This is a genomic window from Caecibacter sp. AF58-12pH5A (genome assembly GCF_027681725.1).
Lineage (GTDB): Bacteria > Bacillota > Negativicutes > Veillonellales > Megasphaeraceae > Megasphaera > Megasphaera hominis.
In genome coordinates this window covers 1-57,671 of record NZ_JAQDBC010000003.1, presented here as the reverse complement: position 1 = coordinate 57,671, position 57,671 = coordinate 1, and the positions used below count along the sequence as shown (strand labels likewise).

Here is a 57,671-nt window from a genome sequence, read left to right as displayed (position 1 = left end):
ACGCAACCCTGAAAAAGATGGACTATGTCATTGCCAGTCTGCACGTACCCTGCATTGATGCGGGTACGCGGGCTGAAAATACAGACGCACTCATCGGTGCCATGCAAAATCCCTGCGTAAAGATCATCGGTCATCCTGATGACGACCGTTATCCACTGGATTACCCCCGCTTGGTTCAGGCCGCCGCGAAAGCCAAGATAGCCCTGGAAGTGAACAGCAGCTCTACGTCGCCCAGGACGGGCCGGCGCAATGCTGATAAAAACATTCCTACCTTTCTGGCCCTCTGCCAGGACTATGGTGTGCCGGTTATCGTCGGCAGTGATGCCCACATTTTTTCGGCTGTCGGCGATTTTGCCACAGCTGAAGCTATGCTGACGCGGTGTAACTTCCCGGAAAAGCTTATCCTCAACACAAGCCGTGATGGCTTGCACTATGTCTTGAATGAAACGCAGCGCCAGCTCTGGTAAAATATATCCACAAAATTGTGCAAGGACTGTGACCAACGGTTGCAGTCCTTTGTGGTATACTGGGGATATCGGAACTAGAGAGGAAGAAAAGCCTATGAAAGCTATGCCGCCGTTACAAAAAGGATATTTTGTCGATCGCCCGAATCGTTTCATTGCCCATGTAGAACTGGCTGGGCAGTGTGTGACCTGCCATATGCCCAATCCCGGGCGCATGTGGGAGCTGTTATTTCCCCAGGTACCGGTGTATTTGCGGCCGGCTGCGAATAGCGCCCGCAAGACGCCCTACGATATTGTCGGTATCGAACGGGATGGTGTGCCCATTCTCCTCGATACGCAGTACAATAATGATGCCGCAGCCTGGCTGGTGTCACAGCATATCGTGCCAGGCTGGGAGGACTGGGATCTCCTGCGGCGGGAGGTGACTGTCGGCGACAGCCGCTTTGACCTTCTCCTCAGCCGCGGTGAAGAGCTCTTTTTCGTTGAAGTGAAGTCGTGTACCCTCTTTAGCAAAGAAGGAGCTATGTTTCCCGATGCCGTAACGGAGCGGGGCAGAAAGCACGTCCTTGAACTGGCAGCTATGGCGCAAAAGGGCTATCATACGGGCGTGCTCTTTCTCGTCCATTGGAATCGGGCCCGTTGGTTCTTACCGGATTATCATACGGATCCGGCCTTTGCGGCAGCCTTTGCTGAGGCGGCGCCATTTTTGGACTGGAAGGCCTTGGCCGTCGGCTGGGATGCTTCCTTTACTAAGCCGCAGCCGGCCGGTCTTTTGACCTATCCTGAAGCAGTGTTAAAAGAAGAAAACAAAGATCGTGGTGACTATCTCTTCGTTCTCTCCCTGGCAGAAGCTTGCGATATCGTTATCGGTGCCAAGGGAAGCGTGCATTTTCCTAAAGGCTATTACGTCTATGCCGGTTCGGCCAAGAAGAACCTGGCTGCCCGTCTGGCCCGGCACCAGCGCAAGCGTAAGCACCTGCACTGGCACATTGATTACCTGCGCCAGGCTGCAGATGTCGTAGCGGCCATTCCAATCCGCACTGCAGCTGATTTGGAGCATAGCCTGGCCCAGGCCGTAGGTACTGTAGCAGACTGGCGTATAGATGGTTTTGGCTGTACCGATTGCACCTGCCCCAGTCATCTCTTTGGCTTCCTGGATAATCCCATCCATAGGCGCTCTTTTCTTCAGGTCGTAGAAGACAGCCGCATGAACCGCCTTGATGAAATGATATAGAATACAATTCTAATTTTACTATTCCTAAAGAATCTATGATATAATACTGGTTATATCCACATAACCATTTATATTTCATGCAGGGGGTAGAGAACAATGGAAAGAAAAGATGCATTAGCTTTATTACGTAAATATAATGGAGAACCGTTTCATATCATGCATGGCCTGACTGTAGAAGGCGTTATGCGCTGGTATGCCCAGGAAATGGGCTATGGCGACGAAGCTGATTTTTGGGGCCTCGTCGGCTTATTGCATGACGTAGATTTTGAAAAATATCCGGAGCAGCACTGCAAAAAGGCACCGGAGCTCTTAAAGGAAATCAATGCTTCTGATGAATTTATCCACGCCGTCGTCTGTCATGGCTATGGCATCTGTGTCGACGTAGCGCCGGAACACCAGATGGAAAAGGTCCTCTATGCAGCAGATGAACTGACCGGCCTGATTTGGGCTGCTGCGCAGATGCGTCCGTCTAAGAGCACGAAGGATATGGAAGTAAAGAGCCTGAAAAAGAAATTTAAGGATAAACGCTTTGCTGCCGGCTGTTCCCGTGACGTCATCGAAAAGGGCGCCGCTGTACTGGGCTGGGATTTAAATGAGCTCTTTGAAAAGACGATTTTAGCTATGCGCTCCTGCGAAGACCAGGTCCATGAAGAATGCCTGGCTCTCACAGGGGTTGAAAAATAAACTTGTTTTGTTATATAATGTTTACTAATAAAGGAGGATTGATTACGATGCAGATGAAGAAAAAAATAGGCACGTTAATGATGTCGGTTATGCTGGCAGCAACCGCTTTAGGTGGTGCCTTGGCCGCACCGGTAGGTACGCTCGATATGCCTCAACTGATCCAACAGCATCCGGGCTTCACGAAAGCCATGGCTTCCTGGAAGACAGATGTAACAAAAGCCCAGGAAGGCTTCCAGAACGAAATTAAAAAGGATAAGATAACGGATCAGAAACAGCAGCAGGACGTTGCTAAGAAATACGCTGATCAGCTGAACAAGCAGCGCCTCGATTTATTCCTGCCCATCGAAAAAGATATCCTCGCTAAGGCTGACGCCGTCCGCAAGGAAAAAGGCTTGGACAATGTCGTTCTGAAAGGCAGCGTCCTGATCGGCCAGTATCAGGATATTACCGCTGATGTAGCCGCAAAAATGAAATAAGAATCAAAAAAGTTCCACGCATGAAACAATTCATACGTGGAACTTTTTATGTATAGAGAGCGTTTATTTTTTATGGGCAAAGAGATTACTGGAAATGACCAGCTTTTGAATTTCATTGGTCCCTTCGTAAATCTGTGTGATTTTGGCATCGCGCATCATGCGTTCTACGTGGTATTCTTGCATATAGCCGTTACCGCCCAGCATTTGTACACATTCCGTCGTTATTTTCATAGCTGTATCGGAACAGGTCAATTTGGCAATGGCTGCTGCTGTTGTAAAAGGTTTTCCTTCTTCTTTTAAGGTAGCTGCTTTATAGAGGACCAGTCTTGCCTTTTCCAGATCGGCATACAGCTCGGCCATTTTGAAGGCCAAATACTGCTGTTTAACCAAAGGATTACCGAACTGTTCCCGTTTTTGCAGGTAGTCCGCAGCGATGGTAAAGGCGCCTTCGGCAATACCCAGGGCCTGGGCGGCTACGCCAATGCGGCCGCCGTCTAAGGTTACCATGGCTAATTTAAAGCCTTCTCCCGGTTTGGCAATCATGTGTTCCGGTGACACGCGGACATTATTCAATACCATCTCCGCTACTTGGGCAGAACGAATTCCCATTTTGTGGGCTTTAGGCCCTACATAAAATCCTTCCATTCCTTTTTCCACGACGAAGGCACACATACTTTTTGTACCGATAGAAGGATCTGTCAGGGCATAGATCACCGTGTAGTCAGCAATGGGGCCATTGGTATTAAAAATTTTGGTACCGTTCAGGATGTAGCTGTCTCCATCCTTGGTTGCCAGCATTTTTTGGCCCGCTGCGTCCGAGCCGGCAGAAGGTTCTGTCAGGCCGAAGGAACCAATAGCCTGGCCGCTGGCAATGGGAGCGAGAAAGCGTTTCTTTTGTTCTGCCGTAGCCTGGGAATACATGACGCTGCCACCATATAAAGAGGTATTGACAGAATAGGCGATACCAAAAGCGGCGTCTACCTTTGATACTTCTTCTACAGCCAGGATATATGGTAAATAGCCCATACCGGACCCGCCGAATTCAGTGGGATAGCAGAGACCGAACATGCCCATTTTCCCGAATTCTTTAAATGCGTCCAAGGGAAATTCTTGTTTTTCATCCCGTTCGGCAACACTTGGTGCTAAGTGAGCTGCCGTAAATTTACGTACCTGATCGACAAGCTGTTGTTGTTCTGTTGTTAACGAGAAATTCATAAAAACACCTCCTGCTATATAGGGGAAAATTTATTACTATTTTTAATTAAAATAATTCGCATTAAGAACTATTTCTTAAACAAAGAATATCATGTTCAGAAGGACACGTCAATAATCTGCGAAAATAGGTATAGGCAGAGAGAATGCATGCTATAGCTGCAACGTAGAGAAAAGAAAAAACGGCCCTGTACGATATGCACAGGGCCGGAGATATATGATAGTCAGCCTTTTTGGTCACAAATACGATTTAAAAGGCCTATGAGCTCGTTCTTTTCTTGCGGTGAAAAGATGCTTAACACCTGATCATTCAGCTGATCGATCAGGGCTTGTACCGGTTCCTTGAGGGACAGGCCTTCCTTTGTCGCTTTGACACTGATGCTGCGGCGGTTAGTAGGATTGAGTACGCGGTCGATAAGGCCCCGTTTTTCCATCCTGTCGAGGACGCCGGAAATGGTAGAATTCTCGACGCGTAAAATCGTCGCGATTTCCTTTGGCGTCAACGATTCTTCCTGCCAAAGGCAGGCCAATACGCCATACTGTCCCGGCGTAATGCCAAACTGGGACAGGTTTTCCGAAAATATGAGAAATACCTCGTGCTGTGCTACCGTCAGCAGGTAATTGATACATTTTGTATATTCCATGAGATTGCTCCCTTTGTTAATGTTTGATTTTTGATATAAATCAGTTTTAGTTTACCATAAGATATTCATCAATGCTATGATAAATCTCACGATTTATGGCCGTACCGGCAGAAATTTGCCAGACTGTCTGCCTATCTTTGGATTGTATAGCGCCCATAGATGACGTATAATTAAAGAAATATCATCTCTTCATCGCCTGTGATGGGGGAAAATACAAAGGATATACATCAGTAATGAAAAAAAAGCAAATATTTGGCTTTGACTATACCAATAATGAATATATGAAAATCTTCATGTACCTTCTGGTCGGTGGCAGCGCGGCTTTGTTGGAATGGGGATTGTTTTATCTCTTTTTTAGCTGCCTTACGGCGTACAGTGTATTTTCACTGCAGACGCAAAATGTTCTGGCCGCGACGACTATGGCCTTTGCCGTTTCTACGTTGTACCATTATCTCTTGTGCAATGTCTTTGTTTTCGACAGCGGCAGCCGCTACGACCGGGGAGCTGAAGTATCCCTCGTGTTTTTGGTCAGTGCCATCGGCCTGGGCTGGAACTTACTTCTCATGTGGATTTTTACGTCACCGTCTATTTTAGGCCTGCCGTCTATGCTGGCAAAAATCATGGCCAGTGCGATTGTTACGGTGTGGAATTATTTATCACGTAAAAAATGGATTTTTAAATAATTTGAAAAGGGGTTGGGGATATGGAAAGAAACCAGCGAGTATTGGAACTGTTGCGGGAAATGATTGCCATTGATAGTGAAACGAATACGGAAAAAGAAGTGGATATGGAAAAATATCTGCAAAAAAAATTACTGGCCATGGGTGACAGCGTACAGGTCAGCCTGATCCGGGTCACGAATGATCCGGCCGGACGCTCCGTAGTCTGCGGCTTTATTCCAGGCAAAAAGAAAGATACGGTCATCTTTCTGAATCATCATGACGCCGTCAATACAGAGGCCTATGGTATCTTGCGGGATGATGCATTCTCCCCGGACCGGCTCTTGGCAGAATTGATCAAGTTTGAAAAGGACGAAGTCGTCCTTTCTGATCTGACCAGCGGAGAATGGCTCGTTGGCCGTGGTGCCTGTGATATGAAGGGCGGTGCCGCAGCGCAGCTCGCCGTATTTGAAGAATATGCCGCCCAGGGTGGTGGCGATGTAGGTCTTTTATTTGTCTCCCTGCCTGATGAAGAATCGTACTCTTCCGGTATGCGCACAGCCGTACCGATGTTAAAGGAACTGCGCGATACGTACGGCCTTAGTTATCGTGTTCTCATCAATAGTGAACCGAACGAAAAGGAAAACGGAAAAATCGTCGCCTTTACAGGGTCTGTCGGCAAATTATTGCCTGTCGTCCTCGTACAGGGAAAATCCGTACACGTAGGCAATTACCGTCAGGGCATCAATCCCTTGGGGATTGTGTCCCGGATTATTGCAGCTACAGAAGGGGATGCTTCCCTGGCCGACCGCTGCGGCGAAGAAATGACGCCGCCGCCGGCGTGGATTTACTTGCGCGACCGCAAGCAGCATTATGATGTATCCCTGCCTCAGCGCGTAGCCGCTTGTGCCAATTTCATGACCTATACGAAGACGCCGGAAGATGTCATGTATATTTTGCGCAATGTAGCCCAAGAAGCTGTAGCTGAAGCCTTGCAGCATGTCGATGACGGCCTTTCTATGGAAGTCATCAGCAGCGCCGAATTGCTCAACCGGGCCGCAGCCTACCCAGGCTTTGACGTGTTCTACGAAAACGTCAAAAATAACAGCTTCATCCGTCTCCAGGAAGGGGAAACGACGTATGCCCAGGAAACGATCCGTATGATCGAAGCAATCCTCGATTTTACGGGCATGACTGATCCCCTGACGATTATTTCCTTTGCACCGCCGTACTATCCGGCCGCCGACAGCCACATGCTTCACGATGAAAAATTCTCCGGTCTCTGCCAGGCCATTAAAGAAGTGACGGATATCCGTTATGATCACTATTTTAATGGCGTTTCTGACTGCAGCTATTGCTGTGTGGATCCCAATCTCGATGAATCTCTCTTGGAACATAACCTGCCCTTGTGGGGCAAATCCTATGGCTTTGATTTCAATGCCATGGCAGAAATGCAGATTCCCTTCCTGCTCCTTGGACCGTGGGGCCGTGATCTGCACGAACGGACAGAACGGGTCAATATTGAAAGTGTTTCCGTCAAGCTGCCGGCCGTCTTAGAACGGGTACTTATGTATGTAAAGAATACAGCAGAATAGATAGTTGACAGTTTGTAATATTGATTGTTTGTAACTAAACTGTAACAATTCTGTAACAATGATATGCTATACTTTTTGCGTATAAAGGTCCACAATAACGAACCTTTTATAAAGTTATTGTGTAGTTTTTATGAATTTATTTATAACAGAAAGCGTGGGGGTATCATGATGAAAAAGAAAGTATTCGCTTTAGTAGCAGCAGCTGCATGTGTTTCATCATTTGCTTTTGCAACACCGCAGACACAGTTTGAACAGGGCCAGTGGCAATTGGACCTGGGTGCCTGGAATCCGAAGGCTGAAGTAGACAGCGGCGACATTTATGGTACCGGTGGCGACGTAAGCACCGATACAAAATGGAATTTCCAGGGCGGTCTCGGCTATGCATTCACAAACAGATTGGCTTTGCAGTATAACTACTACGGTCTGAAAACCGATGGCAGCAATGAAACTGCCGGTATCGGCACCGATGGTGACGAACACGAAGTCAACCTCGTATATTCCCTGAATAAAAACTTCGCTGTATACGCTGGCTGGAACCGCATTAAAAACGATCTCGACGGTGCCAACTGGAGCGATACGAACAACGTTGCCCAGATCGGCTTGATCGCTAAAGCACCGCTGGCTAAAAATCTCGACTTCTATGCAAAAGGTGCTGTCGGCACGAAGAGCACGGCTCTTTGGGAAGCAGGCCTTGGCTACACCATTGGCGATAACTGGGATATCAGTGCCGGCTACCGTTATTTGAACACGAAACTGGCTGATGGCGGCGACGTTATCGATGGCGTTAAATTACATGACGACACGAACATCACGTACAAAGGCTTCATTGCCGGCGTATCCTATCGTTTCGGTGGCGGCCACAAAGAAGCTCCGGCTCCGGAACCTGTATACACACCAGCTCCGGAACCCGCACCGGTTGTTGAAACACCGGCTCCGGCTCCGAGAAACGACTACTATTTCGAAAGCATCCACTTCGGCTTTGATGAAGATCAGCCGTTGCCGTCGGAACAGCAGAAACTGGAAAACTTCGTTGCTACAGCAAAAGCTAACCCGACAGATACATTCAAACTCGTTGGTAATACAGACTCCAAGGGCACGAATGCATACAACGAAGGCTTGTCTCAGCGCCGCGTAGACAACGTAGCTGCATACGCTGAAAGCAAGGGCGTACCGGCTTCGCAGATGAAACTGGAATACAAGGGCGATACCGATCCGGTTGCTACGAACGCTACAGCAGCTGGCCGTGCTGACAACCGTCGTGTTGATATTTGGCAGAATAAATAAGCTTCGGCTTAGATCAAAAAAACTGTTGCATGCCTGGTGCATGCAGCAGTTTTTTTACACATTAAATGACATATGTAGATTACGTATAGATCGTTTTCAGTTTTACAATGTAAAATTGCTTGCTATTTTACCATTTATGGGCTATAATTACATAGCTAACATAATAAAAGTATTGGTGCGTGACAATCCGTTGGGACTTATGCAATGGAAACCTATGAACCTCGTCAGGTCCGAAAGGAAGCAGCGATAAGTAGTCATTTTCATGTGCCATGAGGCAACCTGACGGGTTGTCATACACGAGTACTTTTCAGTTGGTAAAAGCAGCTAGCCCGTTAGCTGCTTTTTTTAATAGTTTGGAAAGGGATAGTCATGGCATATATTGCGTTATATCGTAAATGGCGGCCGAAGACCTTTGAAGATGTAGTCGGCCAGGGCCACATTACGAAGACATTGCAAAAAGCTATAGATACGGATAAGGTAGCCCATGCGTACCTCTTTTCCGGACCGCGTGGCACTGGCAAAACCAGTACGGCTAAGATTTTTGCCCGGGCCATGAACTGTGTCCACGGACCGACCTCCCACCCTTGTAACGAGTGCGAAGCCTGTTTGCACATCATGAACGGTGAATCACTGGATGTGGTGGAAATTGATGCGGCTTCCAACCGCAGCATTGAAGACATACGCAGCTTACGGGAAACGATTAAATTTATGCCGGCAGAAGGCAAAAAGAGAGTGTACATCATCGATGAAGTACACATGCTGACGACAGAAGCCTTTAATGCTCTCTTGAAGACCTTGGAAGAACCACCGGCCCACGTCATTTTTATTTTGGCCACGACAGAACCGGAAAAGATACCTATGACGATTCTTTCCCGCTGTCAGCGCTATGAATTCCGTCGCATTACCAGCCAGGATATTGCCGAACGGCTCCTCTATGTAGCCAAACAGGAACAAATCGGCCTGACGGTAGGTGCCGCTCATATTCTGGCTGTCCAGGCCGATGGCGGCATGCGCGATGCCCTGAGTATGCTCGACCAATGTGTCAGCAATGCTGACGGGACCATTGATGAAACGCTTGTCCGCAACCTGCTGGGCCTCGTAGGCCGGGATTGGATTTTTTCCCTGGCCGATGCCGTTTTTCATAATAAAGGCGATGTGATCGTCAAATCCGTCGATGATATCGTACGTTTTGGTAAGGAACCGCGCGTTATTTTGACCGAATTGCTGACTCATTTACGGGCACTTATGCTGTATCAGGCGGCACCGGCGTCAGATACGCTGGCAGCCTATGCTGATTCGCGGGAAGAACTGGCCAAACAGGCCGGCAGCGTTTCGAAAGAGCACGTATTCCATATTCTGGGAATTCTCCAGGAAGCGCTGCTCACGGCAAAAAATTCGCCTGTACCACGGGTGGCCGTCGAAATGGGGCTGCTCAAGGCGAGCGAACCCGTTGTTTCCCCTGCGGCTGCTACAGGCGGCAGCGAGATGCTGCCGGCACTGCAGGCTCTGACCGACCGCGTAACCCGATTAGAACAGGCACTGGCAAAGGGCCTGCCCATGGGGGCTTCTAAGGCAGGTACGGAGCAGGAAGAAATTCCTTTGCCGGAGGATGAATTTTACCAGCCTGTGGAACCACTCTATGACCCCTTTGATGATGCCGGCCTTGTAGCCGCACCGGCAGAGACGCCGCACCGTCAGGTACCGGCAAAACCAAAGGCAGCACCAAGGGCTGTGGCAGCACCGTCGGCGGCAACCGTAGTTCCACAACAGGTCCAAGCGGCTCCTGCACCGGATGCTGTGCCTGCTGCGGCTGAAGCAGGCGGCCAGACTGTTCCGCCGGGCCAATACATGGCTATCTGGAAACAGGTTTGCCAGATTTTGCAAAAAGAAAAGCAGTTACAGGTTCTTTCCTGTATCCGCCTGGGACATGTCGTATATATCGGTGCGACAGAGGTCATTATTTCCCTCAAATCGGCCTTCATGGTCAAGCGGGCCAACCGGGAAGACTATTATAAGTTTGTCGACCAGGCTTTGGCCCAGGTAATTGGCCGGGGCTACCATATGCAGGCATATCAGGAAAATGATCCTGCACTGGCAGACTTTGAAAAAAAAAACACTAAAACCACGTTGATGAGTTCTCCTGCGCCATCTATAGCTGAACCTATGGCGCCGGCAGTGAACGCAGCAGCTCCTGAAGAAGAGGCTGAGTCCTTACAGGCTGTTACGCTGCAGGATATTCCCGAACAGGAACGCGAAGTTCTGGAACCATTGCTGAAAACACTGGGAGACTGTCATATATATGTAGAAAACAAATAGAAAACAGGAGGACAAGAAAATGTTTGGTGGAAATATGCAAGGTATGATGAAGAAAGTACAGAAAATGCAGAAGGATATGAAGAAGCTGCAGGATGAATTAAAACAGCGTACTGTAGAAGTGACCGTCGGCGGCGGTGCCCTGACGATTGTCATGAATGGCGAAAAGAATGTCGAAAGCGTCAAAATCAACGATAAGAATGTCATCGATCCGGAAGATACGGAAATGCTCGAAGACCTCATTGTAGCCGGCGTCAATGAAGCCAACAAGAAAGTAGACGACATGATGGCTGCTGAAATGAGCAAAATTACAGGCGGCATGAAGCTGCCGGGCATGTTCTAATGGATACGCCACTCGATCGCCTGACGGAACAGTTTCGCCGTTTGCCGGGCATAGGCATCAAGACGGCAAGAAAGCTGGCGTACCATATGGTGCAGCAGCCGCAGGATAAGGTAGATGCTTTTATTACGGCTATCCGTGAGGCAAAAGAACAAATGCATTTTTGTTCCATTTGTTTTAATTTATCGGCCCAGGATCCCTGTCCGATTTGCAGCGACTCCCGCCGTGATCATACGACCATTTGTGTCGTAGAAACGCCGCAGGATGTACTGGCTATTGAACGCAGTGGCGATTACCATGGCCTCTATCATGTCCTGCACGGTGCCTTATCGCCGTTAGATGGCGTAGGCGTCGATGACCTGCGTATTAAAGAATTACTGCAGCGGCTGCAAAATACAGAGGTACAGGAAGTCATTCTGGCAACGGATCCCGATGTGGAAGGCGAAGCGACGGCTCTCTATCTGGCCAGACTGCTGAAAACGGCCGGTATCCGCGTGACCCGTATTGCCCGTGGCCTGCCTATGGGCGGCGATATTGAATATGCCGATGAAGCTACCTTGGCAGGTGCTGTGGCCAACCGGCAGGAAATGTGAGGTGCCTTTTGGACCTATATGGTGTAGGCATTGGTATTGTCATACTGGTGTTGCTTCATAAACTGATTTTAGCGCCCTTGCGGCGTCTCCTTGGTAACGTGATCGTCGGCCTGATTGTCCTCTATGGGATTAATCATTTCGGCTATCTGCTGGGCTTGTCACCTGTACCGATTACGCTCGTCACGGGCCTGTTGATTGGGATCTTTGGCTTGCCTGCCGTTGCCGTATTGACCTTGTTTTACACATTTTTTTGAGGAGCCGGCTGTCCTGCTCCCTATGGCGTGATATATAGGAATAAAAGTGCAGATTCTTTTATTCCGAAAGAAGGTAATAGTTGTGAACGTAAAGAAATGGGCAGCTTTGGCCTGTACTGCTGTCTTTGCCATGAGTCTGCTTGCAGGCTGTGGTAACAGTGTTTCTACGAAGACCCAAAGCGTGACGAAGTCCAATCATCCTGTAGCCCTGACACTGGATGCGAATATTACGGCCCTGCATATGACAAATATCGTGCCGAAGTTATCGGGCAAGCTGGTTTCAACGCCTCTTACGGTAGGCCAGGAAGTAAAAGCCGGCGAAGCCGTCGTGCAGGTGGATTCCGCGCCGTACCAGCAAAGCGTCAGCGATGCAGAAGCCCAATTAGTAGCAGCCTCTTCGGCCGCGGCGGCAGCGCCGGCGTATACGGCTCCGGCCAGCAGTGGCGGCGGTGATATTGCCCAGCGTGCAAAGCTGGACGTTTGGTACAATATGGGGGCTATTTCCAAGGTAGAATATAACCAGATGATGGCCCGCACGGCAGCGCCCGCAGCGCCGGCACAAGCGGCCGCTCCGGCTGTCGATACAGAAAAGATTGCCCAGCTCCAGCAGGCTGTACAGACAGCCCGGGAAATGCTGAGCAATGCTACGATTTATTCACCTATTGATGGCCGCGTAACGGCTGTAGCCGACAATCCGTCCGTCGCTGTAGCAGGCAACGTCCTGGCTACGATTCAGCAGATGACTCCGCTCGTCGCTACCTTTGCCGTACCGGAAGATTATATAGAAGCCCTGAAAAGTGCCAAGAACAGTGGTACAATCAAGGTATCCATTATTGCGCCGTCCGGTGAATCGGAAGCCGGTGAGCTGACTTACCTGGCTGACGTGAAGGATCCGGCGACCAATTCGTATATGGCTAAGATTACCTTTAACAACGATAAAAACCTGTTTATGCCGGGAGAATTTTATCATGTCCGCCTTTCTACACCACAGGAGGTTTCGCAGATCACGGTACCGAAGACAGCCATCCGCACGAAGGACAGTGGTGACTTTGTCTACATCGTCAATGATCAGGGCCTGGCAGACGCCCGTTCTGTCCTGACTGGCGATGAAGAAGCGGGGCAGGTCGTCATTTTGAACGGCCTCAATGAAGGCGATAAGGTCGTCGTAGATCCGCCGAATTCTCTGGAAATTGGCATGAAAGTAAATTCGTAGCCATAGGAAGGAGGGTATTTCGTGAGAACAGAAGATACAGGGAAAAAGGGCAGGGAAAACAGCCTGCTCAAGTCTTTGGAAAAAAGTCTGGATGTGCTGGATATTTTCGTCGAATGCAATACAGGCCTGACGCTGAAAGAAATTGCGGAGAAGACGGATCTCAATACGTCTACGGCGTTCCGCATCGTCAACACGCTGGAACGGCGGCAGTATCTGACCCGCAATGAGGCCTCCAAGCAATACCGCCTGGGTCCTAAAGCGCTGGCTTTGGGCTATTCGTCCCATTGGACGGAAAATGTCGTTACCCTGGCTAAGCCCTACTTGCGCCGTCTCCAGCAAATCTTTAATGAAACGGCCAGTATTTATGTAGCTGAAGGAGATAACCGTATCTGTCTGGATCATGTAGAAAGCACCCATTCCTTGCGCCGCGTGATTCCCATGGGCGAATCCCTGCCTATATATAAAGGCGCTGCCGGCAAGGTATTGCTGGCCTGGGCTAATAAGGCAGAACGCAAGCGGATTATCGTCCAGTATGGGAACCTGTCAGAAAGTGAATTTGCCACCATCCGGCATAATGGCTATGCCATTACGCAGGACGAAAGCGAACATGGCCTTTTTGCCCTGTCCGTACCTATTTTTAACTTTGAAGAACAGGTCGTGGCGTCCCTGACCATTGCTGGTCCGAGTATGCGTTTTTACGATTCTATCCGGCAAAAAATGCTCTTTACCATGAGCCAGTATGCCTATGAAATTTCCTATTCCTTAGGCTATCGGAAGGAATCATGATTGGTGAAAGATGGCCACGCGAAGCCTATGAGGTACATGCTGTCAGCCTGGCCAAGAAGCTGTTAGGCTCGTATCTGGTCCACGTTACTGCCGGCACCACCTATGCAGGCCGCATCGTAGAGACAGAGGCGTACGGCGGCACGTACCGCCGGCAGCCTGACGACGGGGCACACAGCTTCCATGGCTGTACGAAACGGACGGAGCCCATGTTCCGGGCTGGTGGCTGCAGCTATGTCTATCTTATTTATGGTATGTACTATTGTGTTAACGTCGTAGCTGGTCCGGCCGGCAGCGGCGAGGCAGTACTCATCAGAGCCGTCGAACCGGTGCTGGGAACCGAGGCCATGCTGGCCAATCGAAAGGCCGCTAAGGCCAGTGTGAATCTGACCAATGGGCCGGGTAAGCTGTGCCAGGCTATGGCGATTACAAAAGCGCAAAATATGCTCGATCTTTGCGGTGCTGAGCTGTATATTGCAGGGCCTGCACAGAAAACTCGTCTGACGATACTGCGCTCACCGCGTATTCATATTGATTATGCCGAAAAGGGAAAGTTTTTTCCCTGGCGGTTTTATATAAAAGATAACCCGTACGTATCCCGCAGGTAAGTATCTAGGGATGGTACCGGCTGTCTTCATTTTGAGGGAGGGCGATTATTATTATCGAATTCAAGGAATTCCGATTGGAAGATAAAGCAATACTGGATGATTATTTTCACCAAAAACGGTACGAACAGGCAGATGCTACGTTTATGACACTCTTTGCCTGGCAGTACCCCTATGAAATACAGTGGGCCGAAGAAGACAATGTCCTCTATATCCGTTCCGGCCGTGGCAAGAAGCAGTTCTGGCTGCCGCCTTTTACGAAAAAGGATGCCGACTTCGTCAAGGGCATTGCCCGTATGCACGAATGGTTTGATGCCCGGGGCTATCAGTTCCTCATGAAGGGCGTTGTACCGGAAGCGGCGAAACGGATCCACGATTTATGCCCGGACTGTTATGACATTACACCGGACCGGGATAATTACGAATACGTCTACCTGACGCAGGACCTCATAAACCTTTCCGGCAAGAAGTTCCGCCAGAAAAAGAATAACCTCAATCATTTCTGTAACCAGTATATCGGTAACTGGGAATACGTGCCCATTACGGAAAAAATCTTCGGCGAATGCCTGGATGCAGAAAAAACGTGGTACGACCAGCACGATACAGATGGCGAAGGTGATGAGGAACTGCTGGGAGAACGCCATGCCATTGAAACGGTATTTAATAACTGGGATGCCTTACAGGCTGTTGGCGGTGCCATCCGCATGTACAATAAGATCGTAGCCTTTTCCATTGGGGAAATGCTCAATGACGATACGGCGATCATTCACTTTGAAAAGAGTGATCCTACCATCCGCGGTCTCTATCAGATCATTAACCACGAGTTCGTCGTCCACGCCTGGAGCCATACGACGTACATCAATCGTGAAGAAGATATGGGGATTCCCGGCCTGCGTCACTCGAAAGAATCGTACAATCCGCATCATTATGTAGAAAAGTTTGATGTCACCTTGCGTCAAAAATAAAAGACAGCGTCTCCCGGGCACGGCTGGGCTGCCGGCACTATGCCAGGCGCAGGCCGTACCTGTGGAGACTTTTTTTCTAGGAAAGGGGTTTTTTCTATGGAATTTCGTTTAGCCTCTGCAGAGGACCGGGAATTAGTAGAAAGCTTATGGGCCTATTGTTTCGAACCGCGGGAACATCCCTTTTTTCAATGGTATTTCAAGAAATTCTACCAGCCGGAAAATGTGCTCTTAGGCTTCCAGGACGGACAAATGGCCTGCCTGACCCATTTGAATCCTTACACGCTCTGCCTGCGGGGACGGGAAATCAAGACCTCGTATATCGTCGGCCTGGCTACGCATCCTGCAGCGCGGCGCGGCGGTGTCGGCGGTAAACTCCTGAAAGCTGCCCTCAGCGAAATGAAACGGCGTGGCCATTACATCAACATTCTCATGCCTTCCAAAGCCGGCTTTTACCAGCCCTATGGCTACGAGCTCTATTGTCATCAATGGAAGGAAACCCTGCCCTTGGACGCCTTGCGTCCCCTGACGGACAGAAGCCTTCATTATGGCTTTTTGACGAGTCCCGACCAGTGGCAATGCCTGGCTCCGGTATACGAAGCCTATACGCGTCATCTTTCTGGCTATGCCGTGCGTGACGAAGAAGCGAGCTGGCGGTCCCATATGGAAGCCCAGCTGGCTGAAGGAAATATTGCTGTCTGCTTTGACGGCGACCGTCCTGTAGGCTATCTCTTTTACCAGCTTGGCGAACCGACCATCGTTAGTGGTGAATTCGTGTACGCCACGGCAAAGGGGAAGAAGGGCCTTTTGAATTATATTTATAACCACCGCTCCCAAGGCGATACGTTCCAATGGAATGAAGGCTTGCACGATCAGTCCTACCGCTTTTATCCGGATGGGAAACAGGGCCATGAAACGATGCCCTTCATGACAGGCCGCATTGTCGATATCAAGGGTGCCTTGGAAGAATTGCCCTATCCGAAAGACGTGAGCGGCAATCTCGTCTTTTCTGTTACGGATCCCTTGGCTGAATGGAATACGGGTACGTGGCGCCTGAGTGTTTGGCACGGTGAAGGCAGCGTCGAAAAGCTGCCGCCTGAAACGGCAGCGGCAGTTACCATGCCCATCGGTACGCTGGCGCTCCTCGCCTTTGGGACGATGGCTGTACAGGACCTGGTATTCCAGGAAAAATTGAGCGGGTCTGATGTGGGACTTGAGCTTGTGGAAGCCCTCTTTCCGCAGACAAAATGCTATATTAATGAATGGTATTAAAACATACAAAACGTGGTCAGCATGGTGGTACAGGCCCTTGCTGCCACGTTTTTTTACTTTACAAAGATTTTTCCCTCTATTAGAAATGTTCATATATTTGTCCGCTATGCTGTAGATAGAAAACAAGCAAGTGTTGCCGGGGCACCGGATGGGTCAGGAGGGATACATATGGCAAAATCAGGATGGTTTAAGAAATTGCAGTCTGTATTAGGAATCGCACCGTCATTTTCTGATGTCAGGAGTAAACGGGCGGGCCGTGCGTACCGGCGTATCGTGGTCCTCAGCGATATTCACTATCCCAGCAAGACCTGTATTTCCGGCGCACCGTACATGAATAAAATGGCAACGAAAGAAAATGCACTGCACGATATTTCCCGTTGGCGCGATGTCGATTTGTCCGTTTTTACAGGCGATATGGTGCAACGCGATGGCAGTCAGGCCGAATATGCAACGGTGAAAGCCTTTGTCCGGGGCCTGCGCTGCCGTAAAGCCTTTATCGCCGGCAACCATGAGCTGTTATACAGTAAGGACGGTGCCGGTCATTTTACGACGGCTGGCCTCTTCGACCGGATCCTTCATATGAAGCGGTATACGCGGACCTTTGGCCCGCTCTATTATATGCGCCGTCTCTACGGCTATGTCCTCATCTTCCTGTCACCGGATGTGACGACCGGCCAGGCGGCAGTTGAATTATCCCAGCAGCAGCTTCACTGGCTGCAGCAGGTCCTCACAGAGAACAGGGACGCGCCGACGATTATTTTCTGTCATGCACCGCTTGCGGGTACCGCCTTGCCTGATGCGGCAGGTGTGTCACGGCCAGGTGAACGGGATGTAGCACAGCCGGCTCAGGCACTGGCAGATATTTTGCGGCACCAGCCACAAGTGCGTCTTTGGGTTTCCGGGCATACCCATACGCGGCCGGGCGATCCTGATTTTATGAATCCTGTCAATTATTTCGATGGACGCATCCTCAACGTTTACAATGGCGACTGGGATGATAACGAAGCCATTTATACGAATTCCCTCTATTTGTTTGCCGACCGCATTGTCATCCGGACCTACAGCCATAAGGATCACTGCTGGCTGCCTCAATTTGACCGGGTCGTTACGGCAGTCTTGCGCAAACGGCTGGCTGCCTGATCGGATTCCGTACGACAACAAAAAAAATCCTCTTGCCTATAGCAAGAGGATTTTTTCATGGTGGAGATGAAGAGGATTGAACTCTCGACCTTACGGATGCGAACCGCACGCTCTCCCAGCTGAGCTACATCCCCATGAACGGTACTATACTTATCCTAAAACTTTTATGATCATTGTGCAAGAGGAAAGATGAAAAAAAGTAGAATTTCTTTATACTTATTTATCTTTCCTTTAAGTGTGGCAGGTATTTTATTTATTATCTCCTGCTATACTACGGACATAGTAAACAATATTACGCTCAGATGGCTTCAGGGAGGAATGTATGATGCTGCATTTTTTGACATGGTATAGGACACGTATTTCCCAGGTCTTTGGCCTGGCCTTTATTTTGCTCTTTATTTTTTCTTCTAAAGTATTGGAAACGACGGCTCCCTATGCTGCGGGAGTTCTGTTTATGCTCGGCTGTATTCTCGTAGGCGTGGCAACCGTAGGCCGTATGTGGTGTGCCCAGTATATTGCCGGCTACAAGGACTCTGTCCTCGTCCGGGAAGGGCCGTATTCTGTTTGCCGCAATCCCCTGTACTTCTTTAGCTTTTTGGGATGCATAGGCGTTGGCCTATGTACAGAATCTCTCGTCCTGACAGGTATCCTATTAGTAGTATTTATGATTGTCTACCCGTTTATTATTCGTTCGGAAGAAGCTAAGCTGCAGCGTCATTTTGGTTCTGCTTATACTGCCTATGTGCAGGAAGTACCCCGCTTTTTCCCGGATTTCCGCCTGTATCACGAACCGAAAACCTACGCCGTAAGCCCGAAAGTGTTCCGGCATGCTGCCTTTGATGTCCTCTGGTTCATCTGGGCTGTAGGCATTTTGGAATGTTTGGAAGGGCTTCAGGAGGCAGGAATTATTCCTTTATTATTACAAATTTACTAAAAAATGGCCCGTATAACAGACTGTCTATTTACTCTTGACCCATTCCTTGAGATAATAAGGAATACGCTATAAATGGAATAAAAGGAGGCAGTTTACATGCATGATGATGCAGCGTTCTCAGAAGAAGAACTGCAGATATTGCAACGGCTTGAACACAAGAATGAAGTTTTTGAAGCATCTGCTGATCCGTTGAGTACCTGGCAGTCCGGCTGGAGTGAAGGCTGGCAGGAAGGTGCGCGGGATGAAGCTGAACGTATTATTGGCAACCTCTTGCAGCTGCATGCCGAAAGGGAGCTCATTTCTCAGGCCACAGGCTGGTCCCTGGCGGAAATCGAAGCCGTCCGGGTACAGGCAGAAAAGGAGAAAGGCTGATGTACGAAAAGGAAATGGCTGCCCTTGTACAACGGGCCGGGGCGCTGCTGACAGACACTACGCAGGCGCTGGAGATTACAGCGAAGGGACGCGCTAATTTTGTGACCCAGATGGATGTAGCCGTACAAGAACAGCTGCGCCGGGATCTGCATGAATTAGATCCGTCTGTCGTACTGCTGGCAGAAGAACAGAAAAACGGGCAGCCCCAAATAGAGGGACGGTATTGGATTCTTGACCCTATTGACGGAACGCAGAACTTTATCCGCCATTTGGGCCTTTCTGCTGTCAGTCTGGCCTATTATGAAAACAGGCAGATTATGAGCAGTGTCATTTATAACCCTTTTACCAAGGAACTATTTCAGGCCGTCCGCGGTCAGGGAGCTTTTTTGAATGGCCGGAAAATTCAGGTGACAGAAACGGCTTCATTGGAAGATTCCTTGGTCGCTGTCGGTACTTCACCGTATGAACGGGAATATACGGCGACTAACTTTGCCCTTTGGCAGGAAATATTCCGCCACAGTCTGGACATCCGGCGTTCGGGGAGCGCGTGTCTCGATTTGGCCTATGTAGCAGCCGGACGCTATGACTGCTATTTTGAACGAAATCTGAAGCCCTGGGATATGGCAGCGGGCATTCTTTTAGTAGAAGAAGCCCAGGGCCGGGTGACTAATTACGTAGGAGAACGTCCTGCTATTGTAGGTAATGACGATATTTGTGCAGGCAATGTACACGTGCAGCCAGAGCTCCTTGCCTATATACAGCGGTTTTGGCACGATAATGGATAACATTTTTTAATAAATAATTACTTTTAACTATTATCTAATAGTGCATTATATTAAATAGTAATTATTACAAATTTTTCCACAATAAACAATATATTTTGGTGTATAACGTGGTATAATGGTTGTAGAAAAAATATTTAGTAATGATATATAACGCAGATGCTTCTGCAGCTGCATTTTATATACTACGTCTCAGGTTTTGCACCATGACAGGAGAGATGACCTATGCAAGAATACGGCAGACTGAGAGAATTACGGTATGAAGCCAGACGTTCCCAGCAGGAGATTGCAGACATGCTGCATTGCACACAGGTTGCTTACAGTTTGTATGAATCAGAAAAACGAAAAATTTCGATTGCTAGGCTGGCTATTTTAGCACGTTTCTATGAAACGTCTATTGATTATCTGGTAGGACTGGTTGACGAACGTAAACCGGCAGGCCCTTACGTAAAGGACTGGAAAGAACTTCGCTAATGAAAAAGACTGTGTGACCGAAAGGCCACACAGTCTTTTTTTTTATTTGCTTCTTTGTGCTTATTCGATGATAGCACCATAATGGGCCGATTTGACCAGACGGGAATAGATGGAAAGATAGCCGTCTTTGATCTTCGGTTCCGGTGCCGTCCAGGCTTTAAGCCGTGCGTCGATTTCTTCTTGCGGCACGAGGAGATCCAAGCGGCGCTTAGGAATATCGATGCGGATCTTGTCGCCATTTTTGACGATAGCTAAGGGACCGCCTTCAGCTGCTTCCGGCGAAATGTGACCGACGAAGCCGCCCTTATTCGAGCCGGAGAAGCGGCCGTCTGTAATCAGGAATACGTCTTCGGCCAAGCCGTAGCCCAAGAGCAGTTCTAAGGGTGTGAACATTTCCCGCATGCCCGGACCGCCTTTAGGTCCTTCGTAACGGACGACGATAATATCGCCTTTTTCAATTTTATTATCATAAATGGCCTGCGTCAGGTCTTCTTCACAATCATATACCTTGGCAGGTCCTTCGAAGACATGATGTTCCAAAGGAATAGCAGCAGGTTTGCAAACGCCGGAAAGCGGTGCTAAATTGCCCTTGATAATGGCCAGACCGCCGTCGGGACGAATGGGATCGCTAATGGGATGAATGACTTCCGGTCTCAGGATGCGGGCATCCTTCAGGTTTTCTGCCATCGTCTTTCCCGTTACGGTCATGACATTGCCATGTAAGAGCGGTAAAATTTCATGCATGACGGCAGGCACGGCGCCGGCTTCGTAGAAATCTACCATATCGTACTTGCTGGCCGTCATGAGGCGGGCAATCTGCGGTGTAGAGCGGCTCAATTGTTCATAGTCATCGATGGTAAAGGGCACCTTGGCTTCATGAGCAATGGCCAGAATGTGCATGATCAGGTTCGTCGAACCGCCGATTGCCATGCCTAAGCGTACGGCGTTTTCGATGGATTCCCGTGTAATGATATCGCGCGGGCGCAACCCTTCTTTTACCAGATCGACAATGCGGCGGCCTGATTGACGGGCTACATCCATGCGTTTCTTATCGACCGTCGGAATCATGGCAGAACCCGTAAGGGACATGCCCAGGCCTTCGGCGAGGCAGCTCATGGTGTTGGCTGTGCCGATCATCTGGCACGAACCCGGCGTCGGACAGGCAGCCCGTTCTACTTCTTCAAATTCTTCACGGCTGCATTTTCCCGAACGGAATTTACCGGCATATACGGCCGTTTCATTGACGTCAATGTCTTCCCCGTTGTGTTTTCCCGGGTACATGGGGCCGCCGTTTACGACGATAGCCGGCAGGTTAAGGCGGGCTGCAGCCATGAGAATGGCCGGTACGATTTTGTCGCACGAGCCCAAAAGAACCATGCCATCCAGCATATGGGCCTGTACCATGATTTCAATGCTGGCCGTAATGATTTCACGGGACGGCAGAATGTAATGCATGCCATCGTGGCCTTGGGCGATGCCGTCACAGCCGCCAATGGTGCCGAATTCACAGGGTGTACCGCCGTTTTCTTCAATGCCGGCACGTACGTATTCAGCGACGCGTTTCAGGTTATACTGGCCAGGGCAGATATCATTCCACGTATTGACAATGGCAATAAAGGGTTTTTTAAAATTATCGTCATTGTACCCCATAGAACGGTATAAACCACGGGCTAAGGCACCCTTATCAGGGTCGCCAATAAATGAAGCACTTCTCCAGGTCATAATTATTACGCCTCCTATAGTATCCTAGCATTCCAATTATACTGTAAATTATAGGAGTAGCTCAGGGAGTATGTCAACGACTGCAGCGGCAACATATAGGGTATGTTGTCAAATCGGTATGATATACAGAGGATACATCTGATTTGGTCATAAGAAAACCTCCGCGCAGGCGGAGGTTTGAGCAGCTTATACGAAATAATGAGGATACATTTTTTTAAGTGATTCGACGAGGGGCAGGACGCGGACAATGTGCTGGGACATTAACTCGACGATATTGGCAGCGTCTTGTCTGCGGATGGCGTCGACAATCTGGCTGTGCTGCTGATAGACGATTTCCATTTGTGTCGTTCCCGAAAGGGTGATCAAGACGCGTGTGCGCAAATAGTTCGGATCGGTCGTCGTCAAATAATCCCAAATGCGGGCCCGGTGGCAGCCTTCAAAAATCGTCTTATGCAGCGCTTCGTCCAGCTTAAAGAGGGCACTGTTATCGACGGCCAGGACGGCTTTTTCCTGGCGGACCAGATTGTTTTCCAACCGCTTTAAATGGGTCTTGGGAAAATTCTTGCAGGCCTGCTGGATGATGATGCATTCAATGGCCTGGCGCATAAAGCACGAGTCATCGATTTGCTCTGTGCGGATGCGGGATACGGTCGTCTTGCGCTGGGGCACAATGTCCAGCAGCTGCAGCTGGGCCAAGCGGACGAAAGCATCGCGTACAGGCGTACGACTGATATGGAGCTGTGAAGAAATGTCTTGTTCCGAAATGCTGGTGCCCGGTTCCAGCTGGAAGGACATGATGTTGCTGTACATCATGCGAAAGACATACTCTCTGCTGTTTTCTCTTGGTTTGATGGGTGTAAGTTTTAGTTCCGACATAATGACCTCAGGTCTTTCTGCTATTTTTTTTAATTATAGCATAACTACAATAGATTATGCTAGAAATTTGTTCGTAAATACATTAAGTAAAAGTGTCCGGTAGCCCGCACTGCTAGGGAATAACAGCCGTGTGTAAAGGGATCGTACTACTTGTATACTTTATTTAGATAGCAAGATTGTCATGTATGATAAATTGGTATTTTAGTTGCGTTTTACGTATGATGAAAAAGTGTTATGATAATCTTTAGTTAGAAAGTTCAAAAGGAGTGGTTGGAATGAATAAGTTTAAAGAAAAAATTCAAAATGGGGAAGCCGTACTCGGTACGTTCATCGAATTGAACAACCCTGCTATTGGCCAGATCGCAGGTATGGCCGGGTATGATTTCGTCATTCTCGATGGGGAACACGGTGAAATTGCTGTGGAAGATGCAGCTGACTTAGCCCGTGCTGCTGCCTTAGCCGGCACGGCTGCTATTTTCCGCGTCAATGCCAACGATACGACGCTCATCGGCAAAGTACTCGATTGCGGCGCTGACGGCGTAGAAATTCCTGAAATCGGTTCGGCTGCAGAAGCACAGAAAGCGATTAACGGCGCTAAATTTACACCGGAAGGCGAACGGGGCTGCAACCGTTTTGTCCAGGCTGGTGAATATGGCCGCATGACGAGTGACCAGTTCTTTGGCGAATCCAATGCCAAGACGATCGTCGTTCTTCAGGTTGAAGGCCAGGACGGCGTCAATAACCTGCCGGAAATCCTGAAAGTAAAAGGCACAGACGTCGTTTTCATTGGGCCATATGACCTTTCGGCATCCTTAGGCGTTCCGGGACAAACGGAACATCCGAAGGTTCTCGAACAGATCGACAAGATTCTGGCTATGGGTAAGGAACAGGGCGTTGCTATCGGCCTTTATGTAGACAGCATCGAATCGGCTATTGCCTGGAAGAAGAGAGGCGTTCAGTATCTGGCCTTGCAGACAGATACGGTCAGCCTGTATCAGCACTTTAAAGCCAATACAGATAAGTTCCACGCTGAATAAAACCTACAGCCTTATAGCATAAAAGACTATGCCGGGGATATTTCCCGGTCATAGTCTTTTTTTTAGGATTTTCTATTACGGATTTGCTATAATAGAGGTGGAACTATTTGTAGAATACTTTTATTTGCTAGGAGGGATTGGTATGAATACGTCGCGCTACCGCGTAAAAGAGGGAGAAAAAATTGATCTGGCCAAGTTTCCTACAGGCTGCGATGTGGAGCAACTGGACAAAAAGAAGGTCAAGAATGAAGAAATGCCCAAGATGCTGGCAGAAATGAACGATTGGCAGGAAAAGCTGTGCGCTGATAATCACTATGGTATCGTCGTCGTCCTGCAGGCCATGGATGCAGCCGGCAAAGACGGCACGGTAAAGCACGTTTTTACGAGTATGAATCCTGCCGGCGTACACGTGCACAGTTTTAAACAGCCGAGTATTGAAGAAAAGGATCATGATTATCTGTGGCGTGTCAATAAAGCCTTGCCGGGGCGCGGAGAAATTGCCATTTTCAACCGTTCCCATTATGAAGACGTCATCGTTACGCAAATTCATGATATCATTAAGAGCGAAGGCATGCCTAAAAAATTGATCAGCCATGATATTTGGGACCAGCGCTATCGCCAGATTTGCGATTGGGAACGGTATTTGACGGAAAATGGTTTCCTCTTTATCAAGATCTTTCTGCACGTATCGAAGGATGAACAGAAAAAACGCCTCATCGACCGGATCGTCACGAAGCAGAAAAATTGGAAGTTCTCCATGGCTGATATTAACGAACGCAAATACTGGGACCGCTATCAAAAAATATATGGCGAAGTCCTGGGGGCGACTTCGACCAAATACGCACCGTGGTATATCGTACCGGCTGATGACAAATGGTATACGCGTTACGTCGTAGCCCAGATTGTCCTCGATACACTGCGCTACATCAAACCGTCCTTCCCCAAGCTGGCACCGGAAGTAGAAGAGCAGCTGAAACAGTTCCGGGCCCTCTTAAAAGAAGTGGATCTCGACGATTTGAAGACCATCGAGCAGGCCATTGACAAGAAATAATGTGAATTATAGTACTTAAAAAATAGGCACTATTACAGGATATAGAGAACAATACTGCCAGATAAAGCGTTTTATCTTGACTTGTTTTTCACAATTTAAGTATAATAAAAAAGGTAACATATCTATTTTATATTCACTATTTGCTTCATGCCTTCCTGCCAGGCCGCCGACCGTGTTCAGACTACGGCCGGCAGGAAAGGAATGAACGGCTGTGTTTTGTCAGCACGATAAAACTACTTTAGGAGGCAACGAAAGAGCATGTACAAACTTTCACAAATCGCAGAAGAATATCAGAAGAAACTGGTTACACCGGCACAAGCGGCAGCTGTTGTCAAAAGCGGTGACCGCGTATCCTATGGCCTGGGCTGTTCTGCACCGTATGATACGGATAAGGCCTTGGCTGACCACATTAACAACGATGGCCTGAAGGGGATTGAAATCGTCAATGCAACCATCGTAAAGAACGAAGATTATTTCACCTTTACGGAAACGGAATCGAATGACCAGGTCCGCTTCATGTCCGGCCATTTCAATGCCTTCGACCGCAAAATGAATAAAGCCGGCCGCTGCTGGTTTATGCCGCTCCTCTTCAATGAACTGCCGAAATACTGGGAAGATATTGATGTAGCCATTCTCCAGGTTCATGAAATGGATAAATGGGGCAACTTCAACTTAGGTCCTCAGGTAGCCGATTTACGCGGTGTTCTGCGGGCGTCTAAAAAGGTTATCGTTGAAGTCAATAAAAATATGCCGAAGGCCCTGGGCTATGAAACGGAATTGAACATTGCCGATGTAGATTACATCGTCGAAGGTTCTAACCATCCCATGCCGATTATTCCCAATAAGCCGGCTACACCGGTCGATGAAAAAATCGCTGATTTTGTCGTGCCCATGATTGAAAACGGCAGTACGTTACAGCTCGGCATCGGCGGCCTGCCTGCAGCCATCGGTCATAAACTGGCTGAATCGGATATTCAGGATTTGAGCGGCCATACGGAAATGCTCGTCGATCCGTATGTAGAACTGTACGAAGCCGGTAAGATTACAGGCAACAAAAACCGCGATAAGGGCAAGATCATCTACACCTTTGCCGGCGGTACACAGCGCCTGTATGATTTCATTGATGACAACCAGATCGTCTTCAATGCTCCGGTTAATTACGTTAACAACATTAACGTCGTAGCCAGCATCGATAAATTCGTTTCCATCAACAGCTGCATCAACCTCGACCTTTACGGCCAGGTCTGCGCTGAATCGGCAGGCTACCGTCACATCAGCGGTACCGGTGGTGCTCTTGACTTTGCCCAGGGTGCATACCTCTCCCGCGGCGGTAAAGGCTTCATTTGCGTACATTCTACACGGACCCTGAAAGATGGTACGAAGGAATCCCTCATTCGTCCGACCTTGACGCCGGGTTCTGTCGTTACGACACCGCGTTCGGCTGTTCATTACATCGTTACGGAATATGGCGTAGCGCTCCTCAAGGGCAAGTCTACGTGGCAGCGTGCAGAAGCACTGATCAACATTGCCGCTCCGGAATTCCGTGAAGAACTCATTAAAGAAGCAGAAAAGATGGGTATTTGGACGAACACGAGCAAGACGTCCTACTAAGATAGACTGTACATACAGAAAAAACCGTATTGCCGGCTGGCAATACGGTTTTTTTATCAGGCCCGGAAGCCTAAGAAAAAAGACACGTTCTGTGACGTGTCTTCAGGTGCCGAAGGCCTTCCATAAACCAAGGACGATAAAGCAGAGTACGATGAGAAAGCTGATGACCCGCGTTTTAGAGAATATTTTAGGGTCATTTACCGTGCCCGGTGTAGGCGTAGGAGCTTGGACCTGCTGCGTACCGCAGATGGGGCACATACGCACGCCGTCGCGCAGTTCGGTGCCACATTTTTTGCAAATCATACCTATCATCTCCTATTCCTATCATAGCATGAGTATCCCGTTGCTGGCTAGAGCCGGCCATTACTTTTCCGGCCGCCCGTATCACGAAGATTGTATTTATGCTATAATAAGGCCGTACCCGTGCGCCGAAAGACCTGTCTGACGGCAAACGGGAAAAAAGCCATAGCGTTTTTTCTGCAAAGTGAATACTGCGCAGGTAAGGCGGGCGTACATGCGGCTTCAACAGACCTCTGTGCGGTTATGCCAGAGGTCTTTTTTATAGGGAGGATACGTGAATGGGAACCAGAATGGCCTTGATAGGTATTATTGTCAGCGACCGGACAGCAACGGCGCAGATCAATGCACTATTACATGAATATGGTGAATATATTGTCGGCCGTATGGGGATTCCCTGCAAGGAACGGCACGTATCGGTCATCAGCATCATCATTGACGCTCCTCAGGATATTATCAGTACCCTGGCCGGCAAGATCGGCCAGCTGCCGGCTGTAAGCACGAAGACTATTTACCCGCCCTTACCGGTGCAGGAGAAATAATTTTTTTGGAAAGGAACTGGCATATGATGACGAAACAACAGGCCTACTCAATTTCTGCAGCCGCCCTGGCTGCACGGGGACGCGACCAGATTCCGGCAGAATTGCTTTCTTCTACGCAGCTCATTTATAATTCACCGGCAGCACTGGCCTTTAATTCGCCAGGTGCCCGTGGCTTTGGCGTCAAACGGGCCGGCCTTTCGATCCCCGGCTCGGTCATGCTGCTCATCGGCCCAGGCTGCTGCGGCCGTAATACGACTATCCTCAGTGCCGAAGGCGGCTATGGAGATCGCTTCTTTTTCTATGTACTGGATGAAACGGATATTGTCACAGGCCGGCATTTATATAAGATTCCCCGGGCCGTTGAGGAGATCCTCGACGTGCTGCCCCAGGCACCGAGTGCTGTCGTCTTGTGTTTGACCTGCGTCGATGCTCTCTTAGGGACAGACATGGAACGGGTTTGCCGTAAAGCGGAGGCCCGGGTCCACTTGCCGGTCGTACCGTGCTATATGTATGCCCTGACGCGGGAAGGCCGGCGGCCGCCTATGGTGGCTGTGCGGCAGATGGTCTATTCTCTCTTAAAGCCCCAGCCGCGTCACCGGCGGGAAGCCAATCTTCTGGGCTTTTTCTCGCCCCTCCAGGATGACTGCGAGCTCTACGGGTATTTGCAGCAGCTCGGCATTCAGACCGTGCGGGAAATTGGACGCTGCCGGACCATGGAAGACTATCATCAGCTGTCGCGGGCTAATTTTAATCTCGTCCTGCACCCGGAAGCCCGCCTGGCGGCACAGGATTTCGAAAAAAATCTGCACATTCCCAGTATCGAACTGACCCGTATTTACGAGACAGACCGGCTCAGTCGCCAGTATCAGGCCCTGGCGCAGGCCTTGGGCGGTACTATCGACGACCGGGCAGAACGGGAAGCGACAGAAGACCTCGTACGCCGCGTAGGCGGGCGCTGGCACGGTACGACTGTAGCGGTAGGGGAAATGCTTAACGGCAATGCCTTTGAGCTGGCCCTGACCCTGGCCCGGGCAGGCCTGACTGTCAAGGAAATATACGGGAACGTTACGCCCCAGGACTTCGTCTGGATCAAGGCCCTGGCCGCACTCGTACCGGAAACGAAAATCTATTGTAATTTAGGTCCTTCTATGCTCTATTATGACCGCAGTACAGGGGCTGTCGATCTGACCCTGGGCGCTGATGCGGCGTGGTATCATCCGCACAGTGCCCACGTTACCTGGGATGAAGATGTACAGCCCTTTGGCTACGCCGGTACACGGGCTTTATTTTCAGCATTGGATCGTGCCTTGAGCGGGAGGTCTTCATGAGAGGGTTATGGAAATATATTTCTCCTTTTGCGCCGGATCAGTCCGGTGCGGCAGCGGTTCTGTACGGCTTGGGCGGTCTCGTCGTCGTGTGTGACGCCGGCGGCTGTGCCGGCAACATTTGCGGCTTTGATGAGCCCCGCTGGTTTACCGGTGCCCCTAGTGCCGCCTTTAGCGCAGGTCTGCGTGACATGGACGCCATCCTCGGCCGCGACGACCGGCTGGTAGATAAACTGTGCGCTGCAGCGGCACAAATTGAGGCCCCTTTTGCAGCCATTATCGGCACGCCTGTGCCGGCCGTCATTGCTACGGATTATCAGGCCCTGCGGCGGTTGGCAGAAAAGCGCTTGTCCCTGCCTGTCGTCACGATAGAAACAAAGGGGACAGAACGCTATGATACAGGTGCTTCTATGGCCTATGAAGGACTTTGCCGCCGCTTTGCTAGAAAAGAGCAGGCCCGGCAAAGAGGACGCCTGAACGTCCTGGGAGCCCTGCCCCTCGATACGGGCTGTACGGAGTATACCTTTTTACAGGAATTCTTGCGGCACACAGGCTGGCAGGATGTACGTATTTTTGGTACGCACGGACTGACGGATTATGAAACAGCCGGCGCGGCAGAAAAAAATCTCGTCCTGGCCCCAGCGGGCCTGGCTGCGGCACGCTATCTGGAGGAAGCCTTTGGCACGCCCTATGAGGTGGCCTATCCGGTCTTGCCGAACGTAGAGAAGCTGCCGCACGATGTGACGGGCAAACGGATTCTCATTGTCCATCAGCAGGTCCTGGCGAATGAAGTGCGCCGTCACCTCAAAGGGGCCGATGTAACGGTTGCTACGTGGTTCCTCTTACAGGCTGATTTGGCTCAAGACGGAGACTGCCACCTGAAGGAAGAAGATGACTTTATTCAGTTGGCCGATAACGATCATTTTGATATTATCATAGCAGATGAATTTCTGCGGCGGGCCTTGCCCCATTTCCACGGCAGCTTCTTTGACCTGCCCCACTTTGCCGTTTCCGGGAGGTGCTGTGTCTATGACTGATACGTGGGTTATTCGCGTCTACGGTATCGTCCAGGGCGTCGGTTTCCGTCCTTTCGTCAGCCGCCTGGCCCGGCGCTTTCGTCTGTGCGGGTCTGTCTGCAATAAAGGCTCGTATGTGGAAATACAGGTGCAAGGTGACGGGGCTGCGTGTCAAGCGTTTTGTCAGGCTCTGTCTAAGGAAGCGCCGCCCCGCTCGTCTATCCTGAAAATCGACGTGAATCAGGAAGCGCAGCCGCCCTATGAGGATTTCCAGATTATCGAAAGTATCAAAGAGGCAGGCGAAACCTTCGTTTCGCCGGATATTGCTATTTGCGATGCCTGCAAGCAGGAACTCTTTGATCCTGCGAACCGCCGCTATCTTCATCCGTTTATTAATTGTACGGCCTGCGGCCCGCGCCTGACGATTCTGGACGGTATGCCTTATGACAGGGAACGGACGAGTATGGGGAAATTTCCCATGTGCCCGGCGTGCTACGCAGAATATACGCATGCCGAAACGCGTCGCTACGACGCCCAGCCCGTGTGCTGCAACGACTGCGGGCCTGAAGTCTATCTCTTAGGCCGGCCCGAGCGGCGCCATGAAGCCATTAAAGAAACGCGCCGCGTCATTGCTGCCGGCGGCCTGGCGGCTATCAAGGGGATTGGCGGTTTTCATTTCTGCTGTGATGCTGCAAACGAAGACGCCGTCGGCCGCCTGCGCGCACTGAAACACCGGCCTGTAAAGCCCTTTGCCGTCATGATGAAGGATCTCAGTACAGTGCGACGGAACTGTGTCACGACGACGGCAGAAGAAACCGTTCTGGACGGCCATCAAAAGCCTATTGTCCTCTTGGAAAAACGGCCGGGGCAGGCCGTGAGCTCTTTGGTAGCACCGGATAATCCCTGTTTGGGAGTCATGCTGCCCTATACGCCCTTGCATCTGCTGCTTTTTTCTTATCCCGATGGCCGGGACTTTCCGCAAACGTTGGTCATGACCAGTGCCAACCCGTCCGGCGCACCCTTATGCCGTACAGATGAAGATATTCTGGCCCTGACCGGTATGTGTGATGTGATTCTCAGCCATAACCGGGATATCCGCCTGCGCGCTGATGACTCGGTTATGATGTTTTATCAGGACGCACCCTATATGATCCGCCGCTCTCGTGGCTATGCCCCGTTGCCGTACCTGCTCGAAGGCATGAAGGGCCACGTCCTGGGCATAGGCGGTGAACTGAAGAATACCTTTTGTCTGGGGAAAGACGGCCTCTTTTACTTGTCGCCCCACATTGGCGATATGGCCGATATCCGTACGCAAGAGGCCTTAAGGGAAAGCCTGGTACGGATGGAAGGGCTGCTAGAAACGAAACCGCAGGTCGTAGCCTGTGATCTCCATCCCCGTTACGAAACGACGCGCCTGGCGAAGAGCCTGGGCCTGCCAGTCGTACCGGTCCAGCATCATTACGCCCACCTCTTAGCCTGCCTGGCTGAACATAACGTGCCCGGCCCGGCCATCGGTCTCATTTGCGATGGTACCGGTTACGGTACGGATGGCTCAATCTGGGGAGGCGAAGTACTGATTGCTGATTATAGGAGCTTTCAGCGCGTTACGTCCCTTACGCCCTATGACCAGTACGGCGGTGATGCCGCAGCCCGCGAGGGCTGGCGTATTGCTGCAGCTCTGATCCAGACCTGCCAGCCTGCTGCAGCCGGAGCCATTGTGCAGGCCTTAGGCTTATGTACGGACCAAGAATTTGCAGCCCAGCGCTTTATGTACGAACGGCACCTGAATGGTGTCCGCTCTACCAGTACGGGCCGCCTCTTCGATGCCGTCAGTGCTATCCTGGGCTTTTGCCGGGCTTCGACCTTTGAAGGCGAGGCGGCTATGCGCCTGGAATTTGCAGCCCGCCGTTGGCAGCAGAAGGCAAATCCGGCAGGCACAGACGTATTACCGGCCTGGTCCGGACCGTACATCCCGTCAGACAGGCTCTTTCAACTGATCCTGAAAAAACGGCTGGCTCATGAAGACCCGGACTACCTGGCCTGGCTCTTTCATGACCGCCTGGCAGCGCTTTGTGCGGCAGCCTGCGTGGCTGCGCGGCAGCAAAGCCATATAGAAACCGTTGCCGTAAGCGGCGGTGTATTTCAAAATCGTCTGTTTCTGGCCCTTTGTGAAAGAAAACTGCAACAGGCGGGCTTTTCCGTACTCCGGCATCAGCTCGTGCCGGCCAACGACGGCGGCCTCGTCTTGGGACAGGCCGTGTACGCAGCGGCTTCCTTGCAGGCACAGGGCTAACGGAATTTTCTTAAAGGAGGAATCACTATGTGTGTAGGTTTACCGGCACGAGTCGTAGCGGTTAAAAAGGGCATGGCCCTGGTCGATGCATCAGGCGCCAAACGGGAGGTTTCAGCTTCTCTCCTGGATGAACTGGATCCGGGAGATTACGTCATGGTCCACGCCGGCGTAGCTATTGCCAAGATTACGGCCAGTGATGAAGACGAAAGCGACGAAATTTTGGAGGATTTGCTCTAATGGCTATAGAAAAAAAGGATCTGGCCCGCCATATCGTTACGTCCTATGCCGGGCCAAAAATCAGAATCATGGAAGTCTGCGGCACCCATACGCACGAAATTTTCCGCTATGGCATCCGCCAGCTGCTGCCACCGGCAGTCGATCTTATTTCCGGCCCGGGCTGCCCGGTCTGCGTTACGCCGCCCGGATTTATTGATGAAGCTATCTATTTGGCCTTAGAAAAAGGGGCTGTTATTTGCACCTTTGGCGATCTCATCCGCGTGCCCGGGTCGGCGCAAAGCCTGGCCGATGCCCGCAGCCGCGGTGCGGCTGTTCAGGTCGTCTATTCCCAGCTCGATGCCGTAACATATGCGGCAGCGCATAGAGATAAGGAAGTCGTCTTTTTGTCGGTTGGCTTTGAAACGACAACGCCCGGTGCCTGCCTGGCTGTTTTGCAGGCACAGGCTGAAGCGTTGACGAATTTCAGCCTGCTTACGGCCAATAAGACCATGCCCCAGGCCTATGAAGCCCTGAAGGATAGTGCCGATGCCTTCTTGTATCCGGGGCATGTCCAGGCTATTATGGGCACGGAGATTTGCGAGAAATTAAAGGCTGACGGTATTTCCGGTGTCGTTACGGGCTTTACAGCGCGGGAACTCCTGACGGCCTTAGCCGTCGTTCTGACAGAATTTCCTAAGGGCAAGCCCTTCTTCAAAAACTGCTATCCCCGGGTCGTCACGGCAGAGGGCAGCGTGAGCGGCCAGAAGCTCCTCTCTCAGGTCATGGAAGCGTGCGATACAGAATGGCGCGGTCTCGGCGTGATTCCCCAATCGGGGCTTACCCTGCGGCCGGAGTTTGCCGCGTACGATGCGCGTGTGAAATTTGCCGTGCCGCCTATGGACGGCCGCAGTAATCCGGCCTGCCGCTGCGGCGATATTTTGCGCGGTGATTGCCGGCCGCCGCAGTGCCCGCTCTTCGGCAAGGTTTGTACGCCTGAGCACCCTGTCGGCGCCTGCATGGTATCCCGTGAAGGGGCCTGCTCGGCCTATTATCAGTATGGAGGTCTTACATTATGAGTGATGTCATTACACTGGCCCATGGAGCTGGCGGTAAACAGACGGCCGAGCTGATTGACTCGGTCTTTAAGGCCCATTTTGCCAACCCGGAATTTACGGGCGATGATGCGGCTATTCTATCCCTGGGCGGCCAGGATCTGGCCTTTACGACCGATGGCTTCATCGTTTCGCCGTCTGATTTTCCCGGTGGCAACATCGGCAAATTGAGTATTTGCGGTACCGTCAATGACCTGTCCTGCATGGGGGCACAGCCACTTTATCTGGCCTGCGCGTTTGTCATTGAAGAAGGCCTGCCTATGAGTGACCTGGAACGGTACGCCGCAGCTATGGAAAAAACGGCGGCCGAAGCCGGCGTGCGCATTGTGGCCGGTGACACGAAGGTCGCCGGCAAGGGCCAGGTAGACCGCCTCTTTATTACGACGACGGGTATTGGCCGCCGTCTGCCCGGTGTCCGCCTGTCGGGCACAGAAGCGAAGCCCGGCGACGCCGTCATCGTGACCGGCGATATTGGCCGCCACGGCTGCACCGTCCTTCTGAGCCGCGAGCAGTTCGGCATCGATGCCGACGTGACCAGTGACTGCGCTCCTTTGTGGGGCACCGTAAAATCCATGCTCGGCGTCACACAGGATATCCACGTCATTCGTGATGCGACACGTGGCGGTGTCGGTACGGTCCTTTACGAAATTGCCGCCCAAAGTCACGTTGGCATCCGCCTGGACCGTGCCGCTATTCCTGTGGCACCGGCTGTCAGTGGCGTTTGTGGTATGCTGGGATTGGAACCGCTCTACCTGGCCTGTGAAGGACGGCTCGTCGTCTTTGCACCGCAGGCACAGGCGGACGCCATTGTCACAGCCTTGCGGCAAGGACCGTATTCCGGTAATGCAGCGATTATTGGCACGGTAACAGCAGAGCACGCCGAACGGGTCACCATCCGTACGGAAATCGGTGCCGAAACGATTTTACCGCCACCAGGTGGTGAATTGCTGCCGCGTATTTGTTAACCGATAGGGTATATAGAGAAATGAGGGTATATAGATATGGGGATGAATGATACACCATCAGGGGAACGGGTGCATATCGGCTTTTTTGGCCGCCGTAATGCCGGTAAGTCCAGCGTCGTCAATGCTGTTACGGGCCAGAATCTGGCCATCGTTTCGGACACGAAAGGAACGACGACAGATCCCGTCTATAAGGCTATGGAATTATTGCCCTTAGGGCCGGTCATGATTATTGACACGCCGGGCATTGATGATACGGGAGCTTTAGGGGAACTGCGCGTGGAACGGACACGGCAGGTCCTGGGCAAGACAGATATTGCCGTCTTGGTCGTCGATGCCACAGAAGGGCTGCAGCAGAGTGACCGTGATATTTTGCAGCTCATTGGCGAAAAGAAGGTACCGTATTTGCTCGTCTATAATAAGAGCGATCTTACGGCTGTACCGGAAACCGTACCGGATACAGTCATATACGTCAGTGCCCTGCACGGCACGGGCATAGGAGAGCTCAAGGAACGCCTGGCCCGCCTGAAGCCTGACACCGAGGCGGCGCCTATCGTAGCCGATATGGTACAACCGGGCGATTTCTTTGTCCTCGTCGTGCCTGTCGATTCGGCAGCTCCGAAGGGACGGCTCATCCTGCCGCAACAGCAGACCATCCGGGATATCCTTGATGCCGATGGTACAGCCATCGTCGTTAAGGAGACGGGTCTTAAGGAGACACTGCAAAAGCTGGGCCGGCCGCCGAAAATGGTCATAACGGACAGCCAGGCCTTTAAACGCGTAGCGGCCGACACGCCGGAGAGCGTGCCGCTCACGTCCTTTTCTATTCTCATGGCACGTCATAAGGGCTTTTTGGCAACGGCTGTCCAGGGCGTAGCTGCCTTGAAGAATCTGCGCGATGGTGACCGCGTCCTTATTTCCGAAGGCTGCACCCATCACCGCCAGTGTGAAGATATCGGTACTGTAAAAATCCCGCACTGGCTAACGGAATTTACCGGCCGGGACCTAGTGCTGGAAACGTCATCGGGCCGCGATTTTCCCATGGATTTGACGCCCTATGTCTTGGTCATCCATTGTGGTGGCTGCATGCTCAATGAACGGGAAATACAGAGCCGTATGGAACGGGCCAGCCGGCAGGGCGTAGCCATTACCAATTACGGCATCTTTATTGCCTACGTGCACGGCATTCTGGCACGCAGTCTTTCTATCTTTCCCGATTTGCAGCGGCTCATACAGCCGTAAGGAGTGCGTATGGATTATTGGCTCAGTAAAAAAATACAGAGCCTGTGCGCACCTTCCTGCCTGCGCACTGGTTCTATTTGGCTGGCCCGGGGCGGTTTTTGGGTCTATATCATCTATGGTATAGTCCAGTGGTTCCGGCCCGGCCGGGCAGAAGGGCAGCGACAGCGCCGCCGGTCTTTATTGGAGGCGCTCTTTTCTGTCCTGTGCAGTTCCCTTATGTCCTATGTCATCGCCCGTATTTGGCGGCGGCCGCGCCCCTTTGCAGCCCATAGGGATATCCGGCAGTATGTAGCCCATAAGGACAATGCTTCTTTTCCCAGCAATCATACGATGAATGCCTTTGCTGCCGGTCTGGCTGTATTTTATCGTTCCAAACTGGCCGGCCTGTTCCTGATCCTCTGGAGCCTGCTCATTGGCTTCTCCCGTATCGTATGCGGCATTCACTATGTCAGTGATATCGTTGGCGGCCTGGTCCTGGGCCTGGCAGGCTGGCAGCTGACGGCAAGAAATAAAGGCCTGCGCTGGCTGGCTATGGGACTGCCTTGGTTGTGGACCTGGCTGACAGAAAGAATCTTTCAGCGGGAGCGGCGCTAAATTCCAATCAGGGAAATATTGTGAAAATAAGATATAATGTACAATAAAAGTATACTATTTAAGACGGTGGTACTAAACTGGTACATAATAAAGTGCCAGTTTATAAATAGGCGACAAAAGCGATATATAAGGCTTTTGTCGCCTTTATTAAATTTACATTAGAAATAATATTTAACAAAATGATTTAAAACTCCTTGTGAAAAAATAATCTTTAGCATACAATAAAAGTATCAATGAGTGGTACATATAGTATGCTCAAACGCTTATAAATTACAGGAGAGGTGAATTGATTATGTCAGAAAAAGTTTTTAAAACAATGGATGGGAACGAAGCGGCTGCGTACATATCGTATGCTTTTACGGAAATTGCTTCTATCTTCCCGATTACCCCGTCGTCGCCAATGGCTGAACACGTAGATGAATGGGCTGCACACGGACGGAAAAACCTGTTTGGCACGACCGTACAGGTACAGGAAATGCAGTCTGAAAAAGGTGCTGCCGGTGCGATGCACGGTGCCTTGAACGCCGGTGCCCTGACGACGACCTTCACATCGTCGCAAGGCATGATGATCATGCTTTCGAACATGTTCAAAATTTCCAGCGAATTACTGCCGGGCGTATTCCAGGTTGCTTCCCGTACGGTTGCTACGAACGGGTATACCATTTTTGCCGGTCATGACGACGCTATGGCCATGCGTGGTACGGGCATCAGCATGATGTCTGAAGCCAGTGTCCAGGAAGTCATGGACCTGTCTGCTGTTGTTCATGCCACAGCTATTTCCTGCCGCATTCCTATTCTGAACTTCTTTGATGGTTTCCGTACATCGCATGAAATTCAGAAGATTGAAGTCATTCCTTATGATGAACTGCGGCCAATGCTCGACATGGATGCCGTTCAGGCCTTCCGCGACCGCGGCATGAATCCGGATAATCCGGAAGCTATTTCCTTCTGCGAACCGGCTGAAACCTTCATGCAGCATCGTGAATCGCTGAATAAATTCTATGACCGTGTACCGGATGTAGCCGAAGACTACATGAAGAAGATCAGTGAAATTACAGGCCGCGAATACCACTTGTTTAACTATACCGGCGCTCCTGATGCTGAATACGTTCTCGTAGCCATGGGTTCGGGCGCACAGACCATTGAAGAAACAGTCAAGCTGCTCGTTTCTAAGGGCGAAAAGGTCGGCTGTATCAATGTTCACATGTTCCGTCCGTGGTCGGAAAAACATTTCATTGCCGCCCTGCCGAAGACAGTCAAGAAGATTGCCGTTTTGGACCGCACGAAAGAAACCGGCGCCAATGGCGAACCGCTCTATCATAGTGTAGCCGCTACCTATGCCTGTGCCGATAACGCACCGAAGGTATATCATGGCCGTTATGGTATTGCTTCGAAGGAATTCCTGCCGGGCGACGTCGTAGCTGCCTTTGAAAACCTGAAAGCAGATAAACCGAAAAATGACGTTACTCTCAGTATTGTCGATGATGTTACGTATAAATCCCTGCCGCGTGTACCGGGTATCGAAACGGGCGGCGAAGGCCTGAAAGCCTGCAAATTCTGGGGCTTCGGTTCTGATGGTACAGTAGGTGCCAATAAGAGCGCTATCAAGATTATCGGCGATAATACCGATATGTATGCCCAGGCATACTTTGCCTATGACTCCAAGAAGTCCGGCGGCGTTACTGTATCCCACCTGCGTTTTGGCAACACGCCGATCAAGATGCCGTATCTGATCAACAGCGCTGATTTCATCGCCTGCCATCGTCAGTCCTACGTCCATGGCTTCGATCTCCTGCGCGGTATTAAGAAGGGTGGTACATTCCTTCTGAATACGGTTTGGAAACCGGAAGAACTGGATGCTAAATTACCGGCCCGCTTAAAACGCTCGATTGCCCAAAACGACGTAGATTTCTATATTATCGACGCCGTCGGTATTGCACAGGATCTGGGCCTCGGCGGCCGTATCAATATGATCATGCAGTCGGCCTTCTTCAAACTGTCCGAAGTTATTCCTCTTGATCTGGCTATTGATAAACTGAAAGAATCGGTCGTACATTCCTATGGCAAGAAAGGCCAGAAGATCGTCGACATGAACAATGCCGCCATCGATAAGGGCCTCGAAGCTATCGTTAAAATCGACGTTCCCGCTGCCTGGGCAGATGCACAGGATGAACCGGTTGATCTTTCGCACCATACGCAGTTCTTTAGAGATTTTGCTATTCCTGTCAATGCCCTGGAAGGCGATGACCTGCCGGTTAGTGCATACAATGGATTTGAAGATGGCCGTTGGCCGACCGGTACGTGTGCAGAAGAAAAACGTGGCGTTGCCATGTTCGTACCGAGCTGGGATGCTGAAAAATGTATCGGTTGTAACCAGTGCTCCTTCGTATGTCCGCATGCAGCTATCCGTCCGTTCCTGATGACAGAAGCTGAAGCCGCCGCTGCACCGGAAGGCTATCAGGATAAAGAAATCAAAGCGGCACCTGGCTATAAGTTCAATATCGTCGTTTCCGTCATGGACTGCCTGGGCTGCGGCAGCTGTACACATGTCTGCCCAAAAGAAGCTCTGACTATGACGCCGTTCGACGACGAAGAATACAAAGCAGCTCTCTGGGATTATGTCATTGCCCTGCCGGCCAAGAAGAACCCCATGGACAAGAACACGGTTATTGGCAGCCAGTTCGAACAGCCGCTGCTTGAATTCTCCGGCGCTTGCGCAGGTTGTGCTGAAACACCGTATTGTAAAGTCGTTACGCAGCTCTTTGGCGATCGCATGATGGTAGCCAATGCGCATGGTTGCTCCAGTGTTTGGGGCGGCAGTGCACCGGACTGCGGTTACACGAAGAACAGTCAGGGTCACGGCCCGGCTTGGTCTACATCCCTCTTCGAAGACAATGCAGAATATGGCTTCGGTATGTTCCTGGCTGAAAAAGCAGAACGCAACCTCCTCGAAAAATACATTGACGACGCTATGGATGTCGCCAGCCCGAAACTCCAGGAAGCTTTCAAAGACTGGAAAGAACATAAGATGGAAGGCGACGGCTCCCGCGAACGTTCGGATACCATCATTGCTCTGTTAGAAGCAGAAAAAGCCGGCAAACCGGAACTGGAACAGGTTTATAACCTGAAGAAGTTCCTCGTTAAACGCAGCCAGTGGATCTTCGGCGGCGACGGCTGGGCTTACGATATCGGCTATGGCGGTTTGGATCACGTCCTGGCTCAGGGCGAAGACGTCAACGTCCTCGTATTCGATACAGAAGTATACTCCAATACGGGCGGTCAGTCCTCTAAAGCTACGCCGACGGCTGCTGTTGCCAAGTTCGCCGCTTCCGGTAAGAAGACGAAGAAGAAGGATTTGGGCATGATGGAAGCTACCTATGGTTACGTCTATGTTGCTCAGGTTGCTATGGGCGCCGATAAGAACCAGTTCATGAAAGCCCTGAAAGAAGCCGAAGCATACAACGGCCCGTCCTTGATCATCGGCTATGCACCGTGCATCAACCATGGCCTGAAGATTGGTCAGGGCCAGAGCATGCTCGAAGAAAAACGTGCCGTAGAATGCGGGTACTGGCATCTGTGGAGATATAATCCGGATCTGAAGAAACAGGGTAAGAATCCGTTTATCCTCGATTCGAAGGAACCGAAGGCTAACTTCCGTGAATTCCTCATGGGCGAAACACGGTACTCTTCGCTGAAACGGACCTTCCCGGATACGGCAGAAGCCCTCTTCGAAAAGACCGAAGAAGATGCAAAAGAACGGTACGAAGGCTATGTACGCATGGCTCACGCCTACGATGCAAAATAGCATAAAAGAAGATATCATGAGCCGCAAGGCCGATTGATATATACTCTTGCATTTATAAGCACAAACACCTCCAGAACCTGGTTCTGGAGGTGTTTGTAGTTTAGCACGATCTTACGGCAGGGAAGATACGTGTACGCCTCTGCCAGCAGGACTATCATTCAGGCATGCCGTAAGGCAGGCAGCCTGTCTGAAACGCACGTGCTGCGGGTGCACAGGCATAGATACGGCGGCGTAATGGGCGGAGTCCCGGCTGCCTGAGTCTCATGGGGAGCGTGTTTTTGCCCCGCCAGGAGAACCTGGCCTTCCGCATCTCAGGTAGTGGCGACAGGTTCTCCTTTCTGCTGCCTATAGGGAAAGAATATTGCCGCTTGCTTTCACTATAGGACAAAATATTGTGCAGCCAGTTGTCGTTTCGCTTAGGATTCAGGCTGGCTGTCATGCGGCAGGATACCTTTTTCCTGGCGGTTAAAATTTTTTGGCTGGAGTAAACACATAATTATACAAGAAAAACAGGCACTAAATCCTTTAATTTAGTGCCTGTTTTGGTGATTTTTAATGAAATTTTAATCTTCCACTCATTTTTATTTATCTGAGTTCCTATTTTTCCGGTGTAAACTTCGTAATGATAATGTGACGGATAAAGAGGAACATCGTGCCGACGAAGGCCAGGAGACCAATCACGTCGGCGATGGATTCGAAGTCTTTACCGACCAAAGCCAGCGGGTTTTCGCTGCCGCCGGAAGTAACGGAAACGACGATGATCAAAGCGATGATAACGCCGACGAGGCTTTCGCCAACGATCAGGCCGGAAGCGAGGAGTACGCCGCGATGATTACAAGCTTCAACGTCTTCTTCTACATGGTCAGGGCTGCGGCGTTCTGCACGCTGACGCAGATGACGGTGAACGAGCCAGCCCATAACAGAGCCGATAACCAGGGGAATTTCCAGTGTTGGCGGCAGATAAATACCCATGCCGACAGCCAGAGGCGGTAAGGCCAGAGCCGTTGTATGGCTCGTAAGAAGGGCGTCGATGATGATGACGACGACGCCAATGCCGATACCGAAGAGAATATAATTCCAGTCCAGGCTGGAAGAGAAGATGCCCTGGGCGATGGTTGTCATCAAGGTTGCCTGCGGGGCAGCCAGTGCCTGAGACGGATCCATGCCGGCGCGGGGCAGGGCGCCTGTGAAACCATAGGCCTGATAGAGGAGGTTCAGTACCGGTGCGATAGCAAAGGCACCGATGACGGAACCGAGGATCAAAGCGACCTGCTGTTTCCACGGTGTAGCACCGACGATATAGCCTGTTTTTAAATCCTGCAGGTTATCATTGGAAATAGCAGCGATGCTGACGATAACGGCGGTGATGAAGATCGCCAGAGCTGTGGCAAATTCAGTGCCGCCGGGCAAAGAAAAGACGCCAAAGGACGTGCTGAGAGCCAGGACAACCAGGGACGAAACGATGATGCCCAAGATACCGATCCCGGAAATCGGGCTGGCCGAGGTGCCGATTAAGCCGGCCATGTAACCACAGGCTGCAGCTACGAAGAAGCCCATGAGTACGGCGACGAGAATGCCGACGACGATGTACGTAATGGTAACCGACAAGGGCAGGTTAGCGGCGCTGACAAAGGTGTAGAACGTAACGAACAGGCCGGCCAGGATGATCAGGAAAACGATGCCGACGGATTTCGGGGACATATCAATATCCGTATGGTGGAGAGCCTGTTTTTCTTCCGTATCGTTGGAACGGATGGCGGCGATGGACATTTTAATGCCATCGACAACCGGTTTTGCCAGCTTGATCAGTGTCCAAATGGCGGCAATACCGATACAGCCGGCACCGATAAAGCGAACCTTTTGTGCCCAGATCATATGCGCAAAGGCGGCGGCACTCTGGCCATCAGCCGGGGAAATAACCGACGTCAGGTAGGGGACAAAGACGACCCAGGCCAAGAGCGTACCACACAGGATGGCAATACCGCTGGTAATACCGATGAGGTAACCGGCACCGAGAAGAGCCATGGAAAAGCCCATCGGAATCTGGGTAACGGCTTTGCCGATATGAATCCAGTGGCTGACTTCAGACGAAGCGATGTGCAGGCCGTTGGAGCAAAAGCTGAAAATACCGGCCAGGACTGTACCAAAAACGATGTCTTTCATGCCCGTTTCCTTTTTGGACGTATCTTCGCCTTCTGCTTCTTCTTTACGAATTTCGCTGCCGACTTTTAAGATTTCTGCAGCTGCCCGGCCTTCAGGGTACGGCAGGTCGCTGTTGACGACCATTGCCCGGCGTAAGGGAATCGTAAACAGTACGCCTAAAGAACCGCCACAGGCACATAAGAGCAGGGTTTGCCAGAACGGAAATCCCTGCCAGTACCCGATCATGAGCAAACCTGGCAGAATAAAGATAATGGCTGACAAGGTGCCAGCAGCGGAAGCCTGCGTTTGAACCATGTTATTTTCCAAAATATTGGAATTCTTGAACATACGCAGGATGGCCATTGAGATGACTGCGGCCGGAATGGACGAGGAGAACGTCAAACCGACTTTCAGACCCAGATACACGTTGGATGCCGTAAAAATGACCGTGATCAGCATGCCTAGGAACATGCCGCGGAAGGTCAATTCCGGTAGTGTCGGGTATGTGGCAGTCAGATTAGAGGATTTTTTCATAATCAGACCTCCCTAAAATAAAAAATTCCGGTACGATATGTCTACGCACCATAGATTTGTTACCATTCACAGTATACTCTATTTTTTCCTTTTCGTCATATATGACATTAATATAGGGTATGATGATTATATTCACTTTAAACTTATTTTTTTATGCAGTATAGACTGTAAGACAAGTGATACGGCCTAATGCCAGTTAAAAGAATACGTGTTATAATAAAAAACAGAAAATCGTCTAGACGAAGGAGGTTTTTCCATGGAAAACAAAGCAATTATAGAAGGGGTATTACAGGAATTTGCCGGATTGGCAAAGCATCCCCGCAAATCGTATCATGAAAAAGCGGTCAGTGATTATATCGTCAGCCGTTTGGCCGCCTTAGGCATTACGGCCAAGCAGGATGGCGTCTATAATGTCATTGCCGATATTCCGGCAACACCGGGTTATGAAGCAGCTCCCGTGACGATGCTTCAGGGCCATATGGATATGGTCTGTGTAGCAAAACCGGATCGTACCTATGATCCCCTTACGGATGAAATCGTCCTCAAACGGGATGGCAATATCTTGTCGGCCGATGGTACCAGCCTGGGCGCTGACGACGGCATGGCCATTGCCATTTCCCTCTTCCTCATCCAGCAGCCCATCGTTCATGGGCCCCTGCGCCTGGTCTTCACGGTCGATGAAGAAGTGAGCATGACCGGTGCCACCCATCTCGATCCGGCGCATGTACAGGATGTACGCTACATCATCAACATCGACTCCGAATCAATCGAAGCCCTGTGTGTCGCTTCGGCCGGCAGCTCCCACGCTACCTTTACGCGTCAGCTGTCGCGGCAGAAGGCAGACGGCCAGGCTGCCCTTGTGCTGAAAGCGGCGGGCTTCATTGGCGGTCATTCCGGCGAAACGATCAACGAAGGCAAGAGCAATGCTATTAAAGCGATTGCTATCGGCTTACAGCGTCTCGCCCAGGCAGGCATTGCCTATACCCTTGCTGCCTTTGACGGCGGCGATGCAGCCAATGCCATTCCGTCCCACGCCCAGGCTGTCATCGTCCTTCCTGCAGACCAGGTAGAAAAGGCACAGGACATATTGGCTGCAGGCGCTGCTGATCACAAACTGGTCTATACGGATATTGAGACGTCGATTTCCTTAACGGCAGAACCGGCAGCCTTTCCGGAACAGACCGTTTCTCCGGCTGATACGAAAGCTATCGTACAGCTTCTGAACCTGCTCCATACAGGTGTCTTTGCCATGAACCGTCATTTACATGAATTGCCGGACCTGTCTGCCAATATCGGCACCATTCAGTTGGCCGACGATATGGTAACGATTCAGTATTTCCCCCGTTCCTCTTCGGACGCGCGGCTGCGGGAATTCTTCGTTTCCCTGCCGGTCTTTGCTGACGTTACGGGCTTTGATTTTGCCGCTACGGCGCCGTCTCCGGCCTGGGTCGAAAATACACACAGCGTCCTCACACCGGCTATGGCCAAGGTCTACGAACAGGAACTGGGACATGCACCGCGTGTAGAAGCGATCCACGGCGGTTTGGAAACGGGCTATTTCTTCGCCATGAATCCCGATCTCGATATCGTTTCCGTCGGCCCGACGACCAACGCCATCCACAGTGCCGATGAATCGGTAGATCTCGATACGGTGGCTGATATTACAAAAGTCATTGCCGGCACGCTGGCCGTATTGGCAACAGAAAAATAAGCGCCTCTTACAGGCACTAAAAAAGCGTTTGGGATCAGTCCCAAACGCTTTTTAGCATGTAGTTAAAATAAATATTTTGTATCATAGCTCAAGTCCATGTACTGGGCAATGGTTTCGTCGTCAAAACCGTATTCCTCCGGTTTATTAAACCAATGGGCTACACGGAGCTGCATTTTTTTTGCCGCCGGCATGGGCTCTTCGTATTCAATGCGCAGCTGCCGCGCTTCGTCCGACCGGTCGGCTACGTGTACGAAAAGGCCTTCGTAAAAGGTTAGCTCATAGACCTTGCGAAACGCATGGGGAATCTGAAAGCCAAAGGGAACGAAGAACTTCTGAATGAAGCCGTGGGCAATCAGAATCGATCCCGTATAGGGGATTTCATGTTCCAGATCATAGCGCAGGTCGCCAGCAGGGGAATGGAAGGCCGTAGGCATGACGCCGTCAATGGCCGGTGCCGGGCGTCCGTTGTTGTTGGTGAAGAGCTTGTGCAGGGCCAGCTTCTTTTCGTCTGTAACGCCGAAAATACAGGCGTAACCGCGCAGACATGATTCATCGTAAATGACCGGGTGCAGGCCATACTTCTCAATCTTGAAAAGCTCGTCCACGTGCTCTATGGCGACGATGCTGTATTTGTATTCGGAAAAATCGAAACCATCAAAAAATTGGGATCTCATAGTAAAACTCCTGAGGGTTACAAAGAAGGCAGGCAGTTATTATTATATGTATTATACCCGTACTATTACTCTTTAAAGACCGGTTTGTTATCGCGGAATTCAGCAATGCGGGCCAGCGATTCTACGCGATAGCCCAAGGCTTCCAAACGGCTGCGGCCGGGCTGGAAGGATTTTTCGATGACAATGCCAATACCGGCGAGAGAACAGCCTGCCTGGGTAATGATATCTACGAGACCGACAGCAGCGGCACCGCTGGCCAGAAAGTCATCGATAATCAGCACGCGTTCGCCGGCGTGCAGGTAGGATTTGCTGATACTGGCCACATACGTTTCTTCCTTTGTATACGAATAGATCGAAGCGGTATACACGGCGTCCTGCATGAGCAGGGACTTCTTTTTACGGGCAAAGACGACGGGCAGGTTGCCCATGGCCAGGGATGCAGCCAAGGCGATGGCAATACCTGAAGATTCAATCGTCACGATCCGGTCAATAGGGCAGTCTGCAAAGCGCTTGGCAAATTCGCGGCCCATGTTGAGTACAAGTGCAGGATCAATTTGTTGATTCAGGAAATTATCAACCTTCAGAATGCGGTTGTCGATGATTAAACCATCCTGCAATATACGGTTTTTCAGTTCTTCCATGGGGATCCTCCTAATAATTAATACTTTCAGTCTAATACGTTTTATGCATGAAGTCAACTTTCTTTTTTTACCGGATTTTTTCTTTTATACTTATTGTTATAGCGCCTGTTCTTGCGGTTTACAGGTAATTTTTCGTTTACTTCTGCAGGTAAAACAGGTATACTAAAATTGTATGACTGTTAATTATCTGTCTTTTAAGGAGGTTCATTGAATGCAACCCATTCGCCGTTTGTATGTTGCTAAAAAGGATCCGTTTGCCCAGGACGCACAACGGATGCTCAATGATTTGAAGAAAAACCTGCTTATTTCCGGTCTGACCGATATTAAGATTTTTCATCGGTATGACGTAGGTGGTCTGGATGATGCCGCTTTCGAAGCAGCTAAAAATATGATTTTCTCTGAACCCCCTGTCGATGCCGTATATGATGAGTTGCCGGCCCGTGCAGATGACACGGTACTGGCCATTGAATACCTGCCCGGCCAGTATGACCAGCGTGCCGATTCGGCCATGCAGTGCCTGCAGATGCTGACCATGGCTAACGACAGTGCGGTCCGTACGGCTCAGGTCATCGTCCTTTCGGGCACCTTATCCGCAGCGGACCTGCAGGCTATCAAACATTACTGCATCAACCCTGTAGAAGCACGGGAAGCATCGCTTGATCCGGTAACCAGCCTGGACCTGGACTGGGAACAGCCGGACGACGTAGCTGTTCTGACGGATTTCAACAGTGCCAGCGATCAGGACCTGCGCGATCTCTCGGCCCGCATGGGCCTGGCCATGAGCTTTGACGACCTGAAGTTCTGCCAGACCTACTTCCGGGATGAAGAAAAACGCAACCCGACGGTAACGGAAATCCGCGTAATCGATACGTACTGGTCCGATCATTGCCGCCACACGACCTTCATGACCGAACTGACAGATGTGACCTTCGAAGATGGAACGTATACCCTGCCTATCCAGCGGGCCTATGAAGCCTATAAGACAACGCGGGCAGCGCTGCAGCGTAAAAAGCCACAGACCCTCATGGATATGGCTACTATTGCCGTAAAAGAATTAAAAGCAGCAGGCAGGCTGGAAAATCTTGACGCATCGGAAGAAATCAATGCGTGCACGATTATCATTCCCGTCGATGTAGACGGCAAAGAAGAAGAATGGCTCCTTCTCTTTAAGAACGAAACCCATAACCACCCGACAGAAATCGAACCCTTTGGTGGTGCCGCTACCTGCTTAGGCGGCTGTATCCGCGACCCCTTGAGCGGCCGTTCTTACGTCTATCAGGCCATGCGCGTTACCGGTGCCGGTGATCCGCGCCAGTCCGTACAGGACACGCTGCCTGGCAAGCTGCCGCAGCGCACGCTGACTACAGGGGCTGCCAAGGGCTACAGCTCCTATGGTAACCAGATCGGCCTGGCTACAGGTGAAGTCAAAGAATACTATCATCCGGGTTTCATTGCCAAGCGTATGGAAATCGGCGCCGTCCTCGGCGCAGCACCGCGCTGCAATGTCATTCGTGAAGCTCCCGTAGCGGGCGATATCATCATCCTCTTGGGCGGTAAAACCGGCCGCGACGGCATGGGTGGTGCTACGGGCTCTTCCAAGAAGCACACCGTATCATCCTTGGAAACGTGTGGCGCAGAAGTACAGAAGGGCAATGCCCTGACGGAACGGAAAATCCAGCGCCTCTTCCGCCGCCATGAAGTCACGGTGCTCATTAAACGCTGCAACGATTTCGGTGCCGGCGGTGTTTCCGTCGCCATTGGCGAATTGACAGACGGCCTCAACATCGACCTCGATAAGGTACCGAAGAAATACGAAGGCCTGGATGGCACAGAACTGGCCATTTCCGAATCGCAGGAACGCATGGCTGTCGTCGTCGCACCGGAACACGTGGACGAATTCATGAAATACGCAGCCGAGGAAAACCTGGAAGCTACCATCGTTGCCGTAGCAACGGATACGAAACGGCTGATTATGCATTGGCGCAATCAGACCGTCGTCAACCTGACACGGGCTTTCCTCGATACGAACGGTGTGACACAGCAGCGCAAGGCTGTCGTTACAGCACCGGAAAATAAAGATTTCTTCAAGGCCCCGGCCGTGACCGACCTGAAAGAAACGTGGCTCCACACCATGAGCACTCTCAATATTGCCTCTGAACAGGGCCTGGCCGAACGCTTTGACAGCACCATCGGCTCGCGGACCGTCCTCATGCCCTTTGGCGGCAAATACCAGAAGACACCTGTAGAAGGCATGGTTGCCAAGATTCCCGTACCGGGCAGCAAGACGACGACGGCCAGCATCTTTACGCACGGCTACGATCCGGATCTCGCCGTTTGGAGCCCCTTCCACGGCGCTCTCTACGCGGTCATCCAGTCTGTCGCTAAATTAGTAGCTCTCGGCGGCGACCGCCGTCAGGCTTACCTGACGTTACAGGAATTCTTCCAGAGCCTGGGCACAAATGAAAAAGCCTGGGGCCAGCCGGTCAGCGCCCTCCTCGGCGCCTATGTGGCACAAAAGGAATTGCAGATTGCCGCTATTGGCGGTAAAGACAGCATGAGCGGTACCTTTGAAAACCTGACCGTACCGCCGACACTCGTTTCCTTTGCCATCGTACCGGAAAAGACAAATCACATCGTTTCGCCGGAATTTAAGACGGCCGGCGATGCTGTCGTTCTCTTTGATCTGCCCCGGAATACGGAAGATATGCCTGATTTCGACGTCTTCCGCAGCCATTGCGACTTCCTCCACGCAGCAGTATTGCATGGCAAAGTAAAAGCTATGCACGCTGTGGGACGGGGCGGTATGGGTGCAGCTCTGGCACAGATGGCCTTTGGTAACCGCCTGGGCTTTGCTGTGGCAGACGACGTGACGGCACAGGAACTCTTCGACCTGCGCTATGGTGCTATTCTTGCTGAAACAGATGCGGCTACGGCAGCCCTCTGGGCAGAGGCAGAAAACGTACGCTTTATCGGTACCGTAACGGCAGAAGAAACGATCCGGGCCGCCTCTGTCACCCTTTCCCTCGCTGACCTGCAGGCCGCCTGGGAAGAACCACTCAATAAGATTTTCCCCATTAAGAGCGAAAGCGCGGCAGACGACCCGGCCCTGCCCCTTTATACGACGTACGGCCCCAAACGGGCTACGTCCTTTGGCCAGCCGCACGTCTTTATCCCGGTTTGCCCGGGCACGAACTGCGAATACGATTCGGCAGCTGCCTTTGAACGGGCCGGGGCTACAGCAGAAATCATGGTCCTGCGCAATGAAACGCCGCAGGCGCTGGCCGAATCTATCGCTGAAATGGCCAAGCGCATTGCCAAGGCTCAGATCATCATGTTCCCCGGCGGCTTCAGTGCCGGTGACGAACCGGAAGGCTCGGGCAAGTTTATTGCTACCCTCTTCCGCAGCCCGGCCCTGCGCGATGCCTTAAATGACCTCCTGTACCAGCGCGATGGCCTGGCTCTCGGTGTTTGCAACGGCTTCCAGGCCTTGATCAAACTGGGCCTTCTGCCGTACGGCCAGATTCAGCCTTTGCGTCCGGACAGCCCGACCTTGACGTACAATACGATTGGCCGTCACCTGTCGCGTATGGTCAATACGAAGGTCGTTTCCGTCATGAGCCCGTGGTTCAGCAATATGAAAGCCGGCGACGTCCACACCATTGCCATTTCCCACGGCGAAGGCCGTTTCGTTGCCACACCGGAACAGATCCGTGAACTGGCTGCCAAAGGCCAGATCGCCACGCAGTACGTCGATCTCAGCGGCAATGCGTCGAACGACAGCGAATACAACCCGAACCAGTCCATCATGGCTGTCGAAGGTATTACCAGCCCGGATGGCCGTGTTCTCGGTAAGATGGCTCATACAGAACGTTTCAGCAACAGCGATATTTTCGAAAATATCAGCGGCAATAAATTACAGCCCCTCTTTGCTGCCGGCGTAGCCTATTTTAAATAAGTTTCTCAGGGACCGTGCGGCAAGGGATTTTCTCATAAAGTCCCTTGCCAGGCAGGTCTTGCTGTGATATAATTAATGAGCTTGATTTTTTAAGCATACCCTTGCCCTTTTGAGAAGAAGGGCCATAGTCCAGAAGAGGAGGTGATTTCGTGAATAAGTACGAAGTCATGTTTATCGCACAGCCGCTCGAAGAAGCGGAAGTAGATCCGATCGCTGAATTTGTCAGCAACCTGATCACGAAAAACGGCGGCAAAATTGAAAAGGTTGATCGCTGGGGCAAACGCCACTTAGCCTACCCGGTAAAGAAACAGGCCGACGGCTACTATGTATTGATTAACTTTGATGCTGAAGCTGATGTCATCAAAGAAATCGACCGTGTTATGAAGATCCAGGAACCTATCCTGAAACACTTAATTATTAAGATCGAAGAATAATACGGAGGCGCAGAGGTATGAATTCAGTACAATTATTAGGTAATTTGGCTCGTGATCCTGAAATCCGTTTTACGAAAACTGGCCGTGCTATGGCCAGATTCACCGTAGCGTGCACCAATACCTACATTCCGTATGGTGCTCAGGAACCGCGGGAAATAACTGATTTTGTTCCTTGTGTTGCATGGGGAAATTTGGCAGAAACCTGTGGCAATAACCTGGCCAAAGGCAGCCGTGTTTTCGTAGAAGGCCGTTATTCTACGCGTTCGTATGAAACGCCAGACGGCCAGAAACGGTACGTAACGGAAGTCGTAGCCAATTTTGTAGCACAGACAATGGGTTCGGAACACCAGGGCAATGGCCCTGAGGCACCGTCGTATGGCGCACCGCAGGCAGGCGCGCAGCAGCCGAAGGCAGCTGCACCGGGAGCTGGCTTTGACAGCATGGGCTCCAGCGCTCCCGATGACGATATCCCGTTCTAAAGTCAAACACATCCCTTATTACATTTTAATAAGGAGGATATACAATGAGAAGAGATCGCTCGAGAAAACCGAGAAGAAAAGTATGCAGCTTCTGCGTAGATCATGCTGAACAGATCGATTACAAAGACGTTGCAAAGCTCCGCCGTTTCACGACGGAACGTGGTAAAATTTTGCCGCGCCGCATTTCCGGTGTTTGCGCAAAACATCAGCGTAAGCTGACCATCGCCATCAAACGTGCCAGAGCTATTGCTTTGCTTCCGTATACGGCAGACTAATCAAATAAAAATACCGCACGATTATTCGTGCGGTATTTTTTTTATGATTTTTTTTGGACTAGGCAAATGGGGCTTGCCATAGGGAAGGAAGTTCATGGCGTGGTGGGGCTGGGAGGGGACGCATACGTTGAGAAAGGACGGAATGACCTCGATATCGAGAGGAAAATCCGGACCCTGGTCACCATCCATATTCGTTGTCAGACTGCCTTCTACTAAGGTAATATTTACGTGCGTCGCCGTAGTGAGGCTCATGTATTCCGAACTGAGCGGCGTGCCGGCCATAAATTCCGGTATGGCCCGCAACAGATCGAGATAGGTAAAATCCTTGAAAATTCCAAGCCAAAGCTTGCCGTCGTCTACCTGGGCTGCCGGGGCAATATTGCGGAAACTGCCGACTGAATCGGTCAGCATGAGGACAATCAAGGGCGAGCGGTAAATATAAACGCCGTTATCGCTCTCTATTTTGAAGAGGTACGTTTCGTGATTTTGTAAGGCCTTTAAGCCTGTGAGAAAATATGCCAGCGGACCGAGGCGTGTTTTCTGCTCGATGGAAACGGCACCTACAGCTTCTGGCATGAAGCCGGCGGCAATGGTGTTGACAAAGTAATGGTCGTTGACGCGGCCAATATCGACCTTCTGGTAATGAGGCTTCTTTAAGCCGGCAATAGCTGCCTCCGGGTGCAAGGGCATGTGCAGGGCCCGGCCCAAATCATTGACTGTACCCAAAGGAACGAAACCGAAGGTGAGGGACGTGCGCCCAGCCTGGGCCAGACCGTTTACCGTTTCGTTCAGCGTGCCGTCACCGCCCATGCAAAAGACGGCGTCGTAGCCTGTGAGAGAGGCTTCGCGGGCCCAGTCGGTGGCATCCCCGGGGCCGTTGGTAATACGCATTTCTACTTCGTCGTACATGGTATCCAACTGGTCTTTCAAAGGCTGTTTATAATATTTGGCGCGTTCACGGCCTGCTGTCGGGTTAACAATTAACAAACACCGACTCATGAAAATTCCCCCTTTACTACGTTGCTGCAGGCATGATCTGCATAAAAAACTTAGACTGTACCATTATAGACGCAAAGCAGCGAGCAGGGAAGAGGCTGCCTGCGTTTTTTTTGCGTTGCCTGGCCAGGCCTGCTGACCGGCCTTGGAGAATGTGGTAAGATAAACCTATACTAAGAGACGAAAGGATGTGTTTTTATGACCTTGTCTTTTGATTCACAGCAGTATCCCTATCCGTCGCGGCGGGAAGTCGTCTATAGCCGGCGCGGTATGGTGTGTACGTCCCAAACTCTGGCAGCCCAGGCCGGCCTGGACATGCTCAAGCGCGGTGGCAATGCCATCGATGCCGCACTGGCGACGGCGATCGCCCTGACGGTTTTGGAACCGACGAGTAACGGCTTGGGCAGTGATGCCTTCGCCTTAGTCTGGACGGGTGGCAAGCTCTACGGCCTGAACGGCAGCGGCTGGTCACCGGAAAGACTGACGTGGGAAGCCTTACAGGCCCGGGGCCTGAAGGAAATGCCCTTGCGCGGCTGGACGCCCGTTATGGTACCGGGGGCGCCGGCAGCCTGGGCGGAGCTGCATAGCCGTTTTGGCAGGCTGCCCTTTGCCGACCTCTTTGAACCGGCGATTGCCTATGCAGCAGAGGGTTATGCCGTCATGCCCAATCTGGCGTGCATGTTTGCCGAAGGAGAGACGAGTTTTGCTCCCTATCGCACAGAAGAAGCGTTTCAAGGGCTTTTTTCCACCTTTTATCCCCAAGGAAGGGCCCTCAAAGCCGGACAGATCCTGAAGCTGCCGGATCATGCCCGCTCCCTGCGTTTGCTCGCCCAGAGCCGGTGCCGTGATTTTTATGAAGGCGAAATGGCTGAGGCTATGGACGCATGGGCAAAAAAGACGGGCGGCTATCTGCGCCTGGCTGACCTAAAGGAATATAAGCCCCAGTGGGTGGAACCGATCCATACGTCCTACCGTGGCTACGATGTTTGGGAAATACCGCCTAACGGCCACGGACTCGTCGTCCTCATGGCACTCAACATAGCCCGGGGACTGGACTTTGCACAGCGCGATTCCGTAGAGACCTTCCACCGGCAAATCGAAGCCATGAAGCTGGCTTTTGTAGACGGTAAGGAATATATTGCCGACCCGCGCTTTATGCAGACCTCTGTAGAGTACTGGCTCTCTGAGGCGTATGCTGCCAAACGGCGCAGCGAAATAGGCCAGGCTGCCCTGCGGCCAAAGCCGGTCGATCCCAATTGTGGCGGTACGGTGTATCTCTGCACGGCCGACGGGGAAGGCAATATGGTTTCGTACATACAGAGCAACTACACGGGCTTTGGCTCCGGCATTGTCATTCCCGGCTATGGCATTGCCTTGAGCGACCGGGGCCATAACTTTACCTTGAATCCGCACAGTGATAACTGCGTCGGACCGCGGAAAAAATCGTATCATACGATCATTCCGGGCTTTTTATCCCAAAACGGACAGGCCATTGGCCCCTTTGGCGTCATGGGCGCGTTCATGCAGCCTCAAGGACAGCTGCAGGTGCTCATGAATACGCTTGATTTCCATCTGAATCCCCAGGCTGCCTTGGACGCACCGCGCTGGCAGTGGCTGGGCGGCCGGCGCATTGAGGTCGAACCGGGTGTGCCCGCTGCCATTGTCGAAGGACTGAAAGCCCGGGGCCACGAAGTGACTATTCAGCCTGACCCCATTCCCTTTGGCCGGGGCCAGATCATTTGGCGCAACGACGAAGGCACCCTCATGGGCGCCACAGAGCCGCGGGCCGATGGTACCGTAGCCGCCTGGTAACCATTAAAGGAGCGTAATTTGACTGGCTACTTCTTTGGCCAGCTCTTCCCGGTGTTCCTTCGTATAGAGACCGGGCAGGCCGCCTGTGTGGAGGAGAATAACCGGGTTCAGCATCTTGATTTTCCGTTCCCTGATCATGTCGAGGACGGCGGCAAACATCTTGCCTGTATAGCAGGGATCGAGAAGCAGCCCTTCCTGGCGGGCCATAGTGTAAATCGCCTGGCGCACGGCGGCATCCGGTTCATTGTAGCCGGCCCGGACATAGCCCGTTTCGATATGCATGTCGCTGTCGTCAAAATCGAACCCGTACAGGTCCTTTACTTCCTGGAAATACGCGGCCAGCCGTTCTTTTTCCTTCTTTTCAAAGGGCAGGACGGCAATGCCCGTCAGCTTTAGTGTCGATTTGATGGCCTTTAAGCCGCAATAGAGGCCCATAAAGGTACCCATGCTGCCAACGGCCGTGTAGACCGTAGCCCGGCCCAGATGGGCGGCCTTGGCCTGGGCATCGAGTTCGGCAGCACAGTCAAAATAACCGAGCATGCCTAAGGCGTTGCTGCCGCCATAGGGGATATAATATACCGTTTCCCCTTTCTTTTCTTCTTCCTGCGTGACCTGTTCGACGGCCTCTGCCAGTTGTACGTCTGCATCCCGGCCGTCGTCCTGTTTGATGATGACACGGGCACCGAAGATGCCGTCGAGGAGCAAATTGGCGCTTACTTCGCCCGGGTCGGCACCGAGGCAGATGATGATGCAGTGCAAGCCGAACTTGGCTGCTGCAGCGGCTGTCAGGCGGGCGTGGTTGGACTGTACGCCACCGACGGTAATGATCGTCGTCGCTTCGCTGACCTGGGCTTCGCCAATTAGGTATTCCAGCTTGCGCAGCTTATTGCCACCGCCGCCGAGGGGCGTCAGATCGTCCCGCTTGATATACATTTCACGTAGTACCGTTTGTGATAAACCGGGTAAATATTGTAACGGCGTAGGCGTCGTCTGGAGCAGCGTAATTTTAGGAACATTGATGAGCATGATAGGCCTCCTTGTGGGGTATCTGTTTTCCTTGTATTGTATCATAAAACCCATTATTATGGGAATTATCGGGCGTAATGAGCATCTCCTAAGGATGTCTTTTTCTCATGAAAAAGATAAGAATTGGGGTTTGACATTTTAGTATGGTAATCCTATAATGAAAAAGTAAAGGTTGTATATACACAATAGGTCTTATATGCAAACGGATATGGGAAAAAACGTAATTTTATATGTATTTTCCCTTAGATTGTGTCTGATTGCACTATATAAAATTACTTAATGTACAGAAAGAGAGGTCTCATAGCTATGATTAATGCCATGATCATCGACGGCAAAGACAACGTTGCTGTTGTTATCGAACCGGTAAAGAAAGGTGATACCGTTTCTTACGTCGATATGGACAAGAAGACAGTCACATTCACAGCCATTGAAGATGTTCAGATTTACCACAAGATCGCAATTAAAGATATTCCTGCAGATGAACCGGTTGTCAAATATGGCGAACACATTGGCCATGCTGCCCGTGAAATCAAGCAGGGTGAACACGTACATGAACACAACGTCAAAGCTGTACGTGAAAATTTAGGCTAAGAGGAGGAACTGACAATGAACTTTTGGGGATATAAACGTCCGGATGGACGCGTAGGTGTACGTAATTACGTTTTGATCCTGCCGGCTAGCGTTTGCGCTTCCGATACGACGAGAATCATTGCTTCGCAGGTTAACGGAGCTGTAACTTTCAATAACCAGAACGGCTGCTCCCAGGTACCGCCTGATCAGCAGCTGACTATGGACGTCGAAGCAGGCTACGCTGCTAACCCGAACGTATACGGCACGGTTGTCGTATCGCTGGGCTGCGAAAACTGTCAGATGGACCTGGTTGTAAAAGCCATTCAGGAACGGACAAACAAACCGCTGAAACAGGTTATCATCCAGGAAGAAGGCGGCACGCTGAAAGCCATCGACAAAGCCGTCCGTTATGCCAAAGAAATGGTACAGGAAGCCAGCATGATGCGCCGTGAAGAATGCGACATGAGCAAACTGATCGTCGGCACCGAATGCGGTGGTTCCGACCCGACTTCCGGCCTGGCTGCCAACCCGACCATCGGTGAACTGAGCGATCGCCTCGTAGACCTGGGCGCTACGTCCATCTTGAGCGAAACGACAGAATTCATCGGTGCCGAACACATTCTGGCCCGCCGTGGTAAAAACGAAGAAGTCAAGAAACAGATCCTCGGTATCGTACACCGCTATGAAGACGCACTGCGCCTGGTCGGTGAAGAAGTCCGCGAAGGCAACCCGAGCCCGGGTAACAAAGCCGGCGGTCTGACGACACTGGAAGAAAAATCCTTGGGCTGCATCCATAAGGGCGGCCATCGTACGATCGAAGCCGTCTATGACTATGGCAAACAGATCGATACGACCGGTTTGGTTATCATGGATACCCCGGGGAACGACCCGTCCTCCGTTGCCGGCATGGTAGCCGGTGGCTGCCAGGTAGTCGTCTTCTCCACAGGCCGTGGTACACCGACAGGCAATCCGCTCGTTCCGGTTATTAAGATCACTGGCAACAAACTGACCTTCAAAAACATGGAAGACAACATCGACTACGACGCCAGCCCGGTTATTTACGGCAAGAAGACCTTGGGCGAACAGGGCGACGAACTCCTGGCTATGACCATGGAAGTTGTCAACGGCAAACAGTCGAAGGCTGAATCCCTGGGCTATACGGAAATGGCCATTGCCCGTGTTTGCAATTACACCTAATAGGTTGTAGCGCTAAAGACGGTATGTGACTTTTTTTCGGGAGGTTTTTTCACATGAGTATTTTTAAAGAACGTTTGAAAAAAGGTGAAAAGTTATTTGGGCCTTTCATCAATATGAATTACCCTGCCGTTGCTGAAGTAGCCGGCATGGCTGGCTTTGACTTCTGCATCATCGATAACGAACATGGCGAAATTCCTGTAGAAAGTACGCTGAACATGATCAGAGCGTGCAAACTGGCTAACATTCCGTCCATCGTCCGTGTCTATGAAGGCAATCCGGAACTGATCGACAAAGCACTGGATCTCGGCGCCGACGGCGTACAGATTCCTAACATTGGCTCCAAGGAAGCAGCTGAAATCGCTGTCAGCGCAGCAAAATTCGCTCCCTTCGGCAGCCGTGGCTGCAACCGCTATGTCCGTGCCGGTAAATATGGCTCTATCGATAAAGCTGATTTCTTCGGTAAAGCCAACGATGAAACGGCAGTAATCCTCCAGGTAGAAGGCCAAGATGGCGTACAGGCATTGCCGGATATCCTGCAGGTAAAAGGCTTCGATGTCCTCTTTGTAGGACCGTATGACCTTTCTGCCTCCTTGGGTATTCCGGGCCAGGTAAATCATCCGAAGGTTATCGCCCAGATGGAAGAAATCATGCGTCAGGCCAAAGAAGTAGGCGTAGCTGTTGGCTTCTTCTGCGATGACGTAGCTACGGCCGTAGAATGGAAGAACCGTGGCGTTCAGTACGTTTCCTTCTCTTCCGACATTGGCCAGCTCTACGAACGCTTTAAAGAAGCTGCTGATGGCTTTGCCAAAGGCTGAGTATAATCAGATATAGGTAATGACCTGTTTATAAGTGCAAAGGACCTGCCGGCCCTTTGCACTTATTTTCACATAATATACCGTTGCAGTGCAGATTCGTGACAAAAAGCGCCGCCTGTATTATAATTGAATAGCAAAACAAAGTGTTTAATCATGCGTTTTTTACATGGAGAATTCTTGTGCTTTGCTATTTTTTAAAGTACCCTGGGAAAAACGGGTAAATGTATTGACGCTCGCCCAGGAAGCACGTATAATTAACGTGTAATTCGTATATACGACACCATTCACATATATGAATAATACGTGTCGTTATCGTAAGTTTGTGAAAATAAGTACGTCATAAAAGGAGTAGATGTTAATCATGATGACAGGGAAAGAATACAAGGAAAGCCTGAAGAAACGCAATATCGTCGTTTATCT

At 51.0% G+C, this 57,671-nt stretch carries 53 protein-coding genes, 1 tRNA gene and 1 other RNA gene (1 of these 55 running past the window's edge); 44 read left to right on the top strand and 11 right to left on the bottom strand.

The features are described from left to right. The 4 genes from PGX44_RS02555 to PGX44_RS02540 form a co-directional block, all read left to right on the top strand. Positions 1–467 carry the 3' portion of a phosphatase gene (locus PGX44_RS02555; RefSeq protein WP_498854129.1) on the top strand. It extends 265 nt beyond the left edge of the window, so only the last 467 of its 732 coding nucleotides appear in the window; its start codon lies off the left edge, out of view; the stop codon is at positions 465–467. Between the two features lie 94 nt (positions 468–561). Then, the gene (gene sfsA / locus PGX44_RS02550) at positions 562–1,698 is read left to right on the top strand and encodes a DNA/RNA nuclease SfsA (RefSeq protein WP_498854128.1); all 1,137 of its coding nucleotides are present in this window, start codon (positions 562–564) and stop codon (positions 1,696–1,698) included. Positions 1,699–1,794: 96 nt separating this feature from the next. Beyond that, positions 1,795–2,382, top strand: a complete 588-nt coding sequence (locus tag PGX44_RS02545; protein ID WP_498854127.1) for a hydrolase — start codon at positions 1,795–1,797, stop codon at positions 2,380–2,382. Positions 2,383–2,429: 47 nt separating this feature from the next. Continuing rightward, positions 2,430–2,858, top strand: a complete 429-nt coding sequence (locus PGX44_RS02540; protein ID WP_186502518.1) for an OmpH/Skp family outer membrane protein — start codon at positions 2,430–2,432, stop codon at positions 2,856–2,858. A gap of 63 nt (positions 2,859–2,921) precedes the next feature. On the opposite strand, the gene PGX44_RS02535 is transcribed toward PGX44_RS02540, so the two are convergent. Then, positions 2,922–4,073, bottom strand: coding sequence for an acyl-CoA dehydrogenase family protein (locus PGX44_RS02535; RefSeq protein WP_498854126.1), 1,152 nt, complete (start codon positions 4,071–4,073; stop codon positions 2,922–2,924). Positions 4,074–4,294: 221 nt separating this feature from the next. After that, entirely contained in the window at positions 4,295–4,714 is a 420-nt protein-coding gene (locus PGX44_RS02530) for a MarR family winged helix-turn-helix transcriptional regulator (RefSeq protein ID WP_498854125.1), read from the bottom strand. A 233-nt stretch (positions 4,715–4,947) separates the two neighbouring features. Between PGX44_RS02530 and PGX44_RS02525 the strand changes: the two genes are divergently transcribed. From PGX44_RS02525 to PGX44_RS02460, 14 genes are all read left to right on the top strand, one after another. Further along, positions 4,948–5,397 carry a GtrA family protein gene (locus PGX44_RS02525; protein ID WP_498854124.1) on the top strand — a complete coding sequence of 150 codons (450 nt, stop codon included), beginning with the start codon at positions 4,948–4,950 and terminating at the stop codon, positions 5,395–5,397. A gap of 20 nt (positions 5,398–5,417) precedes the next feature. Then, complete coding sequence (locus tag PGX44_RS02520; protein ID WP_289001014.1) at positions 5,418–6,968, top strand: M20/M25/M40 family metallo-hydrolase; 1,551 nt, start codon at positions 5,418–5,420, stop codon at positions 6,966–6,968. 165 nt (positions 6,969–7,133) lie between these two features. Continuing rightward, positions 7,134–8,252, top strand: a complete 1,119-nt coding sequence (locus PGX44_RS02515; RefSeq protein WP_186502523.1) for an OmpA family protein — start codon at positions 7,134–7,136, stop codon at positions 8,250–8,252. Positions 8,253–8,440: 188 nt separating this feature from the next. Continuing rightward, positions 8,441–8,540: signal recognition particle sRNA small type (gene ffs, locus PGX44_RS02510), an RNA gene on the top strand. Positions 8,541–8,621: 81 nt separating this feature from the next. Beyond that, positions 8,622–10,568: a DNA polymerase III subunit gamma/tau gene (gene dnaX, locus PGX44_RS02505; protein WP_498854123.1), complete on the top strand. Its 1,947-nt coding sequence runs from the start codon at positions 8,622–8,624 to the stop codon at positions 10,566–10,568. A gap of 19 nt (positions 10,569–10,587) precedes the next feature. After that, on the top strand, positions 10,588–10,908 hold the full coding sequence (locus tag PGX44_RS02500; RefSeq protein ID WP_289001017.1) for a YbaB/EbfC family nucleoid-associated protein: 321 nt from the start codon (positions 10,588–10,590) through the stop codon (positions 10,906–10,908). Next, complete coding sequence (gene recR / locus PGX44_RS02495; RefSeq protein ID WP_498854122.1) at positions 10,908–11,498, top strand: recombination mediator RecR; 591 nt, start codon at positions 10,908–10,910, stop codon at positions 11,496–11,498. The genes PGX44_RS02500 and recR overlap by 1 nt, the downstream gene beginning before the upstream one ends. A gap of 8 nt (positions 11,499–11,506) precedes the next feature. Next, entirely contained in the window at positions 11,507–11,752 is a 246-nt protein-coding gene (locus PGX44_RS02490; RefSeq protein ID WP_498854121.1) for a pro-sigmaK processing inhibitor BofA family protein, read from the top strand. A gap of 82 nt (positions 11,753–11,834) precedes the next feature. Next, positions 11,835–12,965: an efflux RND transporter periplasmic adaptor subunit gene (locus PGX44_RS02485; RefSeq protein ID WP_498854120.1), complete on the top strand. Its 1,131-nt coding sequence runs from the start codon at positions 11,835–11,837 to the stop codon at positions 12,963–12,965. A 21-nt stretch (positions 12,966–12,986) separates the two neighbouring features. After that, positions 12,987–13,751 (top strand): IclR family transcriptional regulator, encoded by a 765-nt coding sequence (locus PGX44_RS02480; protein ID WP_186502529.1) that lies wholly within the window; start codon positions 12,987–12,989, stop codon positions 13,749–13,751. Continuing rightward, positions 13,748–14,356, top strand: a complete 609-nt coding sequence (locus PGX44_RS02475) for a DNA-3-methyladenine glycosylase (RefSeq protein ID WP_498854119.1) — start codon at positions 13,748–13,750, stop codon at positions 14,354–14,356. The genes PGX44_RS02480 and PGX44_RS02475 overlap by 4 nt, the downstream gene beginning before the upstream one ends. A gap of 74 nt (positions 14,357–14,430) precedes the next feature. Further along, positions 14,431–15,318 (top strand): DUF2156 domain-containing protein, encoded by an 888-nt coding sequence (locus tag PGX44_RS02470; RefSeq protein WP_498854118.1) that lies wholly within the window; start codon positions 14,431–14,433, stop codon positions 15,316–15,318. 96 nt (positions 15,319–15,414) lie between these two features. Further along, positions 15,415–16,587 carry a GNAT family N-acetyltransferase gene (locus PGX44_RS02465; RefSeq protein ID WP_498854117.1) on the top strand — a complete coding sequence of 391 codons (1,173 nt, stop codon included), beginning with the start codon at positions 15,415–15,417 and terminating at the stop codon, positions 16,585–16,587. A 168-nt stretch (positions 16,588–16,755) separates the two neighbouring features. Beyond that, entirely contained in the window at positions 16,756–17,727 is a 972-nt protein-coding gene (locus tag PGX44_RS02460) for a metallophosphoesterase family protein (RefSeq protein WP_498854116.1), read from the top strand. A 58-nt stretch (positions 17,728–17,785) separates the two neighbouring features. On the opposite strand, the gene PGX44_RS02455 is transcribed toward PGX44_RS02460, so the two are convergent. Then, a tRNA-Ala gene (locus tag PGX44_RS02455) sits at positions 17,786–17,861 on the bottom strand. Between the two features lie 188 nt (positions 17,862–18,049). On the opposite strand from PGX44_RS02455, the gene PGX44_RS02450 reads away from it, so the two are divergent. The 4 genes from PGX44_RS02450 to PGX44_RS02435 all read left to right on the top strand — a co-directional run bounded on the left by PGX44_RS02450 (position 18,050) and on the right by PGX44_RS02435 (position 20,289). Next, a complete protein-coding gene (locus tag PGX44_RS02450; protein WP_498854115.1) occupies positions 18,050–18,661 on the top strand; it encodes a methyltransferase family protein in 612 nt (203 codons plus the stop codon). A 96-nt stretch (positions 18,662–18,757) separates the two neighbouring features. Continuing rightward, positions 18,758–19,033, top strand: coding sequence for a hypothetical protein (locus PGX44_RS02445; protein ID WP_498854114.1), 276 nt, complete (start codon positions 18,758–18,760; stop codon positions 19,031–19,033). Then, entirely contained in the window at positions 19,033–19,818 is a 786-nt protein-coding gene (locus PGX44_RS02440; RefSeq protein ID WP_289001554.1) for an inositol monophosphatase family protein, read from the top strand. The genes PGX44_RS02445 and PGX44_RS02440 overlap by 1 nt, the downstream gene beginning before the upstream one ends. A gap of 222 nt (positions 19,819–20,040) precedes the next feature. Beyond that, entirely contained in the window at positions 20,041–20,289 is a 249-nt protein-coding gene (locus PGX44_RS02435) for a helix-turn-helix domain-containing protein (RefSeq protein WP_498854113.1), read from the top strand. A 60-nt stretch (positions 20,290–20,349) separates the two neighbouring features. Here the strand turns inward: PGX44_RS02435 and ilvD are convergent, their stop codons facing one another. Together ilvD and PGX44_RS02425 are read right to left on the bottom strand one after the other, a co-directional pair. Beyond that, positions 20,350–22,011, bottom strand: a complete 1,662-nt coding sequence (gene ilvD / locus PGX44_RS02430) for a dihydroxy-acid dehydratase (RefSeq protein WP_289001553.1) — start codon at positions 22,009–22,011, stop codon at positions 20,350–20,352. Between the two features lie 186 nt (positions 22,012–22,197). Beyond that, entirely contained in the window at positions 22,198–22,887 is a 690-nt protein-coding gene (locus PGX44_RS02425) for a GntR family transcriptional regulator (RefSeq protein ID WP_186503914.1), read from the bottom strand. A 275-nt stretch (positions 22,888–23,162) separates the two neighbouring features. Between PGX44_RS02425 and PGX44_RS02420 the strand changes: the two genes are divergently transcribed. The 3 genes from PGX44_RS02420 (at position 23,163) to PGX44_RS02410 (ending at position 26,586) form a co-directional block, all read left to right on the top strand. After that, positions 23,163–23,924, top strand: a complete 762-nt coding sequence (locus PGX44_RS02420; RefSeq protein WP_186503915.1) for an HpcH/HpaI aldolase family protein — start codon at positions 23,163–23,165, stop codon at positions 23,922–23,924. 142 nt (positions 23,925–24,066) lie between these two features. Then, complete coding sequence (locus PGX44_RS02415) at positions 24,067–24,975, top strand: PPK2 family polyphosphate kinase (RefSeq protein WP_498854112.1); 909 nt, start codon at positions 24,067–24,069, stop codon at positions 24,973–24,975. 258 nt (positions 24,976–25,233) lie between these two features. Continuing rightward, positions 25,234–26,586: an acetyl-CoA hydrolase/transferase family protein gene (locus tag PGX44_RS02410; RefSeq protein WP_186503923.1), complete on the top strand. Its 1,353-nt coding sequence runs from the start codon at positions 25,234–25,236 to the stop codon at positions 26,584–26,586. Positions 26,587–26,688: 102 nt separating this feature from the next. Here the strand turns inward: PGX44_RS02410 and PGX44_RS02405 are convergent, their stop codons facing one another. Further along, positions 26,689–26,889 (bottom strand): zinc-ribbon domain-containing protein, encoded by a 201-nt coding sequence (locus PGX44_RS02405; RefSeq protein ID WP_186503924.1) that lies wholly within the window; start codon positions 26,887–26,889, stop codon positions 26,689–26,691. Between the two features lie 275 nt (positions 26,890–27,164). On the opposite strand from PGX44_RS02405, the gene PGX44_RS02400 reads away from it, so the two are divergent. From PGX44_RS02400 to nifJ, 10 genes are all read left to right on the top strand, one after another. Further along, positions 27,165–27,425: a TM1266 family iron-only hydrogenase system putative regulator gene (locus PGX44_RS02400; protein WP_186503925.1), complete on the top strand. Its 261-nt coding sequence runs from the start codon at positions 27,165–27,167 to the stop codon at positions 27,423–27,425. 23 nt (positions 27,426–27,448) lie between these two features. Continuing rightward, entirely contained in the window at positions 27,449–28,753 is a 1,305-nt protein-coding gene (locus PGX44_RS02395; RefSeq protein ID WP_498854111.1) for a nitrogenase component 1, read from the top strand. Continuing rightward, a complete protein-coding gene (locus PGX44_RS02390) occupies positions 28,750–29,787 on the top strand; it encodes a nitrogenase component 1 (protein ID WP_498854110.1) in 1,038 nt (345 codons plus the stop codon). Before PGX44_RS02395 ends, PGX44_RS02390 begins: the two co-directional genes overlap by 4 nt. Next, a complete protein-coding gene (gene hypF / locus PGX44_RS02385) occupies positions 29,780–32,059 on the top strand; it encodes a carbamoyltransferase HypF (RefSeq protein ID WP_498854109.1) in 2,280 nt (759 codons plus the stop codon). The genes PGX44_RS02390 and hypF overlap by 8 nt, the downstream gene beginning before the upstream one ends. A gap of 27 nt (positions 32,060–32,086) precedes the next feature. After that, positions 32,087–32,296, top strand: coding sequence for a HypC/HybG/HupF family hydrogenase formation chaperone (locus PGX44_RS02380; protein ID WP_289001299.1), 210 nt, complete (start codon positions 32,087–32,089; stop codon positions 32,294–32,296). Then, positions 32,296–33,351 carry a hydrogenase formation protein HypD gene (hypD, locus tag PGX44_RS02375; RefSeq protein ID WP_498854108.1) on the top strand — a complete coding sequence of 352 codons (1,056 nt, stop codon included), beginning with the start codon at positions 32,296–32,298 and terminating at the stop codon, positions 33,349–33,351. The genes PGX44_RS02380 and hypD overlap by 1 nt, the downstream gene beginning before the upstream one ends. Beyond that, positions 33,348–34,352 carry a hydrogenase expression/formation protein HypE gene (hypE, locus tag PGX44_RS02370; protein WP_186503934.1) on the top strand — a complete coding sequence of 335 codons (1,005 nt, stop codon included), beginning with the start codon at positions 33,348–33,350 and terminating at the stop codon, positions 34,350–34,352. Before hypD ends, hypE begins: the two co-directional genes overlap by 4 nt. A 36-nt stretch (positions 34,353–34,388) precedes the next feature. Further along, complete coding sequence (gene hydF / locus PGX44_RS02365; RefSeq protein ID WP_498854107.1) at positions 34,389–35,591, top strand: [FeFe] hydrogenase H-cluster maturation GTPase HydF; 1,203 nt, start codon at positions 34,389–34,391, stop codon at positions 35,589–35,591. A 9-nt stretch (positions 35,592–35,600) separates the two neighbouring features. Beyond that, a complete protein-coding gene (locus PGX44_RS02360; protein ID WP_498854106.1) occupies positions 35,601–36,185 on the top strand; it encodes a phosphatase PAP2 family protein in 585 nt (194 codons plus the stop codon). Between the two features lie 292 nt (positions 36,186–36,477). Further along, positions 36,478–39,990, top strand: coding sequence for a pyruvate:ferredoxin (flavodoxin) oxidoreductase (gene nifJ, locus PGX44_RS02355; protein WP_498854105.1), 3,513 nt, complete (start codon positions 36,478–36,480; stop codon positions 39,988–39,990). A 597-nt stretch (positions 39,991–40,587) separates the two neighbouring features. Here nifJ and PGX44_RS02350 read toward each other — a convergent pair. Then, positions 40,588–42,666 carry an OPT family oligopeptide transporter gene (locus tag PGX44_RS02350; protein WP_498854104.1) on the bottom strand — a complete coding sequence of 693 codons (2,079 nt, stop codon included), beginning with the start codon at positions 42,664–42,666 and terminating at the stop codon, positions 40,588–40,590. 256 nt (positions 42,667–42,922) lie between these two features. Here PGX44_RS02350 and pepD point away from each other — a divergent pair, with 256 nt between their 5' ends. Further along, complete coding sequence (gene pepD / locus PGX44_RS02345; protein ID WP_498854103.1) at positions 42,923–44,377, top strand: beta-Ala-His dipeptidase; 1,455 nt, start codon at positions 42,923–42,925, stop codon at positions 44,375–44,377. A gap of 62 nt (positions 44,378–44,439) precedes the next feature. Here the strand turns inward: pepD and PGX44_RS02340 are convergent, their stop codons facing one another. Then, positions 44,440–45,051 (bottom strand): hypothetical protein, encoded by a 612-nt coding sequence (locus tag PGX44_RS02340; RefSeq protein WP_186503947.1) that lies wholly within the window; start codon positions 45,049–45,051, stop codon positions 44,440–44,442. Between the two features lie 65 nt (positions 45,052–45,116). Next, on the bottom strand, positions 45,117–45,692 hold the full coding sequence (locus PGX44_RS02335; RefSeq protein ID WP_186503949.1) for a xanthine phosphoribosyltransferase: 576 nt from the start codon (positions 45,690–45,692) through the stop codon (positions 45,117–45,119). Between the two features lie 211 nt (positions 45,693–45,903). Between PGX44_RS02335 and PGX44_RS02330 the strand changes: the two genes are divergently transcribed. From PGX44_RS02330 to rpsR, 4 genes are all read left to right on the top strand, one after another. Then, positions 45,904–49,647 carry a phosphoribosylformylglycinamidine synthase gene (locus PGX44_RS02330; RefSeq protein WP_498854102.1) on the top strand — a complete coding sequence of 1,248 codons (3,744 nt, stop codon included), beginning with the start codon at positions 45,904–45,906 and terminating at the stop codon, positions 49,645–49,647. A gap of 149 nt (positions 49,648–49,796) precedes the next feature. Further along, on the top strand, positions 49,797–50,081 hold the full coding sequence (gene rpsF, locus PGX44_RS02325; RefSeq protein ID WP_186503951.1) for a 30S ribosomal protein S6: 285 nt from the start codon (positions 49,797–49,799) through the stop codon (positions 50,079–50,081). 17 nt (positions 50,082–50,098) lie between these two features. Next, entirely contained in the window at positions 50,099–50,560 is a 462-nt protein-coding gene (locus PGX44_RS02320) for a single-stranded DNA-binding protein (protein ID WP_498854101.1), read from the top strand. A 44-nt stretch (positions 50,561–50,604) separates the two neighbouring features. Continuing rightward, positions 50,605–50,835, top strand: a complete 231-nt coding sequence (gene rpsR, locus PGX44_RS02315; protein WP_186503955.1) for a 30S ribosomal protein S18 — start codon at positions 50,605–50,607, stop codon at positions 50,833–50,835. Between the two features lie 21 nt (positions 50,836–50,856). On the opposite strand, the gene PGX44_RS02310 is transcribed toward rpsR, so the two are convergent. Beyond that, complete coding sequence (locus tag PGX44_RS02310; protein WP_186503957.1) at positions 50,857–51,834, bottom strand: diacylglycerol/lipid kinase family protein; 978 nt, start codon at positions 51,832–51,834, stop codon at positions 50,857–50,859. A gap of 195 nt (positions 51,835–52,029) precedes the next feature. Between PGX44_RS02310 and PGX44_RS02305 the strand changes: the two genes are divergently transcribed. Then, the gene (locus PGX44_RS02305; protein WP_498854100.1) at positions 52,030–53,643 is read left to right on the top strand and encodes a gamma-glutamyltransferase family protein; all 1,614 of its coding nucleotides are present in this window, start codon (positions 52,030–52,032) and stop codon (positions 53,641–53,643) included. 3 nt (positions 53,644–53,646) lie between these two features. On the opposite strand, the gene PGX44_RS02300 is transcribed toward PGX44_RS02305, so the two are convergent. Further along, the gene (locus PGX44_RS02300; RefSeq protein ID WP_498854099.1) at positions 53,647–54,669 is read right to left on the bottom strand and encodes a 1-aminocyclopropane-1-carboxylate deaminase/D-cysteine desulfhydrase; all 1,023 of its coding nucleotides are present in this window, start codon (positions 54,667–54,669) and stop codon (positions 53,647–53,649) included. Positions 54,670–54,975: 306 nt separating this feature from the next. Between PGX44_RS02300 and PGX44_RS02295 the strand changes: the two genes are divergently transcribed. From PGX44_RS02295 to PGX44_RS02285, 3 genes are read left to right on the top strand one after another with little or no spacing between them, the layout of a single operon-like run. Further along, the gene (locus PGX44_RS02295; RefSeq protein WP_186503961.1) at positions 54,976–55,260 is read left to right on the top strand and encodes a UxaA family hydrolase; all 285 of its coding nucleotides are present in this window, start codon (positions 54,976–54,978) and stop codon (positions 55,258–55,260) included. A 15-nt stretch (positions 55,261–55,275) separates the two neighbouring features. Beyond that, positions 55,276–56,436, top strand: coding sequence for a UxaA family hydrolase (locus PGX44_RS02290; RefSeq protein ID WP_186503963.1), 1,161 nt, complete (start codon positions 55,276–55,278; stop codon positions 56,434–56,436). A gap of 53 nt (positions 56,437–56,489) precedes the next feature. Further along, positions 56,490–57,251: an HpcH/HpaI aldolase family protein gene (locus tag PGX44_RS02285; protein WP_186503965.1), complete on the top strand. Its 762-nt coding sequence runs from the start codon at positions 56,490–56,492 to the stop codon at positions 57,249–57,251. Positions 57,252–57,671: the final 420 nt, after the last annotated feature.

Excerpts from the sequence above, each read along its gene's own strand:
- PGX44_RS02525 (WP_498854124.1), top strand. The coding sequence starts at position 4,948 with ATGAAAAAAAAGCAAATATTTGGCTTTGACTATACCAATAATGAATAT.
- ilvD (WP_289001553.1), bottom strand. The coding sequence starts at position 22,011 with ATGACCTGGAGAAGTGCTTCATTTATTGGCGACCCTGATAAGGGTGCC.
- PGX44_RS02290 (WP_186503963.1), top strand. The coding sequence starts at position 55,276 with ATGAACTTTTGGGGATATAAACGTCCGGATGGACGCGTAGGTGTACGT.
- dnaX (WP_498854123.1), top strand. The coding sequence starts at position 8,622 with ATGGCATATATTGCGTTATATCGTAAATGGCGGCCGAAGACCTTTGAA.
- PGX44_RS02350 (WP_498854104.1), bottom strand. The coding sequence starts at position 42,666 with ATGAAAAAATCCTCTAATCTGACTGCCACATACCCGACACTACCGGAA.
- PGX44_RS02425 (WP_186503914.1), bottom strand. The coding sequence starts at position 22,887 with ATGTCGGAACTAAAACTTACACCCATCAAACCAAGAGAAAACAGCAGA.
- hypE (WP_186503934.1), top strand. The coding sequence starts at position 33,348 with ATGAGTGATGTCATTACACTGGCCCATGGAGCTGGCGGTAAACAGACG.
- PGX44_RS02335 (WP_186503949.1), bottom strand. The coding sequence starts at position 45,692 with ATGGAAGAACTGAAAAACCGTATATTGCAGGATGGTTTAATCATCGAC.
- recR (WP_498854122.1), top strand. The coding sequence starts at position 10,908 with ATGGATACGCCACTCGATCGCCTGACGGAACAGTTTCGCCGTTTGCCG.
- PGX44_RS02330 (WP_498854102.1), top strand. The coding sequence starts at position 45,904 with ATGCAACCCATTCGCCGTTTGTATGTTGCTAAAAAGGATCCGTTTGCC.
- PGX44_RS02475 (WP_498854119.1), top strand. The coding sequence starts at position 13,748 with ATGATTGGTGAAAGATGGCCACGCGAAGCCTATGAGGTACATGCTGTC.
- PGX44_RS02400 (WP_186503925.1), top strand. The coding sequence starts at position 27,165 with ATGGGAACCAGAATGGCCTTGATAGGTATTATTGTCAGCGACCGGACA.
- PGX44_RS02465 (WP_498854117.1), top strand. The coding sequence starts at position 15,415 with ATGGAATTTCGTTTAGCCTCTGCAGAGGACCGGGAATTAGTAGAAAGC.
- hydF (WP_498854107.1), top strand. The coding sequence starts at position 34,389 with ATGGGGATGAATGATACACCATCAGGGGAACGGGTGCATATCGGCTTT.
- hypF (WP_498854109.1), top strand. The coding sequence starts at position 29,780 with ATGACTGATACGTGGGTTATTCGCGTCTACGGTATCGTCCAGGGCGTC.
- hypD (WP_498854108.1), top strand. The coding sequence starts at position 32,296 with ATGGCTATAGAAAAAAAGGATCTGGCCCGCCATATCGTTACGTCCTAT.
- PGX44_RS02405 (WP_186503924.1), bottom strand. The coding sequence starts at position 26,889 with ATGATTTGCAAAAAATGTGGCACCGAACTGCGCGACGGCGTGCGTATG.
- nifJ (WP_498854105.1), top strand. The coding sequence starts at position 36,478 with ATGTCAGAAAAAGTTTTTAAAACAATGGATGGGAACGAAGCGGCTGCG.
- PGX44_RS02380 (WP_289001299.1), top strand. The coding sequence starts at position 32,087 with ATGTGTGTAGGTTTACCGGCACGAGTCGTAGCGGTTAAAAAGGGCATG.
- PGX44_RS02500 (WP_289001017.1), top strand. The coding sequence starts at position 10,588 with ATGTTTGGTGGAAATATGCAAGGTATGATGAAGAAAGTACAGAAAATG.
- PGX44_RS02520 (WP_289001014.1), top strand. The coding sequence starts at position 5,418 with ATGGAAAGAAACCAGCGAGTATTGGAACTGTTGCGGGAAATGATTGCC.
- PGX44_RS02305 (WP_498854100.1), top strand. The coding sequence starts at position 52,030 with ATGACCTTGTCTTTTGATTCACAGCAGTATCCCTATCCGTCGCGGCGG.
- PGX44_RS02440 (WP_289001554.1), top strand. The coding sequence starts at position 19,033 with ATGTACGAAAAGGAAATGGCTGCCCTTGTACAACGGGCCGGGGCGCTG.
- PGX44_RS02320 (WP_498854101.1), top strand. The coding sequence starts at position 50,099 with ATGAATTCAGTACAATTATTAGGTAATTTGGCTCGTGATCCTGAAATC.
- PGX44_RS02395 (WP_498854111.1), top strand. The coding sequence starts at position 27,449 with ATGATGACGAAACAACAGGCCTACTCAATTTCTGCAGCCGCCCTGGCT.
- PGX44_RS02435 (WP_498854113.1), top strand. The coding sequence starts at position 20,041 with ATGCAAGAATACGGCAGACTGAGAGAATTACGGTATGAAGCCAGACGT.
- PGX44_RS02360 (WP_498854106.1), top strand. The coding sequence starts at position 35,601 with ATGGATTATTGGCTCAGTAAAAAAATACAGAGCCTGTGCGCACCTTCC.
- PGX44_RS02340 (WP_186503947.1), bottom strand. The coding sequence starts at position 45,051 with ATGAGATCCCAATTTTTTGATGGTTTCGATTTTTCCGAATACAAATAC.
- PGX44_RS02515 (WP_186502523.1), top strand. The coding sequence starts at position 7,134 with ATGATGAAAAAGAAAGTATTCGCTTTAGTAGCAGCAGCTGCATGTGTT.
- sfsA (WP_498854128.1), top strand. The coding sequence starts at position 562 with ATGAAAGCTATGCCGCCGTTACAAAAAGGATATTTTGTCGATCGCCCG.
- PGX44_RS02535 (WP_498854126.1), bottom strand. The coding sequence starts at position 4,073 with ATGAATTTCTCGTTAACAACAGAACAACAACAGCTTGTCGATCAGGTA.
- PGX44_RS02530 (WP_498854125.1), bottom strand. The coding sequence starts at position 4,714 with ATGGAATATACAAAATGTATCAATTACCTGCTGACGGTAGCACAGCAC.
- PGX44_RS02285 (WP_186503965.1), top strand. The coding sequence starts at position 56,490 with ATGAGTATTTTTAAAGAACGTTTGAAAAAAGGTGAAAAGTTATTTGGG.
- PGX44_RS02310 (WP_186503957.1), bottom strand. The coding sequence starts at position 51,834 with ATGAGTCGGTGTTTGTTAATTGTTAACCCGACAGCAGGCCGTGAACGC.
- rpsR (WP_186503955.1), top strand. The coding sequence starts at position 50,605 with ATGAGAAGAGATCGCTCGAGAAAACCGAGAAGAAAAGTATGCAGCTTC.
- PGX44_RS02545 (WP_498854127.1), top strand. The coding sequence starts at position 1,795 with ATGGAAAGAAAAGATGCATTAGCTTTATTACGTAAATATAATGGAGAA.
- PGX44_RS02445 (WP_498854114.1), top strand. The coding sequence starts at position 18,758 with ATGCATGATGATGCAGCGTTCTCAGAAGAAGAACTGCAGATATTGCAA.
- PGX44_RS02295 (WP_186503961.1), top strand. The coding sequence starts at position 54,976 with ATGATTAATGCCATGATCATCGACGGCAAAGACAACGTTGCTGTTGTT.
- PGX44_RS02420 (WP_186503915.1), top strand. The coding sequence starts at position 23,163 with ATGAATAAGTTTAAAGAAAAAATTCAAAATGGGGAAGCCGTACTCGGT.
- pepD (WP_498854103.1), top strand. The coding sequence starts at position 42,923 with ATGGAAAACAAAGCAATTATAGAAGGGGTATTACAGGAATTTGCCGGA.
- PGX44_RS02300 (WP_498854099.1), bottom strand. The coding sequence starts at position 54,669 with ATGCTCATCAATGTTCCTAAAATTACGCTGCTCCAGACGACGCCTACG.
- PGX44_RS02390 (WP_498854110.1), top strand. The coding sequence starts at position 28,750 with ATGAGAGGGTTATGGAAATATATTTCTCCTTTTGCGCCGGATCAGTCC.
- PGX44_RS02460 (WP_498854116.1), top strand. The coding sequence starts at position 16,756 with ATGGCAAAATCAGGATGGTTTAAGAAATTGCAGTCTGTATTAGGAATC.
- PGX44_RS02410 (WP_186503923.1), top strand. The coding sequence starts at position 25,234 with ATGTACAAACTTTCACAAATCGCAGAAGAATATCAGAAGAAACTGGTT.
- PGX44_RS02540 (WP_186502518.1), top strand. The coding sequence starts at position 2,430 with ATGCAGATGAAGAAAAAAATAGGCACGTTAATGATGTCGGTTATGCTG.
- PGX44_RS02415 (WP_498854112.1), top strand. The coding sequence starts at position 24,067 with ATGAATACGTCGCGCTACCGCGTAAAAGAGGGAGAAAAAATTGATCTG.
- PGX44_RS02450 (WP_498854115.1), top strand. The coding sequence starts at position 18,050 with ATGATGCTGCATTTTTTGACATGGTATAGGACACGTATTTCCCAGGTC.